Source organism: Clostridium sp. AF34-13 (genome assembly GCF_003477845.1).
Classification (GTDB): Bacteria; Bacillota; Clostridia; order Lachnospirales; family Lachnospiraceae; genus Butyribacter; species Butyribacter intestini.
The window spans coordinates 115,343-172,075 of record NZ_QUEB01000009.1; the positions used below are offsets into that span (position 1 = coordinate 115,343).

Consider the following 56,733-nt stretch of genomic DNA (forward strand, 5'->3'; position numbering starts at 1 on the left):
GGGAAATCTGCGACTATGGACATATATATTGTCAAAATATATAGTGCAGGCGGTTGTATGCTTTATGCAGACTACCATATTGACGGGACTGTTTCTGGTGCTTATGAAACACGCACCTAAAAAGGAACAGGTACTTCCAACTCCGCAGCTTGAGATATGGCTCACGATATTCCTTACGATATATGCGTCTGCAGCATTGGGACTTATAGTGTCATCATGTGTAAGAAACAGTGACAGGGCTATGGCACTTGCACCGTTTGTACTTATAATACAGCTTTTATTCTCAGGCGTATTATTTGAGTTAAAAGGTGCGGCAGACAAAATATCTTACATTACTGTCAGCAGATGGTCTATGGAGTGTCTTGGAAATATCACAAACTTAAATAAACTGAATATGAAAGTGACAGGAATGCCACATGAACATAATGATTTATACAATAGAGGAGCATCACATCTGACTAATACATGGCTGATATTATTTTTAATGATGGCAGTATGCGGAGTGATAAGTGTAATTGTACTTAGAAATCTTAAGAAAGATACACGATAGGAGGTAAAAGACATGAATAAAAAAAATATGGCAATGCTGGTTGCAATAGCAATGATTTTTTCTTTATTTACCGGGATAAACTTTGGGACAGTAAAAGCACAGGCAGAAGTGACAAATCTAGAAGGAATTATAGCAGCAACAAAATGTGCGATAAATGTCAGTGGAAAAACTAATAGTGATGACGCAAAGGATTGGAACGAAAAATATAGTGAATATACAGATACGGCAGAAAAAGAAACAGTGGCAGTATCTAAAGCTGCATTTACTATTACAGGTAGTGATGATAGTAGTACGACAAACGAGTTCCATTACTACATAGATGAAATGAATGATGATGCTTATAAAGTAAAAGATTTAAATGAGTTGAAAAGTTTAGATGGTAGTACTGCTGCACATTGGATTGAATATAGCAATCAAAAAATAACATTATCAGATTATGCAGGAAAACAGATAGTAATTTATGCAAAATTTAAGTTATCAGACGGAAAGGTTGCTTATCTGCACACAGAAATTATCGAGATAGCAAAAGTTACTCCAATGGAAACGCCGACAGCAACGCCGACAGCGACCCCGACAGCGACGCCGACAGCGACGCCAACAGCGACCCCAACGGCAACGCCAACAGCGACCCCAACGGCAACACCAACAGCGACGCCAACGGCAACGCCGACAGCGACCCCGACGGCAACGCCGACAGCGACACCAACGGAAACCCCGACAGCAACACCAAGTCAGAGCCCGACAGGAACACCAACTGCAGAGCCAAGTCAGAATCCGACAGGAACACCAACTGTAGAGCCAAGTCAGAATCCGACAGGAACACCAACTGTAGAGCCAAGTCAGAATCCAATGGTGACACCTACAGTAGAGCCATCAAAAACTCCTGATAAGAAACTTTCAGTAAATTATGACAACTCTGACAAATATGTAAAAAGCGGTATGGCATTAAATTTAAAAGTAACTGTAAAGACAGATACTCAGTGTACTTATAAATGGTACAAAAAAGACAGTGACAAATCATTGTCTGAAAAGAGCAGCTACAAGACACCTAAAAATGCAAAAATAGGAAAATACACCTACTATTGTGAAATATCAGCGGATGGATATGAGACTGTTAAATGTGAATTTACGGTGATAGTTTATAAGTCTGTAATTACGGTTGCATGGGGAAGTTCTGTTACTTCAAAGGGAATATTTGGAACAAGTCCTAATGTTAAAAAAATCACAGTGCCGTCAAAATACAAGAAAAACCTTTCTGTAAATGCAAAGAGCGGAAAGATAAGTGTGAAGAAATATTTTTCAGGCAAGGCTGTTGTCACATATGTCATTGGAAAAAATAAGATTAAGATTACGGTGAAATCTAAGATTCCACAGATTAAATATACGGCGACATATTCAAAGAAAAAACAGCAGTTGGAAGTAAAAATTAACCGCTTTGTTATGAGTAATCTAAGCCATGTATATATTATGGCAAAAGGTAACAATCATTGGAATTCAAGATGCTATAAACTGGTTAAACTGCCTATTAAGAAAAAGAAAAACAGTGTGATTATAAAAGGATATACGGTTAAAATAACCAACTTTGAAATGAAATTTTTATTAAACACAAATGCTGATACTTATAAGGCATGGAAACATAATAACAAATCTAAAACTAATATAGTTAAGCAGAAATAAAGTAAAGGTCAAAAGCAGAAAGTAATGTATGTTTATATGCAGAGTGATATCTGCCTGTATGACCTGTTAAACACCGACAAGTTTGTGTAAAAATATACGGAAATGAGGGAACGCTATGAAAATTTGTATGGGTTGTATGAACCAGGTTTCTGACAACGACAAAATATGTCCGGCTTGCGGATATGACCAGTCGAATGTCAGGGAAAAATCATATTATCTGGACCCGGGTACTATTATCGGAGGAAAGTTCATCGTAGGTAAAGCGTTGGAGTACGGCGGATATACGGTAAAATACCTCGGCTTTGATGCCGAGGCACAGCATAAAGTCATAATAAGCGAGTATCTTCCTAGTGACTTTTCAACCCGTTCTGACGGAGAGAGTGAAGTCACCATATATTCAGGAGATGCGTACGAGCAGTTTTCACATGGTCTTGAAACATTTTTAAATGAGGGAAACAAGATACAGCAGCTTGCCGATACGCAGGGAGTTGCAAAAGTTTATGACTGTATAGCTGAAAATGATACAGGGTATGTTATATCTGAGTACCTTGTGGGAACAACATTAAAAGAAGTTCTTGATACGGGAAAGGTATATAAACCTGAGGAGGCAAAACAGTTTATATCACAGATACTTATCGGACTTATAAAAGTGCATCCGCTTGACATTATCCATTGTGATATAGCACCGGAAACTATCTTTATAACAGAGCAGGGTGAAGTAAAACTGTTGGACTTTGGTGCAACAAGATATGTAACAACAGCAAATTCAAAAAGTCTTGCCATCATATTAAAACAGGGCTATGCACCGGAAGAACAGTACAGAAGCCAGGGAAAAAGAGGTCCGTGGACGGATGTCTATGCTCTTGCGGCAGTCATGTATAGGATGATAACGGGAAAAGTGCCGCCTGAGTCTGTAGACAGAGCATTATCTGATGAGATAACAGAGCCGTCAAAATTAAACACAGGTATAAGCCAGTCGATGGAAAACGCACTTATGAATGCCTTAAATGTGTATCAGGATGACAGGACAAAGACTGCACAGGAGTTTTACAAAGAGCTTAATTCCTCTGATACAAAAAGACGCAAAGTAAAGCGTGCAAAGCGTGATACGGGAAAAATGCCTATATGGGTGAAAGGTCTTGTCGCAGTTGTAGGTGTAGCTGTTATAGCCGGAGGCGCAGTTGTGATAAAAGGACTGCATGACGGAGGAAGCAGCAACCAGGGTGCGACACAGGAAAAATTTAAGATTGTCAGCGAAGTAAAAAGCGGTGATATGACGCTTTCTGATTTTGATAAAGAGTGGACTGATTTTGGTCTTAAAAAAGAAAACAGGACTGTTGAGTACAGATATGACCCAAACAATGCTGAGGGGACGGTGCTTGAATACAATGATATGACAAATGATGTGCTTAAGGACGGAAGAACTCTGGATGAAGTGAACTCGGACATAAAGAAAAACAGGATGGTATATGCAAATGTCATAGTTGCAAGTACGAAGAATGTAACATTTTCAGAAAAATGGCTTAAAAACTGCACCAATACAAGATGGGCTCAAAGTGCATCTGTCAAAAAGCGCATAAAGGCATCTAAAGATGTATATATGCAGAGTTATATACCTGACGGAGTCAGCCTGAAAAAGGGTGATGATACGCAGGCTTACGGAACTTTGTCAAAGATAATATATGACAAAAATACGATAGACCTTGATGCGATAAGAAAGAAATATGCTTCTGATACGGCGAAAGCTGACAGCGAGATAAAGAGACAGACTGCAAAGATAAACGGAATGGATACTTCCAAGAAGAAGATTCAGTTTATATACCATACCGGTGCATATTACACAATGTCGAAAGCAAATTGCAAGAGATACGGTACATTTGAAGGAAAGAGTATATCGTCAGTTAAGTTTGTCTACAGCAAAAATCCTAAAGACCATAAAACAGGCAACAGGGCAAGACTTCGTACACTGTCATCGGACAAATATTCAAGTGAGTATGTAAGTTTCAGATATGGCAGGGGAACTATTGTAAAAGTTCTCTCTAAAAGTCTTAAAAATAAAAAGGGCTATGACGGAAGAAATGATGATTCTGAAAACGGTGACGGAAAGCTTTTTGCCACGGTCAGAAGCCATGTATCGATAAACAATTCACTTACCGTTGCAAGACTGAAAAGATATGCTTCAAATGCCGGTGCATCACTTGGAACAAAATATCCTGACAATTATATTGTCAAAAAAGTATGGGTAAACGGAAAGTCAAATGTTACTGAGTTTAAGCAGGGTGACAGACTTAAGATTTCTGCTGAGCCAAAACCTACACCAAAGCCGGTAGTGACAAAGAGACCTGAAACAGTTACAAAACCAAGTGGCAATAGCAGTGGCGGCACATCTAAAAAGTCTAGTAGTAATTCGAGTGGTGGTAGCAAAAAGAAACCTACACAACCAAAATATAATGATTTTAATTAACCTTAAAAATAAATCTTTCAGGAGGAAACATATATGCGATTTTGTTATAGCTGTATGCGGCAGATAGCTGACAATGCAAAGGATATCTGTCCGTATTGTAAAGAAAAATTAAATATAGAATACAATGCTGATATGTGTCTCAAGCCGGGTACGGTATTGCAGGGAAAGTTTATCGTAGGAAAACTGCTTGGTTCAGGCGGATTTGGAAATACCTATATAGGCTGGAACAACCTCTTGCAATGCAAAGTCGCCATAAAGGAGTATTTTCCTAAGCAGCTTTCCGGCAGAGAGAGAACTACGGGCACTGTATCGGTAATATCAGAGAGCGTAAGGCATGAGCGTTTTAAGATAGGTCTGCGTCACTTCCTCGAAGAAGCGAGAAGTATAGCAAACCTGCAGGATGTAAAAGGTGTTGTTCAGGTTTACAGCTTCTTTGAGGAAAACAACACCGGTTACATCGTGATGGAGTTCCTTGAAGGAATGGATGTAAAACATATCCTTAAACTTAAGGGCAACAGAGTGGAGTATGACTGGGCAAGACGAGTTGTGCTTACGATACTCTACACTCTTAAAGAAATACATAAGCGTGGTGTAATACACAGGGACATAGCACCTGACAACATTATTGTTACAAACGAAGGTGTTATCAAACTTATAGACTTCGGAGCGGCAAAATATGCCGAGCGTGTTGAAAATGAAAATACGGCGATCGTGCTCAAAGAGGGTTATGCACCTATCGAGCAGTATGGAAGAAAAGCGGTGCAGGGACCATATACGGATCTGTATGCGGTAGCGGCACTTTTCTACAGAATGTTGACGGGTGCAAAACCCCAGCCTGCAAATGACAGGACACAGGAGGATAAGCTGCTTACATTGTCGGAGGTCGGAATAAATATTCCGGAGCAGGCAGAATTTGCCATAATGACCTGCCTTAATATACAGCCACAGTTCAGGCTTCAATGTGCGGAAGATTTCATGGAGGCACTCGATGGCAAAAATTTCGTTCCGGTATATGAGCCGGAATGGATTTTGCCAAAAGTAAAGGACGACCAGGACACGGTCGGAAACCGTCTGAAGCAGAAGTTTATGGCGATGGCGGCATGGCAGAGGGCAGCAATACTTGCAGGCAGCATGGCTGTTTGTGCAGGTGCGGTATTTGCAGGTGTAAGTGTTGCAAACGGAGTCATAAATAAAAACAGAGGTGACAATTCCGGTTCAAATGTTGAAAAGATGGCAGCATATCAGAGAGGAAACACCACCTGGGAAGAATATAAGAAAAATCTGGATGATGCAGGCTGCAAGGCAAAAGTTACATATATATATGATAAAGCCTGTAAGAGCGAGAAAGTGGAGGACACTGAGCCGAGACAGGGAGCAGATATTCCGGATGATAAAGTCGTAAAAGTGACCGTCAGAAGTGCCGGGAAAGTCACCATAGAAAAAATGACTAAAATGTCAAAAAGTGAGATAGAGACAAACCTTAAAAATGCAGGTGTCACATCAGACATAAGTTTTAAATATGACTACAATTCGGCTTCAAAAGACAAGTGCTTCAAACAGAGCAAGAGCGGCGATGTTTCATCAAAAGATATAGACAAACTTAAATTTTATATATCATGGGGCAAAAAAGACAAGTATATGTTCAAGCTGCCAAACTTAAAGGATAAAAATCTTGATGAGGCAAAATCGGTTATAGATAAGCTGAATAAAAAGTATAAGTGCAAGATAAAACTTACGACAAAAAGTCAGGCTATAAGCGAAAGTGTTGCCAAAGGCGACATAATAAGCCAGGAACCAAAGTCAGGGAAAAAATATAACAGTAACAGCAAAGACAAAAATATCCCTAAAAAGGAAAAAGTTCCTAAAAAAGTAAGTATTGTGGTAAGTCTCGGTGCACCGACACCTACTCCTGCACCTACTGAACCGCCTGCACCTGCGGCACCGAAGCCTGACAGCAGCAAAAAATCGGATAAGTCGAAAGTAAATCGTTCGGGTTTGGACGGAAGCAGTAAGAAAAAAAATACAAGTAAAAAGTCAGACAAGAAAAAAACAAAGAAAAAATCAAGAGCTGATGAGTTTGTAAGAGATGACAGTGACTTTGGTTTTTAAATGTAGAATAAGAATTTACCCGCTTTTTGTGAAGTATTAAGCGGTGGATAAGGCTGATTGCGAATGTACGCTTTATTAAATATCTTTAAATATAGAAGGAGGTGGTAAAAATGGACAAAACACTTGTTGACCCCAACAGGCTTTGTATGGGATGTATGGAGTTATTGGAAAACACCGGTGTGCCATGTCCAAAATGCGGATTTTCATTAAAAGATTATCAACAGCCGGAAAATGGTATGCCACCGTACGAGATACTCAACGGCAAATATCTTGTCGGAAAAGTTATAGGAATAGGTGGTTTTGGCATTACCTATATAGGATGGGATTTTTACCAGAGCAAAAAGGTATGTATAAAAGAATATTTTCCAAAAGGTGTGGCAAAGAGAGAGCAGACGACAACCTATTCCACGGAATACAGTACATACAGTATGGATGTGTTTACGGTCAATACAAAAAAAGCTGCTTATCTTGGCGGTCTTAAGGGATATATAAAAGAAGCAGAAACACTCTCGAAATTTTACGGTATGCCGGGAATAGTTTCCGTAAGGGATTTCTTTTACGGAAACAAGACGGCATATATAGTAATGGAATATATAGACGGGATAAATTTCAGGCAGTTTGCAAAAAGTTCAGGTGGAGTTTTACAGAGTTATATATTGTTTGAACTTTTAAAAGATGTGATTAAGGCATTGAACACCGTGCATAAGGAGGGCGTGATACATAGGGATATAAGTCCTGACAATATTATGCTCAATGACAAATTTAAGGCAAAACTGATAGACTTCGGAGCTGCAAAACACAGTGGAGTAGGTCAGGAGACGTCCATTTTTCTGAAACACGGTTATGCACCTATAGAGCAGTATGACAGAAACGGAAATCAGGGACCGTGGACAGATGTGTATAGTCTTTGTGCCACAATGTATTATCTGCTGACGGGGATAAAATTGCAAAAGGCTTATGAGCGTGTCGCAGAAGATAAGACAATACCTCTTAATATGTTCAATATAGAAATAGAAGATTATCAGGCAAATGCTATATTAAAAGGTCTTAATGTGCAGATAGAGGACAGATACCAGTCAATGGCAGAGTTGTATTATGAACTTTATCATGAGTATCTGCCGGGAGAAAAGCCGCAAAAACCGACTGCCGAGGCAGTGAGGCAAAAGACAATGCCTGAGATAATGCCAATACCTGATATTACAAGAGAAGAAGCAGCAATGCAATATTTAAAACAGCACAGTGAGGATTGATATGGAAAAGACAAAGATTTGTATGGGATGCTTTGAGGAACTGCCCGACGATGCCACGGTATGCAGTATATGTGGATTTGACAACAAAACCATAAAGAGGGAAGTTCAAAAATGGTGTCAGGGTGCGGTCATAGAAAAGAGATGGCTTTTGGGATGCCGTTTCAGTCAAAGCGATACATATACGATATGGAGAGCATGGGACAGTGTGCTGGAGATAAAATGCTTTTTGCTCGTGCTTAATGATGACAGCGACATGGCTCTTTCGGATATAGCAGTCTTATCGAAAGAAAATGACATTGATTTTAAGATATTGTCGGCAGGGATTGTGCTTGACAGGAAAGTTTTATGTATTTCGGCAGACAGAACTGATATTAAGGAAGATGAGCTTTGCATAAAAGAAAATGTCTGGGGCGAAAAAGACATAATATCCCATATTGACAATGGAAATACAGATAAAAATGATATATTGCCTGCGGATACTCTTTTAAATGACAGGTATCAGATATTAGGTATCGTAGGGATTGGCGGATTTGGAATTACTTATCTTGCAAAGGATATAAATCTTTTGAGAAATGTAGCCGTTAAGGAATATTTTCCTAAACAGTGGGTTCAGAGAGAACAAAATTATGTATCAATAAGACATTCGGGCATGGTTGAGCCGTTTAAATACGGACTTAAATCCTTTGTCAGTGAGATAAAAATGACAGCTAAATTTATACACACTGAAAATATCGTGACGGTAACCGATGCCTTTTTTGAAAATGATACTGCATACATGGTAATGGAGTACATACAGGGTGAGAGCATAGGCAGAGAGCTTAGAAAGAGAAAAAATAAATTGTATGATACGCAGGAGATAAAAGAGATATTTGTTCCGGTATTAAAAGCACTTTCTAATATGCACGAAAGGAAAATGATACATTGCGACATATCACCTGCAAACATAATAAGGAAGAAAAACGGTGAGATTGTTCTTATAGATATGGGGGCGGCAAAGTATATATATGATAAGAAAATGACATTTACGGCGTCATTCTTAAAGCCGGATTATGCCGCTCCTGAACAATATCAGACGGCAAAATCGGGCAAGGCAGGCAACGAGGGGACATGGACGGACATATATGCCGTCGGTGCGACAATGTATCATTGTCTTACATTAGAGAAAGCACCGGATGTGATAAAAAGACTTGAAAGCGGAACAGATAAGATAAAAGTAGAACACAGATTTAAGCTCCGTGACAGAAAAAAGTGGATAAAACTGGCGTGTGACTGCATGGAACTTGATAGGACAAAGAGGATACAGGAGTCATATACGGTGTTAGAAAGAATTGATGAATTGAGTTAGGAGGTACACATGGAGAAAAAAGGTTTTAAATGGCAGATGTGTGTCGGTGCTGTTTTTATGATAATCATAATAATATCACTGTTTTTGCCGTCAATGAGCATTTCGGGAGAAAAATATCTGAAAACGGCAGTACAGATAAATAAGTATGCAAAAGACGAGGACTCAAAAACAGCAAAAAAGGCACAGGTTGATAAAAAAGTCATAGACAAATACAAAGAAAATACAAGTAAATGGGATGATAAGGTAAAAGAATTTGATGATAAGATTGATAAGAAAGACAAAGGAAGTTCTATCTCACAGATAATGTTAGTCAAATGGCTCTTTACTGCTGATGATGAGATTGACGATATAGAGGGAATAACAAAAAAAGCCGGTGAAAAAAAATCAGGCAGTAAGAGTGCCCAAAATACAGGTATTCTCTCGGCACAGAAAGCATCGGCAAAGGTGAAAAAATCTTCAAAGAAGTCAACAAAGAAATCAACCAAAAAGACAACAACGAAAAAGAAAAGTTCAAAAAGTAAAAATAAGGCAAAAAAATCGACGGCTAAAAAAAGCAATTCCACTAAAAAATCGGCAAAAAAGCTTAGTGACAGTGATGTAAAGAATGTATTTAAGATTATGGCAATATTATTGTTAATTCCTGTACTTTTGGCAGTAGCATCGCTTATAGTCATTGCTGTCACAGGAAAGACAAACCAGATAATGATGATAGCCACGGGAGTAGTGACAATTGTTGTAAGGCTTATCTATTCATTTATGATACCGGGAATGATATGGGACAAGATAGACGATTATGTAAAAAGTATCACGCTTGTCGATGCAAGATTGTTTGATATAGACGGTGTAGGCAAATATGCCGTGTCAAAAATAATGAGCAACTGCACGGGAGCAGGTGTATATGTAACACTTTTGGCAGGAGTGTTTCTCATTGTAGCAGGAATACTCTTTATGACGGCATTAAAACCTGAAATGGAAAAGGAGGAGTCAGAGGAAGAATGGGATTTTCCGATACCACCGATACCGCCACAGCCGATAAATCCACAATATCCATATGACCCGCCGATGCCGCCACAGCATGATGATGGAAAAAATCAAATTTTTACACCGCCGACACCAAATCCGGATGGTTATGTTGGTGAAGATGGAAAGCATTATATGACGGGAATGCCACCAGAGGATTTTGTATCAGAAAATTATGCAGGAGATATGACAGTAGCAGGTGAAGATATAGGCACTGGTGCAGAGCCAGAGCCGGGAGGATATAAACCTACACCGGGCATGATTCCAAAATCTGGATGTTTATATGGAATGGAGGGAGAATACAGTTCTTCTGAACTTGTGATGAATGACGGAGATGAAGTGATACTCGGCAGAGATCCGAAGTGTGCGACACTTGTATTTAGTTATCCGAAGATAAGCAGAAGACATTGTGGAATAAGATATAACGGTACAGAGCAAAGATATTATGTTATAGATTATTCATCAAATGGAATTGAATTTTCGGATGGAACAAAAGCAATAAAAGGTCAGTATGTAAGTGTTGCACCGGGAACAATATTGTATATGGCAGGAAGACATGAAGCAATAAAACTGGGATAAAGTTATCAGCCGCAAAAGCAAAGCATTATTGTTCACATTTACAGTGTGGATGGTAACGCAAAAAAACTGGTGCGGAGGATGAACAGTCAGGGTGAAGTATGAGGTAGGATATGTTACGGATAGGAATATGTGATGATGACAGAGAGTATAGAGAAAAGATACATGATTTAGTGATACATTCAATATTTTCTTATGACGATGCACAGGTAGTACATTATATGTCGGGAAAACAGGTGGTTGATGATATAGAAAAAGAAGAATTTGACATTGACCTGCTGCTTTTAGACATAAATATGCCGGAATATGACGGATTGAATACTGCAAAATATATACGGGAAAACAATGTTGATGTGGATATTATATTTATAACTGTATCTGCGGAGCATATATTTGACGGATATACTTATAAGGCATTTTCATACATATTAAAGCCTGTAGACAAAAAGCGTCTAGATGATGAAATAGGCAGGTACATGACAGAACGGTCGAAATGCACAAACTGCCTGCATATATCAGTAAATGGAAAAAAAGAGCAGATACTTCTTGATAAAGTCTATTATTTTGAAGGCGAAAAAAGAAAAATAAAAATATACCAGAAAGGCGAGAGTATAAGCTTTTATGCCAAAATGAACGAGCTTGAAGAAATGCTTAAACAGTATGGATTTGTAAGGTGTCATCAGAGTTATCTGGTAAACAAAAAATATATAACGGGAAGTTCGAGAACAGAGATAAAAGTAGGTGAAAGTGTATTACCGATAAGCAGACGCTATCAGGAAGAAATCAAAAAAATATTATAGGGGGGATTGAATTGAAAAATGACATATTGACAATGCAGGTGACAAGAAGCCTTGCTTTATCTGAGGATAAACAGGGAGGTTTGATATGTATAAGAGGAACGCATATCGGAAAGCTGATACCTCTGCCAAGTGACCAAAAGGTGATATTTGGCAGGGATGCGACACAATGCACATATGCGATAACAGATGCACAGGTGAGTAGAAAGCATTGCGAGATAACATATGTAGGAGCATTAAATAAGTATCGCGTAGTGGATTATTCAAAAAATGGAACATTTCTAGGAAACGGAGCAAGGCTTGAAAGAGAAAAGGAATATTATCTTTCATCAGCAGAGGAGCTGTATATGGGAAATGAGGACAACCTGTATAAGCTTAGATAAACATAAGAAAAAGAGTGAATGTAATCATTGCTGACAGCATGGCAGCGATGAACGGCAAACGGAAAGGAGAGATAAAAATGGCATTTTGCAGATATTGCGGAAAGCAATTAAAAAACGGTGAGAAATGTAACTGCGAGCAGAGCAAAAAGCGTGAGATTGAGTTCGCAAAAGAACAGGAACAGTTAAGAAAACAGTATTATATGCAGAAACAAAAAGAACAGAATCGGAAAATAAATAATCAGGGAGGAGTACCGGGACAGCAGCCGATAAACGGAAATCATCTTGGGGGAGTATCTGGACAGCAGCCGATAAGAGGAAACTATCCGGGAGGAGTATCGGGACAGCAGCCGATAAACGGAAATTATCCGGGAGAAGTACCGGGACAGCAGCCGATAAGAGGAAACTATCCGGGAGGAGCACCGGGACAACAGCCGATAAGAGGAAACTATCCGGGAGGAGCACCGGGACAGCAGCCGATAAACGGAGATTATCCGGGAGGGTATCCGGGACAGCAGCAGATAAACGGAAATTATCCGGGAGGAGCACCTGGACAGCAGCCGATAAACGGAGATTATCCGGGAGGGTATCCGGGACAACAGCCGATAAACGGAGGTTATTCCGGTTGGAATAAGGTGCCGCAGCCAAATGGAAATCAGGGTAATATCTCCCAGATGGCATCGGGAATTGGAAAAAGAATATTGTCTACAGCAGTAGATATATTCAGGTCACCGTTAAATGCCGTAAAAAATCTTGGAAATTCAAACTCAATAGCTGAGTCGCTTATAATATCAGGCATATCAATGTTTGTCTTATTGATTGAACTGCTTATAGCGTGTGCGATAATAGGAGCAAATTTAGAGGATCAGATATTTGGAAGTGTATTTCAAGATATGCTCAATAGTGTAATGAAATATGCCATACTGATACTGATTGGGATGTTTTTGTGGGGGCTGCTTGTTGCAGGAGTAATGTTTGTCGTGAGCAAATATCTGTTCCATGAAAATATAACTTTCATACAGACCTATGCGGTAATAGCCGTAAAGACATTGGCTGGAGTAATACTTTTCACAGCATATATAATATTTTTTATAGCAATGATGTATGTCGCAAAGATATTTAATTCAGATATTGGAGCAATAATAATGCTGATAGTAATGTTGCTTGTGATACCTATAGTTATGTTTACAAACTTTATCTTTTTATACGGATATTTTGAAGTACTTGAAAGAGAGCCATCTGTAAAACTGTATGAGATACTGGTAATGCACATTGTATTGTTTATAGTAAGTCTGATAGTTGGAAAGATTTTAGGTTATTTTATCCAGCAGGCAATATCAGATTCAATAAGCGGTATAGGTGGGTGGCTTTTAAGTGGATTATTTTCATAAGATATAGGTGATTGTGAAAATAATTATATGTTGTGTTATATCTGCACAATTTAATCAAGTTTTATGATAGTTTCAAAATGCCTATTCATAAGATAAAAGGAGGTAATAAAACATGAGATGTTTAAAATGTGGATATGAAAATGAAAAAAGTGCAAGATTTTGTGTTAATTGTGGCAGCAGATTAGGAATTGAGTCGGCAAAAAAAATACAGGTAGGAAATTATAATAACATTATGAATAATCAAAACCGACAGCAGGGACAGCCGCCGTATCAGCAGCAACAGTTCCCACAGCAGGGACAATCGGGAAATCTAAACGGAAATATGCAAATGAATAACGGACAGAAACAGCCATACCAGCAGCCGCCGTATCAAAATCCGAACGGAAATATGCAAATAAACAATGGACAGTATCCGAAGCAGGGACGGCAGATAAACCCAAACGGAAATATGCAAATGAGCAACGGACAGAAACAGCCGTACCAGCAGCAACCGTATCAGCAACAGCAGATAAATCCAAACGGAAATATGCAAATGAGCAACGGACAGAAACAGCTGTACCAGCAGCAACCGTATCAGCAACAGCAGATAAATCCAAACGGAAATATGCAAATAAACAATGGACAGTATCCGCAGCAGGGACAGCAGATAAACCCAAATGGGAATATGTATATAAACAACGGACAATATCCGCAGCGGGGGCAGCAGATAAATCCAAATGTAAATATGTATATGAATAACGGACAGCAGGAGCTGCCGATGAAATGGCATAATTTCTTGGTCTATGCAGGATTTTTGCTTTCAATACTTATTAATTTAGGAAATGCTGCAAGAACTATCATAGAAATGTTTGATGAAGGTGGAGAGCAATATATATTTTATGGATTTTATCCTAGTGCAAAAATTATAGATATAGTATTTGTGATTTTAAATGTTATTTTGAGTGTATTTCTTGTTTATATATGGAGAGAAATGCTTCAAAAAAAGAAAAACGCTTGGAAAAAATACTTGGTTTCTATAATTGTAGTTGCAGCATTAAATTGCTTAGCCAAGATTTTGGCAATGATTATAGTGGGCACAGATTTTGGTGGTGATATTATAACGCAATATACGATAGACATTGGTATGTGTGTAATATTTTGTTCTGCAATGGTCTCAGCAAATAATGTTTATTACAAAAAGAGAGACCATTTGTTTGTAAATTAGCAGTGTAATACAAGAGAGACTAAAATTAATGTGGGTGGGAGTGTTTGTTAAATCACATTAGAAAATATGTACTAAATGGAGGAGAAGTATGGCGAGATACAAGAGAGATTTTTTAGTTCCATATCTTAGAGATGTATATTATATCGAGTGTGTTGGAAACAGATTGAATAATGAAATAAGCGAAGTGGAAAACGATATTAAGAGAAACAATTATGAGCTAAATCATATAACACCGCCACAAAAACCACAGATGGAAAATAAAGCCTCTTATTCGGAGGATGGAGGTATAATGGTTGTTGTCGTTGCAATTATAGCACTTGTTATAAATATATATATCTATAATTGTATAAATAAAGAAGTAACTGGAATTTTTGAAACGATTATAACTGGAATAATGACATTATTTGGAAAATATACTTTACTTGTTATTTTCTTTATTATTAATGCAATTTTATTTTGGATTGCTTTTTCTATATTATATGATGTTTATAAATATAATAAAAATATAAAAGAAGAATATAAACAGAATATGAACAAATACGGGCAGGAATTGTCAGATTTTAAGAAGAATTATAATTGGATAGTAAGGCAGTATCAGGAAAGAGGAGCGGCACTGGAACAGCAAAGACAATACTTGGTTAAGAGAAGAAAAGAAGCAGCAGAGTTAAGTAAAGATTTATATGATATAAATATAATACCGAGCCGTTTTAGGAACATATATCCGATAGCATATTTATATGATTATTTTTCAACTTCAAGAGAGGATGATTTGGATAAAATAATACAGACGATGTTGCTTGAAAAAATAATTGAACAATTAAAGAGTGTTATTGGAAAAATGAATGAGGCACTTGAAAACCAGCGAGAACAGATAGCATTGTTGTCTGAAAGTAATGAGATAGCAGAGAGAAGCAGAATGGATAATATAAATCATTTACTTGCAATAGAAAGAAATCAGGAAAAGCGTGAGGACTATGAAAGAATGACAGTTGCTAACAGCCTTGTAACAAATTTTATATTAGCGGATATGCAAAGGCAGGTATCAGATATTCAGTACAGATTGTAATGGAAATTTTAATAGGACGCTAAATGGATAAAAACGAAAGGGATTCATATATATGAATAAAAAAATTACAAAGATTATAATAATGTTGTTTATGGTAATGGCATTTTTAGGAGTGAGCAAAAATGCTGATGCAAAAGATAAATATGTAACTGAACGAGGTGTAAATAGAAATACAACTATTAAAGGGATTTCTGTTGTGGCAAAACAATATGAAGAAGCAGGAACATATAAATATAAAATCATAATGAAGAAAAACGGAGTGAAAAAGACCATTGCAAAAAATACGACTACTGATTTTACAACAAACGGAAAAATTATTTATTATTCTGCAGTTGTTAAAAAAATATCGTCGTATGAAACTAAAAATTGTATTTATAAATATGATATTAAAACAGGTAAATATACGAAAATCATATCGGGAAAATCTTATATTGTATGTGGATGTAGTGGAAGGTATTTATATTGTGGAATAGACATGGAAGCTGATGGTATAAAATTATATGCTTACGATTTAAAAAAGAAACGAAAAAAATATATGACATCAGTAGTTGCGAATGTATTGGTTGATGGAAATCATGTAGTTACAAGCACAAATGCAGGAGATGCAGGTAATTATCCGATTAATGTTTTTAAGTTAAATGGAACCGGAAAAAAGAAAGTATGTGATGGCGGTTTACTTAGTTTTGAGAATAACAAAATATATTACTATGTAGTCCGTGAAAGTGATTGGAAAAATAAAATATATAGCTGCAAATATAACGGCAAACAAAAGAAAGCAATGACGGGATGGGTAAAAAAGATACCTGAAAAATATTGGCGGTATTAAATTTTTAGAAAAAAGTATTATAAATGTGAAACCTAAGAAAAGAAAGATTAGACAGAGAGGAGAAAAACATGAATATGAAATCACATAAGGTACTATCCATTATATTAGCAAGTGCAGTTATGTTTACAGGAATTAATTTTTCAGCAGTAAAAACATATGCAGGAACGAAATTAAGTTATACGAAAAGTTATAATAAGCTGGAAAAGAAATGCAAAAAGAAATTTACATATTCTAGTTCGCAATATGAAATGAATAAGGACTCTGGCGAGGAGTATAAATTGTGGAATAAGGAATTAAACAAAGATTATAACAAGATAAAAAAAGCAATGCCGAATAATAAGGTAAAAAAATTAGTTGCATCAGAATTGAAATGGATAAAGAAAAGAGATAAAACGGCAAAAAAAGCTGCAGCAGACTGGAAAGGTGGGAGTGGTTATACAATGATATATAATTTATCACTCACGAAACAGACAAAAAGCAGAATTAAATGGCTTATAAAGAATTATGCGTAAGGTATTGATAATGAAAGATAAAAGGAGGAATTTTGACAATGAAGAAAAGTAAAAAAATATTATCACTTATATTGATTGCAGCACTTATGATAACGGGAATTAATATAAAAACTGTAAAGACATATGCAAAAGATACAAATAAAAAAGCCATAACTGCCTATAGAAAGCTGTTAAGTAAAGAAAAACATAAGTGGAGAGAGGATTATTCCAGTGCCCCTGATGTCAACAAAACAAAAAATTATAAATTTGCGTGCATTGATTTAAACGGGGATGGAATAAAAGAACTGGTTGTAGAAAATCCAGAAGCCTGCTGGGCTGACGGGAGTGTAAAAATATTTAGATATGTAAAAGGTAAGGTAAAAAAAGTCTTATTATGTCATGGATTTGAATGGTATAAAAAATCAAAAATTATATTAGTCGACGATGCACATACAGGTGTATATTGGGGGACATATTATAAAATTAAAAATAACGGAAAAACAGTTAAAAAGGTGGGGTATTCAGGAACGGACGATAAGTCATATAAAAAACAGGCAAAACATAAAGAAAAAATTTACGGAATGACTATATATTATACATCCTATAAGATAAATGGAAAGGAAACAAGTTATAAAAAATATAAGGCGGCACTAAAGAAGATGCTTAAGGCTAAAAAGTACACAAAAATAAAATTATATAAAAATACGGAAGATAACCGTGGTTTGTATTTGTAAAGAGGGAGGAGAAGAAAAATTGAAAAATCTAAAGAATATACTAAATTATATTGTGTTAATTACAGTGTTGTTTACTGGAGTTATGGGAAAAACTCAATGTGCCGAAGCTAAGATATATGACGGTGATAAGCTTAAAATAGTGACTTTAACCGGAAAAGTGGTAAAACATCATGCTATAGCAGGTAATGGAAAAAAGATATTGAATTATGACTTGATTTTAAATAAAAAAATAAAGTGTAAATGTTCAATTTGGGAAAAGAAGTCAAGTGAAAAAAGAATAATGATTCAATGCGCATATTTAAAGGCAAATATGTCAAAGTATGTAGGAAAAAAAGTTACAGTAAAAGGAGAATTTATGGGAGCGGCATCCGGATATTACTGCGAAAGATATGCTATAATGGCTTCAAGTATAAAGAAATATAAGAAGAAATAATATTTAATTTATAAAGTTATTAAAGAGAGATAATATTATTTCGTATCAAAAGATGGAAATGTTTTCTGTGAGGGCATTTTTCTTGGAGATGATATTGTCTTATATTGATTATATAGAAATATAATGAAAAGAGTTTGTATTTATAAGTATTAGATTATGACAGAGTATCAAAATTTTAAAATCTAATATAAAAGTACAGGCTCTTTTTCTTTACTTTCTATTATCAAAATGCTAATATAATTAGCAAAGTGATGATGTGTGAATAATAACAAATGCGTGAAAAATTTTATTTTTTGGGGGTGTCTGTATGGCGAAAGTAGTAGGTATCGGAAAACAGAGATTTGATAAGATAATTGAAAATGATTGTTTTTATATAGATAAGACGATGTTTATAAAAGAATGGTGGGAAAATCAGGATGATGTTACGCTAATAACAAGACCACGCCGTTTTGGAAAAACATTAAACATGGATATGCTAAAATGTTTCTTTTCAGTTGAATATAAGGACAGGGGAGAGTTGTTTGAGGGACTGGATATTTGGAAAGAAAAAAAGTATCGTGAAATTCAGGGAACATATCCGGTTATATTTATGAGTTTTGCGGGGATAAAGTCTAATACTTTTAGAGATGCTAAGAATGATATGGTTGCTATTATAAACGAAACCTATAAGAGTCATGCGTATCTTTTGGAGAGTGATATTTTGTCTGAAGCAGAAAAAAATTTCTTTAAGAAATTAGATGAGTATTCAAAAGATATAAATGCAAATAAAAATATCTCAAGTGAGACCATATATAGAGCTATTAACAATCTTTCATGTTTTTTAAACAGATACTATAAAAAGAATGTAATAATCCTTTTGGATGAATACGATACACCAATGCAGGAAGCATATGTAAATGGATATTGGGATGAGATTGTTGCATTTACAAGAAGTTTTTTTAACTATACATTTAAGACAAACCCATATCTTGAAAGGGCGATAATGACAGGTATTACGAGAGTGTCCAAGGAAAGTATATTTTCGGATTTGAATAATCTGTTGGTAGTGACTACAACATCTGAACAGTATGAAACAGATTTTGGTTTTACTGAAGAAGAAGTGTTTTTAGCACTTGATAAATATGAATTGTCAGAAAAAAAGCAAAGCGTAAAAGAGTGGTATGATGGATTTACTTTTGGAAACAAAAATGATATATATAATCCGTGGTCGATACTTAATTTTATTAAAGCAAGAAAGTTTGGTTCATATTGGGCAGACTCCAGTTCAAATGGACTTGTAAATAAGTTAGTAAAGACAGGGTCACCAAATCTTAAAAAGACAATGGAGATACTTATTGAGGGTGGAGTTATAGAGAAAAGGATAGACGAACAGATAGTTTATAATCAGCTTGAAAAGAGAGAAAATGCTGTATGGAGTCTGTTGCTTGCAAGTGGTTATCTTAGGGTTGTCAAGATTAGATATGAAGGAGATTTTAGAAAAAGATATTATACATTAAAATTAACAAATAAAGAAGTTGAGCAAATGTTCGAGATAATGATAGAAGAATGGTTTGACAATGGATCTAATATGACAGGTGATTTTATTGAAGCAATGCTTGCGGGTGACCTTTATGCCATGAACAGTTATATGAATGATATAGCACTTGATACATTTAGCAGTTTTGATGTTGCAGGAAAAGAAGAATCAAGAATACGCCCGGAGAACTTTTACCATGGATTTGTACTTGGACTTATGGTCGATAAAAGAGAAGACTATATAATAAAGTCAAATAAAGAGAGTGGTTTTGGACGATACGATGTAATGATGATACCGAGAGATACAGAAAATAGCAATTTACCGGGATTGATACTTGAATTTAAAGTTATCAATCATTCGATGGAAAAATCACTAGAAGAAACGGTAAAATCTGCATTGCAACAGATAGAAGAAAAGAAATATGATACAGAGCTGTTAAAAGCGGGAGTGAAAAAAGAAAATATCAGACATTATGGATTTGCATTTGAAGGAAAAAAAGTTTTAATAGGAACAGACGAATAAAATTTTGCAATGATAGATAAAAAATATAATTGCTAAAAATTACATTTTTATTGACAAAAGTTACAATTAAATATTTTTTAAAAAAGACTTTGTTATACTAAATTTAAAACAAGGATGTAGTAAACAGAGTCTTTATTTATTATTTTATGTAAGTATATTAGGCAAAACAGTAATAGTGTTATGATTAAGTAGCAGAGCGGATTGAGAATATCTGTTTAACTTAATGATTTTACAGAAGTTAAGGAGGAAATTTCAATGACTAAAAAAGAATATGAAAAGAAGATATTTAATCCACAGCACAAGAAAGATTATGGACCTGCATGGTTAAAGTTTCCGGCGGATTTTGGTGGATTTATTAGCATTATGATTGTATTTGATGCATATGTACAAGAAAAATCAGTATTAAGGGTATGGAGACAGGAAATGTATGGAAAACCTATATGGACATTATTATATTTATTTTTAATAGGGTGTTTTTTGGTAAGGGTATATTATGACATAAGGAGATATTTAGATTTAGATTCAGAATACAAAGCGAATATGATGTCGATGAATTCGTCAGAACGAAAAATATCAAATGTAACTGCTGCAAAAAATTCGGTAAAACCAAAATTTTGTTCTTCATGTGGTAGAGTACTTGGTGACAAATCATGGAGAGACGGCTACTGTGAATCATGCGGAACGAAATTATAAATATGTTGATATTATTTCGTATCAAAAGATGGAACTGTTTTCTGTGAGGGCATTTTTCGTGGAGATGATATTGTCTTATATTGATTATATAGAAATATAATGAAAAGAGTTTGTATTTATAAGTATTAGCTTTTAAGAAAGTATAAATATTTGAAATCTAAGATAAAAATTTAGTAAACAAGATTTTTGTTGAAGTAAAGTTTTTTATATTGAATAAAGTAATTTATAAAAGAGAAAGAGAGGATATGAATTATATGAAGAAAAGTATCAAATTAAATATATTAGTTGTTGTTTGTATGGTTTCTATATTATTTGGAAACTTAAATTTGAAAAATGTTGATGCAAAAAAGCATATAACGTTAAGTAAAAAGTCTGTTACATTGAAAAAAGGAAAGACGATAAAAGTAAGATTGATTGGAGCAGCAACAAAAAAAGTAAAATGGCGTAGTTTGAATAAGCGTGTAGCAGTAGTAAAAAATGGAAAAATTATGGCAAAGAATGTAGGCAATACTGCTGTTGTTGCTAAATATAAAAATAAAAATTATAGATGTAGTGTAAAAGTGGTTAGAAACAAAATTGTTATAGTACCGACAGAAAAACCACAATCAACACATAAACCAGAGCCTACGACGGAACCAACATATAGGCCAGAGCCGACAGTAGAACCAACACGAGAAACAGAGCCTACGAATAAACCACAAGAAAATGAAAAAACAAATGATACAGAACTAGAACCATATCAAACATATGGGGCAGCGGAATATAATAAGTCGTTGCAGATGGCAGGATATGTTTACCAAAATTCAGTGGTTTATAACATATATAGCAGTAGCAATGGAAATAGTAACTATGTATTATATAATTTAGATAATAAATATGATAAATTATCATTTACATACGGTCATTATGATGGAAAGTATAGAGATGATTGTATATTATTGGTATATGGAGATGGAAAATTATTAGCACAATATACTGATTTGAAAGCAGAAATGATGCCACGGAATGTCACAATAGATGTAAGTGGTGTATCACAGTTAAAAATAGACTGTCAAATAGCATCAGGATATGCGGGTTTGTCAGGAACATATGGATTGTCAAATATAAAGTTTCATGAGAAAAATTCAAATGAAGCAGTGGACATATCTACGGGAACAAGGGTGGTTGATATATCAGAACCATATCAAACATATGGAGCAGTAGAATATAATAAATCAGTACAGATGGCGGGATATATGTACCAGAATTCAGTGGTATATAATATATATAGCAGTAGTAATGGAAATAGCAATTCTGTAATATATAATTTAGATAATAAATGCGATAAGTTATCATTTACATACGGTCATTATGATGGAAAGTATAGAGATGATTGTATATTACTGGTATATGGAGATGGAAAATTATTAGCACAATATACTGATTTGAAAGCAGAAATGATGCCACAAAATGTGACAATAGATGTAAGTGGTGTATCACAGTTAAAAATAGACTGTCAAATAGCATCAGGATATGCGGGATTGTCAGGAACATATGGATTGTCAAATATAAAATTTCATGAGAAAAATTCAAGTGAGCTGGTCAGTATATCTACTGGAACAAGAGTGGTAGACATATCAGAACCATATCAAACATATGGGGCAGTGGAATATAATAAATCAGTGCAGATGGCGGGATATATGTATCAGAATTCAGTGGTATATAATATATATAGCAGTAGCAATGGAAATAGCAATTCTGTAATATATAATTTAGACAATAAATGTAATATGTTATCATTTACATATGGTCATTGTGATGATAAATATAAAGACGATTGTATATTATTGATATATGGAGATGGAAAATTATTAGCACAATATACTGATTTAAAAGCAGAAATGATACCTAAGAATGTGACAATAGATGTAAGTGGTGTATCACAGTTAAAAATAGATTGTCAGATAGCATCAGAATATGCGGGATTATCAGGAACATATGCTTTAGTAAATTTAAATATTAGATAATTAAAAATTGTAATATTTTTGTTTGGATATTTGAAAATATAATTATATTATGTGCTAAAAATTACATTTTTATTGACAAAAGTTACAATTAAATATTTTTCAAAAAAGACTTTGTTATATTAAATTAGGAATAATAGTTTAATATACAAAGTCTTTACTTTTTTTACGCAAAGGTAAAACTCGGATGGAACAAATAAATTTGTTTCATCCGAGCGAATCAGCGAGATATTTAATTTACAAGATACAAGGAGGAATTACTATATGAGAAAAAGATTTTTATGTATTATATGTTGTAGTATGCTTGCATTTTCAGGATGTGGTGTGGGTAGTTCAGTTGTAAATAGTGGAAATTATGAAAGTAAAAATCAAAGTAATACTATTGAAAAATTTAAGGGATTGTGGATTAGTGATTTAGGAGAGAATGATATTTTTATTAACAAGGATGGAAAAATGTCACGAGGTATTGCTTATTCAGGAGATTTTGATTTTGAGGGAAATGTTATAAAGTTTGAACTTAAGAATAGTAAAATATTTGTAGATAATGGAATATATTTTACGATTAAAAAAGGCAAATTGACTAGGTATGAAAACAATAGTATAGCCGGTACATACACTGCCGGAGAGAGTTTGGATAAGATTAGTTCTAGTATACATTTTTTGAATAATAAAGAGAGTACATGGGAAAAAGGAGTATTTGCTTATAGTGATTTAACTTTTAAGAATTCAGAAAATCAGGATGAAGATTATTATGACGAGGACTCACAGATATATGATGTGCAGAGCAAATATCTAAAAGCCATACAGGATTATTCCGGTACAGAGCTAAATGACCTGACACCTGATAAAAATATTGAAAATTTTGAATATCCTGAAGATGAAAGCAGTATGCAAAAAGAGCTTAATGAATTGAAAAAAACATTGCAGGAAGTGTATGGAAGTAATGTTGAGATAAGTTTTGAACAAAGCAGTTTTGAAGAATTTGATGTTCAGAAATTAAACAATGCTTTAAGTGAAGATGATGATGAAGATGGCGGAGATGTTGATACAATAGAAACATTGAACAAAACAATGAAAGATGTTGTAGAAACGGGCTGTAATTTGCAGAGATGTATAAAGTCAGATATGACATTTAGAATGAGCGGTGACAAAGGAGAGGATACCCAAACAGTTGCATCATATATTTATGAAGTTGATGGTGAGTATTATATGGATACATATGCTTTTGATAAATTATTACAAGGTCAGAAAATGGCACTTGAGGAGAAGCAGAGTGGAAATAGTGATTATAGTACGGCTGATTTAAATCTTGACCAATATGACGGTGAAGACTTAAATTACTCATCATTGTTATTAGACCAGAGATAATAAAAATAAGGAGGGTAAACAACATGAATTTAAGAAGATGTAAAAAGGGACATTTTTACAATGCGGAACAGTTTCTTAAGTGTCCATATTGTGCCGGAATAATGGAGTTTAAAGGTGACAACGATAATGATGATGATGACGAGGATACAGTAAATCCATTTATTGATGAGGAATTAGACATAGAAGATGAGGGCAATACAGAGGTTGAAACTCCGGTGAAAATTTTAGATAAAGAATATGACGCTGTAAAAACAGGGTTAATGCCTGAATATGAAATGGATATGGGAATGGGAGTACCCAATTGGGGCAGTACGGATTACCTTATTAATGACACTGATTGCATTGCTGAGATGGAATATGCGGATGTGAAAATTTTCAGAAATAGAGCTAAAATTTTGAAAAGGGGAAAGTTTGTGCCAAAAAATCAGAGAACAAATGTCCTTATCGAATTAAGTGATGCTACGAGAAATGTTAATGTAAGAACTTCAAAAGGTTTGCTTTGTTATTCTAAATCGGAAGTAAGGTGTATGAAACAGCCAGCCGGGCTGCCAAGTGATGAAGAATTGGCAAGGAAGCAAAAACAAAATAATTTGTTTAGCCGATATGAGCTGGTTAAGAAAATGCAGAAAGATATTTTAGAGTCTGATTTTACAGATAAAACGCAGGAAGAGTGTGACAAAATTGAAAAAATGTATGCTAACCTTTTGGATGAAGCAAATCAACTGGTGAATAGTATAAATAAACTTGCTCATAACATGGATGATGAAGATGAATGTAGCGATTGTTCTGATAAGTATGCAGGAAAACGGATGTTAATATTGGATATGATAGCTGAACCTGGAGGAGAATATTTCATAGAAATTGGATATGAAACATTTGGAATTTCATGGGAGCCATATTATAAAATTGATGTTAAATCAGATGAACCATATGCCACAATGACTATGTTTGCAAAAATTAATAATCAAAAGTCTGATGAAAGGTTTGATAATGTAAAAATTACTTTATCAAGTGGAATTAATACATATGAGTATAATCTTCTTGAAGATGCATTAGATACGCAATATATAAAGAAAATGCAAGATGCAGGAGATACATTCAGTCTATATACTGATGATTTTGGTGTGGATAAGCAGGAGGAAATGACGGCATTACCGGCAAATGATTCCGGGGAAAGAAGAAGGGGGCATGGAATTAAAGAAGATATGCTTGAAATGACTCCGGTAAATGTAAGAGAAAACAATTCTGATATATTACATGAATTTGAATTACCGTGGAAAATGACATTACTTCCAAAATGTGAAAATGAGGTTGCGGTCTGGCAGAAAAAAATAGAGATATTTAAAAATTATTTTGCAATTCCAAGAAAAGGACAAAATGAATATTTTTATGTTGATGTTAAAGGTTTGAAAGAATATGATATGATTTCAGGCTGGCTTGACATATATCTTGATTCTGATTATGTACGCAGATGTTTCCTGAATGTTGACAAGGCAGAAAATTTAAAGATTGATTTGGGCAGCGTTAAAGGAGTAAAAATCAACAGCAGGAAAGTGGCAGATGAAGTGAGCAGCAAAAAGCTGCAGGGAAAAATAATAAGAAGATATAAATATATATTTGAGGTCACAAATAATCTGCAATGCACAATAGCACTTCGACTTTATGACAGGATACCGGTTTCACAGGTGGATGGAGTAGAAGTTATGTTGAACAGAATTGACGATGTTGTACTTGATGAAGCTACAGGCAAATGCACATGGGATATAAAAGTTAAACCGTTGTCTGTTAAAGAGATTGCTTTTGAATATGCGATAACATATCCGGCAAAGGAAAAATTTGTTATTGAATAATATATAAGGGGTTAAAACAAGCGTTATTTTTTAATAAAAGTTAAGAAGAAAAACAATAATTATAATAAAACAAGCAATAAATAATAAGTGCTAAAAGTTACATTATTATTGCTAAAAAATACAATTAAATAAATTATTAAAAGACTTTGTTATACTTAAATCAAGATAAAGGATTGGTAAACAAAGTCTTTATTTTATATAAGCAAACAGCAAAGCGGATTGAGAATACCGTTGATACCAACAAGAGGTAAGGGTATAGCAGCTACGCATAGCAAGGCTTATATAATATGCAAAATGACATGATATTTTTTTATTAAAAAGAAAGGACAGGTGGTTTTTATGAAGAAGTTTATGAGAGAAAATTTAAAATTTATTTGTTTGGCACTTATTATTTTAGCAGGTTCATTTGCTATAGGAACTAATGTAAAAAAGGCAGGAGCAGCAACCAGAAAATGTTATACGATTAATACTTCAAATACCAGAGTGTATTCAAATACAGGATTAACAAGAGGATATGGATGGATATATCCAACCGATCAGGTAACAGTTATTACGGTAACAGGAAGATATTCCAAGGTATCATATCCGGCAGGTAACAGAACAAAGACAGGATATATTTCAACAGGTGCGATACTTACGGCAACAGGTGGAACAACATACACATCCCGTGGAAAATTTAATACATATAAAAGAGATGGCGGTAGTTACTATGGTTATGTTTCAGCAAATGACAGAGTTATGGTATTAGGCACAAGAGGTGGTTATACACAGATAAAATATCCGGTTTCAGGAGGATTTAAGTATGCCTTTGCAACTACTTCAGATGTTAATAATTATCTGAAAGGTGGAGCAGAAAATAACAATGTAAACAACAATGTCAACAGCAACAATAATACCACACAGACAAATACAGGTACATACAGTATTTCAGGAAATCTGCTTACAGTTAATGGAGTAGCAATGACTGATTACAGAATTGGCGGCAAATATACAAACAGTTACTATGCAAAAGTAAACGGAAAAAAGGTTTATATGGCAGGAAGCCAGTGCTGCGGATATGCGAGATATATAGCATATAAATTGTACGGATGCCATGATAAGAGTGCAACGGGAAAGTTTAAAGATGTATCAGGTCGTGTTGCACCGGGAAAATTAACGGCACAGAAAATGAAAGCTGCCGTAACTGCCGCAGGTGTAGGTGCTCACATCAGAACAAGTAACAGAATAGGTCAGAGTAAACATTCAATGTCAATAATAGCTGTTACGGATTCAGGTTTTACGGTAACTGATGCAAATTCAGACGGAAAAAATACTATAAAAGTAACGACTTATACATGGAGTTCATATGTGAGCAGTAAATATGGAAAAAGAGGATTGTACTATATCAAAAAATATGTTGGATAAAAATATGGGAATTTAGATAATGGCTTAAGTCTGACATTGTTAAAAATATTACAAAATCCTGCTTTATTTTACAAAAAAATTGATAATAATTACATTGTAATTTATAAGGAAAAATATCTGTTAAAATAAGAGAGTAGAACTGTTTTAGCAGATATTTTTTATTTGAATTTATTTTAGAAATGAGGTGCTATAATATGAAAATTAATAGAATTAAAAAATTATTAGTATCAGTTTTGGTATGTTCTATGGCTTTCGGAAATATATCATATATTCCTACAATGGCTAAGGAAAATGTTCAGAATTATGGTTTGAACAATCCCACAACGGACAGCAGCGGAGTATCGACTTGGGATTGCATATATTTCGGAAATTACTGGCAGAATGATACAAACGGAGACGGGGTAGCAGATGAGAATGATGCAAAGCAGCCGATAAAGTGGCGTGTGCTGTCAGTAAACGGTGACGATGCGTTTATACTTGCAGACCAGAACCTTGATGCAAAAGCGTATAATGAAACTAGAACAGATGTTACATGGGAAAACAGCACAATAAGAAGCTGGCTTAATGGATATGATGCGTCAGTAAATAAGGATAAAAAAAGTTTTATAAGTGACAATTTCTTAGACAATGCGTTTTCAGTGGCAGAGCAGAGTGCTATAAAGATGACTTATGTGGTAAATGAAGATAATCCATATTCTGGAATAGATGGAGGAAATAATACAGAGGATAAAGTATATCTGTTGTCAGTTTCTGAGGCAAGCAATATATTATATGGTTTTAACAGCAATTATCAAACTGACAGTAAAACAAGAGAAGTTAAGAATACGGAATATGCTAAACAATGCGGGGCATGGACAAGTACTGATAATTCATATTCTAGCAATGGAAATTGGTGGCTGCGTACGCCGGGGGGAGCGGGGTACAGTGCGTCGTTTGTAGGGTACAACGGCTACGGCTGCTACAACTCTGGTGATGTGAACTTTACGGTTGAGGCTGTGCGTCCCGCTTTGCATATAAATTTGTCAAATATTAATTTATGGTCTTATGCAGGAACAGTCGCATCAGATGGGACGGTAACAGATGCCACAAAAGGTAATATGGATAGATTTAATGTTGGATTTAACTATGTATCAGATGATAAATGGACTGAGGATACATGGGAATATAAAAATGTTGATGTTATAGGTGATGGAAGTTATTCTATAAGTTATGAAGCAGAAAGTGATACTGATAATATATTTTTAATGATACTTTCAACGAATTTATACAAGGGAGCCTTAAATTATGATTTTAAACTTGTGCCTACTTATGTGACAGTCGGAGCAGATAAGTATAAAGTAAATGCTGAGGGGGGATGGTCTTTTGCAGGGTCAAGTGATGAATATAGTTATAGATATAATATTAAAAATATATATAAAGGACCGGTTAAGGATGATTGTTTAACACTTGTTGACAGCACAAAAACATCTATTGATGGTCTGGGTGTCTGTCCTGTTAAAAAAGGCGATATTATAAAAGTATATTTCACTGTAACAGGGATGAATAAATATAATACAAATGCAAATGATATGCCAACAGGTGTTGCAACAGAAACACCATCTGTGCCAACAAAAACACCGACTTGTGCCACAACATCACCGGCAATAACAGCAAGTCCGAGTCCGACACCTACGGCAATGCAAAGTCCGACACCAACAGTAAAGCCGACACCAAGTCCTACGGCAACGCCAAGCCCTGCACCGACTGTGATGCCGACCAAAAGTCCTACAGCGACACCGATACCTACGGCTAAAATAACTGTACCACCGACGCAGACTCCGACAGAAAGTCCGGATGATGACAAAGAGGATGCTCAGATTTATGCAAAGAGTTCGGTGACTAAGCATATAGGAAACTCAAAGTTTTATATTGATGAGGGAGTGACCGGCACCGGGGAGGTTACTTATTTATGTTCAAATAAAAAAGTTGTAACCGTAAGTAGAGAGGGGCTTGTCAGTATAAAAGGATGTGGAAAAGCAACTATAACCATAATTGTTGATGAGGCAGACGAATATTATGGTAAGGAGAAGAATGTAAAAGTTACCGTATTGCCGGGAAAGGTTTCCAAATTTAAAGTAAAGGCTTTATCCGGAGGGAAAATAAATTGTACATGGAAGAAACAAAAATATAATAATGTTAAATGCCAGATACAGGCAGCAAATAATTCAAAGTTTAAAAAATCAATGTCATCAAAGACATATCCTTACCTGAAAAACGGAAAGTGGACAGGAAAAGGGCTTAAGAGAAAGAAAACTTTTTATTTTAGAATAAGAGAAGTTGCAAAGATAGGCGGAAAAACATATACTGGTGCATGGAGCTCGGTAAGAAAAGTAAAAATTAAATAAAAGACTTGTCAAAAATTACATTATTTTTGATAAAAAGAGCATTATAAATTTTTGAATAAAGACTTTGTTATACTAAATTCAAGTTAAGGAATTGGTAGGCAAAGTCTTTATTTTATATGAGCAGGCAGTAAGCCGGATTGCGGCTATCCTTAACGCTAACAAACAAAAGGTCAGTAAGAATATATGAAAAGACCGGAAACACTTATATGATATGCAAAAGAGCGTGATATATTCTTATAAAAAAAGAAAGGACAGGTGGTTTTTATGAAGAAGTTTATGAGAGAAAATTTAAAATTTATTTGTTTTGCACTTATTATTTTGGCAGGTTCTTTTATAGCAGGGACAAATACAAAAAAAGCGGGAGCAGCAACCAGAAAATGTTATACGATAAATACCTCTAATACGAGAGTGTATTCTAATACTGCATTAACAAGAGGATATGGCTGGATATATGCGACCGATGAGATTAAAGTTATTACTGTTACCGGAAAGTATTCAAAAGTGACATATCCGATTGCAAAAAACAGGACAAAAACGGGATATATTGCTACTAACAGGATTTTGACGGCTACCGGTGGAAGTACATATAAATCAAATGGCAGATTTAATACATACAGAAGAAACGGTGGAAAATATTATGGTTATGTCGCAAAAAATGATAATGTTATGATATTAGGAACTAAAGGGAATTATACACAGATAAAATATCCGGTATCAGGCGGTTATAAGTATGCGTTTGCGTTAAGCAGTGATGTTGAAAATAATCTGAAATCCAAGCAGCAGTCAACGGTGTCACAAAATCCGCAAATCCAACAGCCGTCTGCCCCAAATGGAAATGTTCAACAGAATATATACAATCTTGCGGTTACTTCAGTGGGAACAGCGGGACGCTTTTATCAGAAATGGTATGGAGCAAGTTATCTTACACCATATTGCGTTATCTATGCCGATTATATTGCAAGAACGGCAATGGCAAATGCAGGATATTCAAATAGTAAGATAAATTCAATAGTACCAAAATATGCGTCTACATCATTGTGGGCTAAAGATTATAATGCATTAGGAAGATACCACAGTTTTGCGTCATGGTATAATTCAGGAACAGGTGTAAGCATGAATAAAAATTCAACAGTAAATGATTACACACCAAATGTTGGGGATTTTGCGGCGATTGATAATGATGAAGATATAACACCAGATCATACAGGCATAGTGATAGCAGTAAATGGAAATTCATTGACAATGGCAGAGGGAAATACAGGCATTGGGACTAATGCCACAAGGAAAGTAAAAATATATACATATTATAAATCATCTTCATATTGGTATCGTTCAGATTTTAAGAGAGCACATATTATGGGATTTACAAATCCTGCTTACTGATGTGAAAGTGTCAAAAGTTACAAAATATTTGCTAAAAATTACAAAATATAACAGACAGTAACATATAATGTAAAATGTTGATTAATAAATACTGATTTGGGCTGGTATGGCAATGATGGTAAAAAGTTTAATGAAAGAAAAAAGAGGAATGATTTCAGCTATTGTGGCAGTTGTTATTTTATATATTTTTTTGGAATGTTTTGGGATAACCTGCCCGATTAAATTTATCACGGGAGTATCCTGTGCAGGCTGTGGTATGTCGAGAGCATGGTTAGCCTGTCTGAGATTTGATTTTAAAAAGGCATTCTATTATCATCCATTATTTATTTTTCCACCGTGCATGGTTTGTGTCTTTCTTATGAGAAACAAAATAAATGCAGTAATATATAAAGTATTTACAGGTTTTGTTTTGTTGTTATTTTGTGCAGTATATCTGTATAGAATGATAGCCGGAAATAATGATATTGTGGTTTTTGAACCACAGCATAATATTATATTTCAAATTTTAAAAATAATCAAAAAATGAAAATGAGGAGGAATGATATGTATTGTAAAAATTGCGGAAAACCGATTCCTGATAATACAAAGTTTTGTCCATATTGTGGGACGCAGTTTTCATCGGCGGAGTCGTTTTCAAAGGCTGCAAATGATATGTTTAATTCTACTGAAAAAGAATTGGGAAGTGCAATCAATGAGGTGCGTCAGAGTTTTAATGGTTCGAATCCAAATTCAGGGCAGGGATATTATAACGGAGAGAAATTAAAAGACGACAGAGGATTGATTTCATACATACTTCTTAACCTTATAACTTGTGGCATTTATGGTTACTATTTTCTATATAAAATGGCACATGATGTAAATATCGCTTGCGAAGGTGACGGTCAGAGTACGGCAGGATTAGTGCAGTTTATCGTATTATCATTTATAACCTGTGGTATATATTCATGGTATTGGTATTACAAACTTGGAAACAGACTTGCAGCAAATGCACCTAAATATGGAATGAATTTTCAGGAAAATGGTACGACGGTTTTATTATGGCTTCTTTTTGGATTGCTTTTGTGCGGAATAGGTCCATTTATCGCAATGTATATATTGATAAAAAATTCAAATATGATATGTAATGCTTATAATAGAGCTCACGGATTTTATTAATGATAATAGGAGAGGATGATAATTTTTCACCCTCTCCTAAATTCTTTAGGTGATACCACATATGTCTGTTTAAACATTCTTGAAAAATAGTTACTGCTTTGGAAACCTGATTCAATGGAAGATTTTGTTTCGCAGCATCTTGAAAGATATGTGACAAGTATCTGAAATAAGGCAGTTACCATAGTGTGTCTGCCGGGTGTCAGATTGTTATATTCCTTATATAGTTCGCCGATAAGTGATTCGACTCTCTCAAATTCTTTAAAATTTAATCTAAGAAAATTATCTATTTTACAAATGGTGGTTATCAGCTTGGTGTAGTTGAAGCAGATTCTCCGGCTGCTCCGTTTGGGATTTAAGCGTGAGTTTTCAAAACTTATCGGATTATTGGAGCGTAAAATTAGTATTGCTATTGTGCGGACATTTGCATATGATAAAGATAGATGGAAACACTACTCACGAAAGGAGATGTTTTATATGGCTACAAAATCAGCAAATTTATATGCAAGGATTGAACCAGATGTTAAAGAAAAAGCAGAAAGTATCCTGTCTACACTTGGTATCCCTGCTTCCAGTGCTATCAATATGTTTTATAAACAGATTATCTTACAGAGAGGACTTCCGTTTGAAGTGAAAATACCATCTGCAAGACCTGTTGACATCAGCACATTATCAGAAGCAGAGTTCAATGAAGAATTGGAGAAAGGATATGCGGATATGCAGGCTGGACGGACAAAAAATGCGAAGAAAGCCTTTGCTGACATTCGCAAGGATTATGGCTTATGATATATGAAGTAGAAGTATCCGAACAGGCTGACAGTGATTTGAGAGGGATTTTTGAATATATTGCTTTTGAATTACAATCGCCGGAAAATGCAAGCGGACAGCTTGACCGTCTGGAAGAACAGATATTAAGTCTGGATACGATGCCGGAGCGTTATCGAAAATATGAAAAAGAACCGTGGAAAAGCCGTGGACTTCGTGTATTACCAGTAGACAATTATGTGGTACTTTATATTCCAGACAGCGTAAAAAGGTTGTAACAATACTTAGAGTAATGTATGCCGGACGGGACATAGACAATCAGTTAAATCTCCATACAAAGCAATAAAGGATATGATTTAAAGCAGTCTTTCATTTATGATCGACTGCTTTTCCTCTGTTATCCACATCAAGATTAAGTCATATTTAACATGAGTGTCCACAATTAGAAGTAGTGATATTGCATTTACAATGGGTATGAAATCAAGAAAAAGTGTTGCAAACCCCGTAAAATCAGGGTTTGCAAAAAAAAATCTCAAAAGTTAGCACTCACCTCTTGACAGTGCTAACAATCAGTGCTATTATGTCTTGCAGATAAGAAAAATAAAGTTATTTGTTACTTATCTATAGATTTTTATATATTGGGACAAAATAATTATCAAGCTGTTAATGTCGCGGCAGATGTGAACAATAACGGCAATCTCACAGAGAGGGGGAGATTATATGAACATCAGTAAATTTACTCAGAAATCACAGGAAGTTGTTCAGGGATGCGAAAAAATCGCTATGGATTACGGTCATCAGGAGATGGGCGAGGAACATTTACTTGCATCTATGATGAAAGTTGATGACAGTCTTATAAGCAAGCTTATTGAGAAGATGGGTATTGAGCCTGAAGTATTTCTTGCACAGATAGATGGACTTTTAAATAAGCGTCCGAAAGTTACGGGCGGTGATATGCGTATCGACCGTTACCTTAATGAAACTCTTATTTATGCGGAAGACGAAGCTAAGCGTATGGGAGACGAGTATGTTTCAGTTGAGCATTTGTTCCTTAGTCTTCTCGCACATCCGAGCAGGGAAGTAAAGGCACTTTTTAAACAGTGCCAGATAACGAAAGAAAGATTTCTTCAGGTACTTTCACAGGTCAGGGGAAACCAGCGTGTGACAAGTGACAATCCTGAGGCAACTTATGATATACTTGAAAAATACGGAACTGACCTTGTCGAGAGGGCAAAAGAGGGAAAGATGGACCCTGTTATCGGCAGGGACAGCGAGATAAGAAATGTTATCCGTATTCTTTCGAGAAAAAATAAAAACAATCCGGTACTTATCGGTGAGCCGGGTGTCGGCAAAACGGCAGCAGTTGAGGGACTTGCACAGCGTATCGTGAGAGGCGATGTGCCGGGTGAACTTAAAGATAAGAAGATATTTGCTCTTGATATGGGAGCGCTTGTTGCAGGTGCAAAATACAGAGGCGAGTTTGAGGAAAGACTTAAGGCTGTTCTTGAGGAAGTAAAAAAGAGTGAGGGTCAGATAATCCTCTTTATCGACGAGCTGCACACGATAGTAGGTGCAGGAAAAACAGATGGTGCGATGGATGCAGGAAATATGCTTAAGCCTATGCTTGCAAGAGGTGAACTTCATTGTATAGGTGCGACGACACTTGATGAATATCGTATGTATATTGAAAAGGATGCCGCACTTGAAAGGCGTTTCCAGCCGGTTATGGTGAGTGAGCCGACTGTTGAAGATACGATTTCAATACTTCGTGGTCTTAAGGACAGATATGAAGTATATCACGGTGTAAAGATTACGGATGCCGCTCTTGTTGCAGCTGCAACGCTTTCAAACAGATATATTTCAGACAGATTTCTTCCTGACAAAGCAATAGACCTTGTCGATGAAGCCTGTGCGATGATTAAAACGGAGCTTGATTCACTTCCGGCAGAGCTTGATGAAGTACAGCGTAAAATAATGCAGATGGAGATTGAGGAAGCTGCACTTAAAAAGGAGACAGACCATATTTCCAAAGAGAGACTCGCAACGCTCCAGAAAGAACTTGCGGAACTTAAAGACAGCTTTAAGGCTCAGAAGTCAAAATGGGATCAGGAGAAATCTTCTGTCGATAAGGTTAATAAAGTGAAAGAACAGATTGATGCACTCCATACGGAAATGGACGCTGCAAAGAGAGAGTACAATCTTGAAAAACTTGCAGAACTACAATATGGCAGACTGCCTGAACTTGAAAAACAGCTTGAAATGGAAGAAGCAAAGGTAAAGAAAGAGGACAGGACACTTGTTCAGGAAAATGTCACAGATGATGAGATTGCTAAAATCGTGTCAAGATGGACGGGTATTCCTATTACAAAGCTGAATGAGGGCGAGAGAGAAAAGACACTTCATCTTGAGGAGGAACTTCACAAGAGAGTTATCGGTCAGGAGGAGGGTGTTAAACTTGTTTCAGAAGCAATCCTTCGTTCAAAGGCAGGTATCAAAGACCCTACAAAACCGATTGGTTCTTTCCTTTTCTTAGGTCCTACAGGTGTAGGTAAGACAGAGCTTGCAAAGACGCTTGCGGCAAGTCTTTTCGATGATGAGAGCAATATGGTTCGTATCGACATGAGTGAATACATGGAGAAATATTCAGTGTCAAGACTTATTGGAGCACCTCCGGGATATGTAGGATATGAGGAGGGCGGTCAGCTTACTGAGGCAGTTCGCAGAAAACCATATTCGGTAATACTTTTTGATGAGATTGAAAAGGCACATCCTGATGTATTTAATGTACTTTTACAAGTGCTTGATGACGGTCGTGTGACGGACTCGCAGGGAAGAACGGTAGACTTTAAAAATACCATTATCATTCTTACATCAAATATAGGTTCTTCTTATCTTCTTGATGGAATAGAGGAAGATGGAAGTATAAGTGATGAGGCAAGGGAACACGCAATGGCAGACTTAAGGGCAAGTTTCAGACCGGAGTTTCTTAACCGTCTCGATGAGATAGTAATGTTTAAGCCACTCACAAAGAACAACATTCAGGGTATTATTTCAATACTTATGGATGACTTAAATAAGCGTCTTGCAGACAAGGAACTTAAGGTTGAGCTTACCGAAGAGGCAGTTAAATATATTGCCGACAATGCGTATGAGCCTGCATTTGGTGCACGTCCGCTGAAGCGTTTCTTACAGAAAAATATTGAGACACTTCTTGCAAAAGAAATCCTCGGTGATAAGGTTCACACGGGTGATGTGATAACGATAGGTGTTTCGGGAGACGATTTTGTGGTAAGCACGAAGTAAAATAACACAATATAAAATGTTTGCTCGTGCAGGAGCTGATGTAAGCACAAAATATAATACAAGGGGTAAAATATATTTTGCACCCACGGCATAATAATATAAAATGAAAAAAGACATCTGTATCTTATGGTGCAGGTGTCTTTTTTCATTATGCACAAAAAAACTTGTGCAGAAATGAGGATTAGCCTGAAAATTGTTGATAAGAAAATAAAGCAGTACTATAAATAGACTTTCAAATTTTATATTAGCAAGTAGTAAAGCGGATTGCGAGTATTCTAGATTATAATATAAAATTTTTTAAATGATTTTTAGAAAAAAGCAACTTTTTTTTGAGTTATTACAATATACAGGTGTAAGGGTTCTACCCGAGACGTCAAAGGAAGAGAAAGGAACGACAGTAGTGACAAGACAGGAATTTGAAGAATTTGTATCCAGTGACGGAAAAGATATTCTTCGGTTTTGCAGAATAACTACAGGTGAGACTGCACAGGGAGACGATCTTTATCAGGATACAATGTTAAAGTTGTGGGAACAGGCAAAAAAGCTGGATAATGAAAATTCAATCAAAAGTTATGCACTTTCTGTCGCAATCCTTATATGGAAAAATAAGCGGAGAAAATTTGCCTGGCGGCACAGGATAGCAGCATTTGAAAGCTATGAAAAGCACATAGAAAGTGGGGGAGTAGAATGTGTCAGGAAGATATCTGATGAACCGGAACAACAGTTGCTTAAAAAAGAAGCGGATGAATTTGTAAGGCAGAAAGTACAGGAATTACCGGAGAAATACCGAATGGTCATTTATCTGTATTATTCCGCGGATCTTAAGATTAAAGAGATTGCAAAATGTCTGCACATTACTGAGAGTGCTGTGAAGAGTCGGCTGCGTAAGGCAAAAAGTATGCTGAAAAAAGATTTGGAGGTTATTCGATATGGAGGATAAAGAACTGGATCAAATGTTAAAAAAAGCCCTTATTCCAAATATTAAAGACAATGAAACGAAGATTAGATTTGAAATGGAGGATTGTGTTATGAGGAAACAGAAAAAAATTTTAAAACCTGTAGTTGCATTGGCAGCTTGTGCAGCATTGGTCATTGGGATTTCATATGGAAATGTCACAGAAAAAATTATAGGCACGCATATGTTATCATCGGAGTCTGATAATTCTGCAACGGGAAAAACAGAAGATATTAAAAATGGTTTTTCAGTAAAAGTAAAGGCAGCAGAAGTACAGAAGTTAGAAAGGGGAAAGGAAACTGCTGTAATTACTCAGAAAGATATGGCTTCAAGCGGATGGAGTGGAACAGAAACCACAAATGAAATCGGTTATCAGATTCAATCTCCGATAGTTTGTGAGGGTAGGCAGATAGACACTGTCACATATTCTTTGAATCACGGAAGTTTTCGAGTTGTTCAGCCGGATGGGAAACAATATGTGCTGGACGGAACGGAGTATAAAGGTGTGGCACAGAATAAAAATTATGGTGGTGTTAAAATAGAAATGGAAGATTCAAAGACTAAAATGTTGGAAAAAGAATATTCTTCCTTTACAATATCTGCAAAAGACCAGAAAAAAGTGTATATATATCTTTGTGACAGAAAAAAAGTGTCCGACAAAATATATGATAAAATCTGGAATTCAGATGGTGAGGATGAAAAAAAATTAGATGCGAGAGTTCAAGGCATGAATGATGTACTTGATAATCTTGTTATGACTTGCAAAATCACATATAAAGATGGAACATCGGAGAAAGCGGATATTGCCGTGAAGAAAAAGGCTATGACATATAAAGAGGCATATTCAGGCAAAAAAACTGATGAGAAAATAAAGCAACTTGCAGATGAAAAAGACGAGTTTACAACCTTTGAGCTGCAATAAAAATAGTATAGAAATAAAAATATTGTGGAAACAAAAATACTGCGGTATCGTATTTGACGAGCCGCGGTATTTTTATTATTATGGGGTCAGGGACAAAAGCAGATAGTGTTCTAAGGAAAAAGTCAAAGGTCAAGCAAATATTTTGTATGTACTGAACATATAACAGATACTTATCAGGTTTTAAATACGAATAAAAATATAAAAATCTGATATGAGACAAATTATATTAAAAACGGAGGAGAGCATATGAACAGGAAAAAAAGAAGAAAGCTGACGGCCTACCTGCTCGCACTTGTTATGATTTTTAGCTACTTTGGACAGAGCACAGGCATGGCAGCAGATTATCAGGCGGAGAGTAAAAGTGCGGCAGCACAGAGCGGGGAAAGTGAAATTGCAACGGGTGATGCAGTGACAACTGCAACAGCGGCAACGATTGAGTCGACGATGACACCAACGGAGACCCCGGCTGCAGAACCGATTGCAACTCCACTAGTCACACCATATCCTGTACAGGACAGTGACACAACAGATTTTGAGATTGGTGCACAAAACGCCAAATGCAAACTGACAGGTGTTTATTTTGCAAACAAAAAGGATTATCCTGATGCAGAAACGCAGGTTAGGAGAAAAAGTAAAAACAGGTTTTCAATAGGTGGAAAGTCTGTATGGGACTTGGGCTGGATAGCTGTCGAGCCTGATGACGGTATGACTGTTGAAAGTATCATGGACAGCAAAGGTACGGCAGTTGGGACAACGACTTGGGGAGAAGCTAAAAAGCTTATAAGTGCAAGCGGTATGGAAGTCTCAGAGAAAGCATATGCCGCAATGGATGGAAAGTCTGATGATACGATGGTTATATATATGGATAGAAATACATATAATCAGTACATTTTTTACAATAATATAATCATCAGGTTAAAAAATAGTGATGGAAATACAGAAAATGTTGAGATAAAAGTTCAGGATTCTCATTACTGGATAAATAAAACTCTGTCGTTAGGAGAGAAGATTAAGCCGTTAAGTCTGTCGGAAGTAAAAAAACTTTATGATGGCAGAGCGGTTTCAAAAGATGAATTTAATATCAGAAAGAGTACGATTAACGGAAGTCCGGAGGACTGTCTTATAGAGAGCAGTGATGGCAGTGACGAATATATTGCGAACAGGGTCGGAATGGCGATGGTCGATTATACTGATAAAAAGACTGGAATGTCATTTGAGGTTGATATAAATATCAAATTGCCTGACAATGCTGTTAAGACAGACGATATTATTTTTGATGATGCCTCAAGGGTTGAATTGTACGGTGCACAGAGTGGTTCTTATATGATATATCATAAATCGGTTTTAAATCGTTTTTCGCAAGGTATATATTCGTTTTAATAAGAGGATATTTATTGTGAAGCGAGAACATAATATAGGCATCACGCTTGTTTCGTGCATACAGGTCCTCGCAGTGTCCGTAGTACAGAAGATGCCTTGTCTCATCAATGCTTAGTGGAAATGAAAAGGCAAGAAGAAGCAATAAATCTCTTGATGGCTTCTTTTTTGTGCCGTTAAAAATCTGGTAACCGTAGACCGGGTCAATGCCTGCATTTGCAAAAGTTTGATTACATTTAATTCTGTATATTTCATTTGTTTATTCTCCACGGTAATTGGTACTGGTGGTAAGTATGTAGGATTTTGCTTTTATTGCAGGGATTTATGCTCGCGTTCCAGTTCAATGAAAAGTCTTTTTACACTCCATTTTGAACTTGTATTTGTAAGCACAGCCTTATAATCGACGGAAATCTTTGCCTGACGCAGCTTAAAAAGAATTTTGTCAAATTTTTTATCGGGAACATCACAAAAAATAATAAGACTTTCTTTAAAAAATGCAGAATCGCCTGATAAAGTTAAATCAGCGATATTTTCCTTTTTTGATAAATTTGTTGAAGCAAGCCTTTCAAGTGTTTCGTTAAAAAAAGCAGGAGAGACTGTTTCGACATGAACATTCATTGGAGAAATAAGTCTGCTTATGCTTTTGGGGTCGCTAATATTTATAAGAAGTAATTTTGCCATCTTCTTAAATCCTTTCATTATAAAAATCGTATTAGAAGGGTACAAGTCCATTTTCCTATTTGCTATACGGTACTTCTAATACTATACTTTTTTGAAAAACTTGTAAATGACTTTTTTTAACATTATCAGGCGAATGGCAGAGCAGAACATAAATATCCGCTTAAATTTTTATATCATAATATCAATGCACTTATTGCACCAAACACTCCGGCAGAAGCAAGTCCCATAATGACACCTGCAAGCATAACACCGAGCATAACAGCGATGACACTAGACTTAAAATCCATATCGAGAAAACTTGCAGCGAGAGTTCCCGTCCATGCTCCCGTGCCCGGAAGTGGAATACCAACAAAAAGCAATAGTGCTATAAAAAGTCCCTTACCTGCCGTTTCCTGAAGTTTTTTGCCGCCCTTATCTCCTTTTTCGATACAAAAAGTAAAGAAACCACCGATAACCGGCTTGTCAGCTCCCCACTCAAGAACTTTCCTTGCAAAAAGAAAAATAACAGGGACAGGAAGCATATTTCCAATAATAGCTATAATGTAAGACGGAACAAGAGGAAGTCCCTGTGCAACTGCATATGGAATAGCTCCTCTGAGTTCAATAAGTGGAAACATCGAAATAAAAAAAACAATAATAAAGTGCATCAAAAAATCCTTTCCTATATAAATGTTATATATGTTTATTTTCGGTTTTTGTAAAATATATACTGTAAGATATTGTTATATGCCTTTAACTTATATGTATATTACGAAAACCGATTATGTTATATATGCAGATAGTAATTGATTTATGATTTAAAAAGAATAAACCCACAAAACATTACTGTTCATCCCATAGTAAAATCGACAGTAAAAAACTGCACTATAACATAGTAATAATAATAGCAAGTGACATAGGTGTCAAGTTATTGGAGCAAATTCAGGCGGATATTCGTGGTACGCTATACCGTTTTCTCACAACACTATTAACGGCAATCACAGTATATCAGAAAAAACTTCCCTGACACTAAAAAATCACATATTGACAAACATCTAAACCAGAGGAGTATGTCAAAGAGGTTATCAAAAGATTGACTGCGGCTTGCTTATAGGAGCTGTTAATGTATAATAGAAAAATATATAAAATAAAAGGCACAGTATATACCGTGCCTTTTAGTCAATCAATTTGTTCTCTAAGCAAAATAGAAGTGGGAAACTTTCCTGATAGTGTTAAATTGCAATCTAAAGCCTATAAAACTTTTGATAAGAACTCTTTGAGTCGTGCATTTTGTGGATTTCCAAAAAGTTCATTAGGTTCATTTTCTTCAGTTATGACACCGTCATTAAAGAACATTACCCTGTTTGCGACTTCCCTTGCAAATCCCATCTCATGTGTAACGATAACCATTGTCATGCCGTCTTTGGCAAGTTCTTTGATAAGTTCAAGTACCTCGCCGACCATTTCAGGGTCAAGTGCCGATGTAGGTTCATCAAAAAGCATTACATCGGGGTTCATCGCAAGTGCACGCACGATTGCGATACGCTGCTTCTGACCTCCTGACAAAGTAGAAGGATAAGCATTTTCTTTATCTTCAAGTCCTATTCTTCCTAGAAGTTCTCTTGCTTTTGCAGCAGCTTCATCTTTTGTCATTTTATTTCTCTTGACAGGTGCGAGCATTATATTTTCAAGAACTGTCATGTTTTCAAAGAGGTTGAACTGCTGGAATACCATACCGATTTTTTCCCTTATCGTGTTTATATCGACTGAATCATCGGTTATATCGGTTCCTTCAAATAATATATGTCCGTCAGTCGTATCTTCAAGAAGATTTAAGGAACGAAGAAATGTTGATTTACCGCAGCCTGACGGACCAATGATGGCAACGACATCACCTTTATTTATTGTTGTTGATATTCCTTTTAAAATTTCATGTTTACCAAATGATTTATAAAGTTTATCTACTTCTATCAATGGAGTTGTATCAGTATTTATATTAGTGTCGTTCATTTGCTCTAAGTCTCCTTTCAAGTGCATTTGCAACAGATGTGAGTGCAATAACGATTACGAGATAGATTATCGCAACAGTGATGAGTGGCAGGAACGCATCGTATGTATTGCTTCGGATAATGTCACCGGCTTTAGTGAGGTCTACGATGGCGATATAACCACTTATCGAAGTTTCTTTTATAAGGCTTATAAACTCGTTGCACAGTGCAGGAAGTGCATTTTTAAATGCCTGTGGAAGTACGATAGAAGTCATTGTCTGTCTGTAGTTAAGACCGAGGCTTCGACCGGCTTCAAACTGTCCCTTGTCTATTGAATTTATACCCGAACGGATTACTTCGGCAACATATGCTGCTGAGTTAAGACCAAATGCTATAATGGCAACAAGTATCTTTGAATTGACTGATACAAGTATTATATAGTAGAAGATCAAAAGCTGTACCATTGCAGGAGTTCCACGGACAACTGTAAGATATATCTTACATATAAGGTTCGGGATAGGGAGTGTACCGTTGTTGTCATGTGTTGTCCTTATAAGTGCAATGATGGCACCGAGTATGATTCCCATGAGAACGGCAAAAATCGTGATAACGATTGTGTTTGAAAAACCTTTTATAAGATAATTATATCTGTGGTCGGAAACAAAGTTGTCATGTATTCTCTGTGATAGAGACTGTGCTTTTATTGCTGCATTGTAATCCTTAACAATTATTACCTGTTTTGCAGTCGTGTATGAGTCAGTGAAATCAACATTTTTAAGACGGTCTTTGGTTACTGTCATTCCGGCACAGCCGACATCGACTTTGCCTGATGTAACGGCAGCTATGATTGAGTCAAATTCCATGTCCTCTATTTCGAGTTTCATATCAAGCTCATCACAGACAGCCTGCATCATATCCATGTCAAGACCTGTTATCTTATTGCTGTCATAATATTCGTAAGGCTTGAAAGAAGCGTTCGTTCCGACTTTCAATGTACCATTCTTACCTGAGACATTTTTCTTTTTATAAGGAAACTTTCCTTTTTCTTCGTCTTTGCCGGTATAGTTTTTCTTTATATCTGCGAGAGTGCCATCGTCTTTAAGTTTCTTTAAGGCATCATTTATTTTGCTTTTTAAGTCAGTATTTGACTTATCAATACAGATAGCATAGTCCTCAACGGCAAATTCTTCTTTTAGAATTTTAAGTTCAGAGTTTTTTTCAGTATATGCAAGCGATGGCTGTTCATCAAGGATAACACAGTTTATCTTGTCATCTTTGAGTGCTTGGATGGCATCAGTACCTTTGTTGTAACGCTCGACAACGGTGCCCTTCTTGTCACCCTCGTAATCAGATGCATATATGTCACCTGTTGTACCGATTTGAACACCGATTTTCTTTCCTGTTAAGTCATCAACACAGGTGACAGCATTCTTTTCGGCTTTTTTGATTTTTTGTTCATTGGAATAGTTTTTATAACATATTCCGGCGATGATAATGGCAACGCAGACAAGTGCGAATACCACATAGCTGATTAGATTTTTTTTCTTTCTGGTCATCATCGTATTCCTTTCGTTTTTGTAAATTTTAGTTTTTTGTCGGAAGATATGTCGTGGCGCTTGAACCAATATAACAGATAGTACCGTAGGCACGCTCTCGCTATACTGTCATCCGTAACAGTACATAAGTTGTCAAAAAACATATATCCTTTATAATATCATATATTGGTGCAGGGGTCAAAACTGTATGGTAATCAGTGACAGCAGTTATTTTGAATTGATTTGAGTTTATGTGTAAAATAGTGTATATTATGAATATTGTTCGCATTATATATGTGAACAGTGATATTTAAATGATGTTTTATAAATTTTTTACAGGGAGGATTGTGAATTGAAAGAAGAAAACAAAAAATCAAGGGTAAAGGTATTGTCGCTTATTCTGGTATTAGCTATGGTGATTAGTCTTATGCCGGTGGGTAGTGTTAATGTCGGTGCGGCAGATAAAGTGTCAGTGCAGGCGGTGCAGAGTACGGATGATGTTGATTCAAATGGGTATTCGTACCAGTTTATTACCAAAGTGAAAAAAGGTTTTTCTAACGGAAGTGATATGCTTGCATATGCGAAGTACAAGAAACAGCAGTCTGTTAAGAGAGGTGGAAATATTGGATTTGAATATGTCTGCATTTCTGCAGTATCAAATGCGACAGGCAGCAGTATAAGTGCTTCTTTAAATAAAGATGTTGATACGCTTACGGCTAAAGAGCTTAAGGAGGAAGTGGCTTATGCATCAAAGCTTGCCATCAAATCAAAACTGAGACTTACGGCAAATTGGAGTGTAAATGGTATAAAGATTGATGATGTTACGACAGACAGCCTTAATACTTCAACAGCGTTACATGAGCATATTGACTTTTACGAAAAAGAGGCAGAGTTTAAGGTTATTTTTTGTAATAGTATCGGTGAATTAAATAAGTCTATAACTATGAAAGTGACTTCATGGACAGATCCGGTGTCAGAGGTTACGGGGCTTGATAGCGAGGAGAGAAATCTTGTAGGTTCAAACAATAATGTGATATCCAAGAGCATCAATCTAAAACTGCCTGGATTTACATTAAACAAAAACTTTCCAACAAATCATGCTATTACAGTGCAGAAGTACCGTATAGAAAAATATAATGCAACAAGCAGACAAAAGTGGAGTGTTGAAAAGGATATTGCGGCATATGAGGGTGAAAGCCAGACATATGCATTTCAGGCAAAGAAAAATGAGACAGCAAGATACAGAGTTTCATTATATTATGCATATAATAGTTATGATAAAGATCTTATCTATCAGTCGGATTATAAATATGTCACTCTTAATTTTTTAAAATGCCCATTTTCAGAAAATATGAGTTTAAAGAGTGATGATATTTATGCCGCAGTTGGTGAAGATGTGGTACTCGATTCTGACATCTGCATAAACAGAGGGTATCAGGCAGAGTATATCTGGCAGAAATTAAACAGCCAGGAAAATGCATTTGAAGATATTGCTGATGCTAAGAGTGCCGTGTATGAGATAAAGAATATAAAATCAGAGGATTTTGGAGATTACAGGTGTGTGGTTAAAGCGTACAAGGGTACTGGTGAGGATAAAAAGTACATTACTTCCAAAACGCTTACATATTATCTGACAGACAAGAAAAAATTTATGATTAATAAAACTTCAGATACATACGAAGACTCCGCTGTACCTGTTTATAAGCCTATAAACAGTGAGGCAGAGCTTTCACTTGATGTAAAAGTAAATTCGGGTTATAAGGCTTCGTTCCAATGGTTTAAACAGGGAAAAGATTATTCAACAATGGAGATGATAGACGGAGCAACAGAGGCTTCTTATAAACTTAATGTGACGGCTGACAGTTTCACAAAGTATTCTGTAAAGATGACTGTCACAAATGAAAATGACGCATCAGACAGTGAGACTCATGAGTATTCTTATAGGATATGGGAAGATCCGCAGATTGAAAAAGTATATACTTCAGGTGCTTCCGATAATGATTTTTATTTAAAAGAGGGAGAAGATCTGGTAATTGTCGCAAATAAATATAAGTGTAATCCAAACTATACACTGGTTTATGAATGGTACAGGTATGATATTCTTGATGGCGGCAAGAGCTATAAGAATACCAAAATTGAGGGAACAACGGGAAATGTTCTTACGATAAAAGATCATAAAAATACTGATGAAACAAACTATAGATATTATGTAAAAGCTTACCGCAACGGAGAGAGTGAGACACACAGAGGTTCAGAGACGGAAATCTACAGTGTGCATAATTACGGCAGGGATAAACAGAGTAATCTCAGTGTTTCCCATGCGACAAATGATACATTTTATAAGCACGACGGTGAACCTGTTTCAATGGGTGTAAAGGCTGAGTGTGATAATGCGGACTGTTATGATATTTCGTATTCATGGTTTTTAAATGGTGAGGAGCTTCATGACGCAGATGGCAATACATATAATACTCCTACATATTCAGTCGATAAACTTGCATATGGACTTTATGGAAAATATACCTGTATGGTAACTGCAAAGGCAAAGGAAAACAGTTATGCAAAAACGGAAAGTGCTGAGGAAACAGCAGAGTTTACGGTAAATGAAGCCTCAGGCTACAGGGTGAATTCGCCGTCTAAGACTAATGTAAATGGAAAAAATACAGGCGATACGATTACGCTTACCGCCGATGTAAGTACAGTGGATGACAAAGAATATCCGATTACATATGCATGGTATAAAAAGGTTGCCGATCCTTATGATGGAAATTATGGAGAATATGTCAAAGTCGGCTCAGCAAAGGATTTTACGATAACATTATCCAAATATGATTTTACACAGTACGAGTGTTATATAAATGACGGTTTAAATTCTAAAGCAACAATTTTAGATTATTTTGTAAATGCCCCGGAAGACAGATTTAAGCTCGTGAGCATAACAGGAAATAATACTTACAAAGTAATGGATGGTGAAAAAGTTACTTTGGAGGCTAGAGCAGTAATTCCTGATGCGTCAGATACGATAACATATCAGTGGTACAGAAACGGTGGTGTGATAGATGGTGCAACAGATATGAATTACACGATAGACAGTGTAAGTGAAAATGATATAAATGCGACATTTTTATGTGTGGCAACAAGTAAAAATACTGGAAAGACAGCGAAGTACACATTTTATTTGTCAAGAAGAAATTCAATATCGACAAGTGTCCATACTGGTCTTAGCTTAAGTTCAGGCAGAACTTATAAGGGAACAAGAAATCTGGGAAGTAAGGAGACGATAGGTGTTGATTTAAAGACAGCCGGATTGTCGTATGATGTAGAGTGGACATTTACTGCAGAGTCATATGTAAACGGTAAAAAGCAGATGGCATCTAAGTCTGTGAAGCTTGATGAGAAAAATACGGTTATAACTTTTGATTCGCTCACGGAGGAACAGTTTGGGGAATATCAGCTCAATATATATAAAAAGGGAACTTCGTATGCTTATACGACATATACATTTAAGATAACAAGATATACAGGTTATTTTTCAGCAGCTCCTAAAGGAAATTACACGACATATTACAGAAAAAAGGGGGAGAGCGTAACTTTTAACATAGGAGTCAAGACTGACCTCAAAGACACGGTATATTATCAGTGGTATAAAGATGGAATTGCAATTTTTGGACAGACGAACAGCAGTCTTACTATAGAAAATATAGATTATGATGATTATGGAAGATATTATTGTGCTGTCAGATGTGGAGAGAGTTCAGTACAGACAACAGATATTAAGCTGAAAACTGATACCGGACTTGAACTTGAATTTGATTATTATAATGCAGGGACAACATACTATTACCTTACAAAAGCTCTCACAGATACGGCTGAGTTTTCTGTAAAGGCATCAAGTAAAACGGGAAGACAGATAGCGTACAGGTGGTTTAAGTCATCTACAGCGGAACACAATGCCATTTCCGGTGCGGTTTCTCCTGAATTAAAAATAGAAAATATAAAAGCAGATGATTATGGTTCATATATTTGCGAAGTCACCGACGGAGTTATGACAAAGTATGCCTATTTTGGAATAAGAGGTGTATCGGATGAGCTAAAATGGGAAAGTACAGGTGGAGATAAGTATATAAATGCAGGTGAATGTGCCGAGTTTCAGGCAAAGGCAGTCTGTGCGGCGGGTTATAATATAAGTTATAAGTGGCAGAGATATAATGAAGCGGAAAAAAGATACGAAGATATTGCAAGTGCGTCTGATTCATCATATAAGACGGATGCAATAACAGATTTTGATTTTGGCTATACAAGGTATAAGTGTATTGCATCTACGGAAATATCTGATATAGAAAGAATTTTTTATGTTTATAATGCCGACAGATTTGATTTTAACGGAACTGCCGACAGAACATGGATATTTGATGATGAAGCAGCGGTTTATACAACAACACTTAAGAACAACACAAATGATACACCGAAATACCAGTGGTACAAAAAGGATGACAATGGTAACTTTATCCCGGTAAAAGGAGCGGATAAGGATATTTATATTGCTTTGGCTCCTGCGGTCACTGCAACAAAGAGCAGTATGACATATAGATGTGAAGTAAAAGCCGGCAAGGAAGAAAGTTATGTGACAAAAACAAAAGACTTTACAACAACCATATATAAAAGAACTTATCTGAAAGATACTCTTCCGCAGGCAAAAGCTGATGACGGTTATAGTTTTTATGCATACAGAGTTGACGGTGCATCAAAGCTTAAGATAACATTTAGTGAGGATACGCTTTTTGATAAAAACATAAATTATTGCAGTCTTGCAGTTTTGGATAAAAATGGAAATAAGACATCATATGTAGGTTCGGAACTTTCAGGAAAGACTATTACGGTTGATGGTGATGAAGCGACATTTATGCTTTTTAGCAATGTATCGTCATACCCAACATATGATTTTTCAAAACAGGGTTACAAGGTTACAAAGATAGAAAGCGTAAAAGCTGCTGATGGAGGAAAAGATAATAATACTTCCGGTGATAATTCAAACAATGGAGGAAAAGATGAAAATAACAATACTTCCGGCGATAATTCAAACAATGGAGGAAACAGTGGAAATAATGGAAGCAGCGGTACTAAAAAAGTAACAAAAGTCAAAAAGAAGATAAGTATTGGACTTAAAGAATCGGTTTCACTCTATTTAAAAGGTGCAAAATATAAGACCAGTAAGAAGAAATATGTTACTGTTTCTAAAAAAGGTGTTATCAAAGGTAAGAAAAAGGGAAAATCAACAGTCACTGTCACAACGGCAAAAAAAATAATTACTTATACCGTAACGGTAAAAGCGGCACCTAAAAAAATAAAAAAAGTTTCACCGTCAAAGATAAAACTTAAGGTGAAAAAAACAAAGAAGATAAAGGTTACGCTTCCTAAAAACACGGCAAGCTATAAGATTTCTTTTAAGTCATCAAACAAAAAGATAGTCAAAGTTGATTCAAAGGGAAAAGTTAAGGCTTTGAAGAAAGGAAGGGCAAAGATTACAATAAAGACTTTTAACGGAAAGAAAAAGACGATAAAAGTTACCGTGAAAAAATAAGGATACTTGACTTTATGGCATAATCATGGTTTACTTAAAAATAGTGACATAACATGAATGAAAGTTGAGGACATAACATGAAAAAGAAATTACTTTTAGCACTGACGGCTTTACTTGCTGTTTTATGTATGGCAGGATGCGGTTCTAAAAAAGCTCAGGATTCAGAAAAAAGTGGTGACAGCACAAAAACTTATAAGGTAGGTATAGTGCAATATGTAGATGATGCATCGCTTAACCAGATACAGAAGTCAGTTCAGGATGAGCTTGACAAAAAGGGAAAAGAGGCCGGAGTAAAGTTTGATTATAAGGATTATACTTTCAATGGTCAGGCGGATCAGTCTACATTAAACCAGATAATGACAGAACTTGTATCAGATGGTGTCGATATAATAATTCCTATAGCTACACCTACTGCACTTATAGCACAGTCTGTTACAGAGGACAATCAGATACCGGTTGTGTTTTCAGCGGTTACTGATCCGGTATCAGCAGGACTTGTTGCAAGTATGGATGCACCGGGAGCAAATATTACCGGAACAAGTGATGCCATAGATACAAATGCGATAATGAAGCTTATCTTAAAGGCAAACAGCAAGACTAAAAAACTTGGTCTTTTATATGATAAGAGTCAGGACTCATCAAAGCAGGCTATAGCAGATGCTAAAAAGTTCTGTAAGGAAAACGGTATTTCCGTTGTTGAGAAAACAGGTACAACAAACGATGAGGTAGCACTTGCGGCTGACGCACTTGTTGCAGCAAAAGTAGATGCGGTATTTACACCGACTGACAACACTATTATGAAAGCTGAGCTTGCCATATATGAGAAGTTTGTAAATGCAAAGATACCTCATTATACGGGAGCGGATTCATTTGCACTTAACGGAGCATTTGCCGGATATGGCGTAAACTACAAAGAACTTGGTGTAGAGACTGCCGATATGGTAGCTGACATTCTTGTAAACGGTGCAAAACCGGGCGAGATGGCGATAAAGACGCTTAATAATGGTATAGCTACGGTAAATACCGAGACAGCAGAGCAGATAGGACTTGATTACAGCGGATTTAAGGATATATGTGAAAAAGTCGTAGAGACAAAGACTGCAAAAGAATTTGACGAAAAATAAAAAAACTATCAGGATAAAAATATATCAAGCACGCTGTTTTAGGCGTGCTTGATATGGCATGGAGGAAAAAATGGGCTCAATTTTTACTATTTCAATATTACAAAGTGCATTGGAGCTTGGATTTATATATTCGCTCGTCGTTCTTGCACTTTTTGTATCATTCAGCATATTAAATATTGCTGACCTTTCAACAGACGGCTGTTTTACTCTCGGCTGTGCCGTTGCAGCATCAGTGACGATAGCCGGTCATCCGGTGCTTGCACTGTTTCTTGCGATGGGTGCGGGTATTATATCGGGATTTGTCACGGCATTCTTACAGACCAGATTGGGTGTGGAGTCGATTCTTGCAGGAATCATAGTAAACACGGGATTATATACGATAAATATTGCCGCAATGGGATTTTCATCAAATATGAACCTTTTTAAATGTGACAGTATATTTACGATAGTCAGGGATTTTATACAGGAACACATGGGAGATGCGGCAGTTCAGATACTTATAAGAAAAGGATGGTATAAGCTTATTCTTGTAGCCGTGATAGTTATAATAGTCAGTGTACTTTTAAGTGGATTTTTAGGAACAAGACTTGGGCTTTCGATAAGAGCGACCGGAGACAATGATGCAATGGTAAGAGCATCAAGTATAAATCCTAAATTTACGATAACGGTAGGTCTTTGCCTTTCAAGTGCTCTTACTGCACTGTCAGGAGGATTACTTGCACAGTATCAGAAATCATGCGATATAAATCTTGGAACAGGTATGGTAACCATAGCACTTGCCAGTCTTATTATCGGTGAGACATTTGTTGGAAAGGGAACGATGTTTAAAAGAATATTAGGTGTTGTATTCGGAAGCTGTCTTTATCGTTTTATAGTCGCAGTCGCAATAAGGATAAATGTTCCGGCGGAGTGTCTAAAACTTGTATCTGCTATCATAGTAGCCGTTGCGATAGCATTCCCTTATGTAAAGGAAAAAGTAAAATTTGCAAAACACAAATATGCTGAGATTGCAAGAAGAAAGAAAGAAGGTGCGATGTAATGGATACTATGCTAGAATTAAAAAATGTATGTAAGACCTTTAATCCGGGTACTGTAAATGAAAAAAAGGCACTTACGGGGCTTAATCTTTCGTTAAAACATGGAGATTTTGCTACGATAGTCGGAAGTAACGGTGCGGGAAAATCGACAATGTTTAATGCGATAACAGGCTCATTCTTTACGGATGAAGGTGCGATAATACTTGACGGTGAGGATATAACCTTTAAAAAAGAGCATTTCAGAAGTAAAGATATAGGTCATCTTTTTCAGGACCCGCTTCTTGGAACCGCACCACATATGACGATAGAGGAAAATATGGCACTTGCTTACCTTAGGGCATCTACTGCAAAGACTGCATTTTTCAGCAGGATAAGCAAAAAAGAAAAGCAGAAATTCAGGGAGCATCTTTCATTACTTGGAATGGGGCTTGAGGACCGCATGAAAAATCCGGTCGGGCTTTTGTCAGGAGGACAGAGACAGGCACTTACACTTCTTATGGCAACAATGGTAACACCAAAACTTCTTCTTCTCGATGAGCATACGGCGGCACTTGATCCTGCTACGGCAGAAAAGGTGCTTAAGCTTACAAAGGAGATAGTAAAGGACAGAAACATAACCTGCCTTATGGTAACTCACAATATGCATCAGGCACTTGAACTTGGAAACAGAACGCTCATGATGGATTCGGGACATATAGTATTCGATGTGAGTGGTGAAGAAAGACAGGCACTTACAGTAGATGACCTGCTTGAAAAGTTTAAGGATAATGCCGGAAAGAGCCTTGATAATGACCGTATATTGCTTTCGAGTGCAGAGGGTGAGTGAAAAAGGCGAAAAATGGTAGAATTATAGCGAAAAAGGGATAGGGATATACAATATTACCTTTGAAATAATATGCTTTTTTTGATAAAATTATATGTATATCCAAATACCTATTGATTTTAAATATTATATATAAGCCTGCAAACGATGTAAGGATTACGAGTGAGCAGTAGTAAAAGGTATATTTAAAAATTGTGAAAGAGAGTGATAGGATGATTAAGATTGCGTTATGTGATGATAATGAAATCGAGAGGGGCATCCTTAAAAATGTCGTTGAGGGACTGTTAATTGATATTGGATATAGTGCTCAGGTATTTGAGTTTTCTTCAGGCGAGAAACTTCTTAGAAATTACTCAAGAGGAGATTATGATGTTATTTTTTTAGATGTTCAGATGAAACAGTTAGATGGCATTGAAACGGGGAGGGCTATCAGAGAAAAGGATGTGCAGGTAGAAATCATATATGCGACGAGCAGTGAAGCTTATATGAAAGAGGGATATGACATACACGCACTTGCATATTTATTAAAACCTTATCGTGTCGAAAAGGTAAGGGAGACATTAGAATATTACCTCAAAAAATATGATGTGAAAAAACAGGATGAGAAAACAGAAATGTTGGAAGTTACCATTCAGCAGAAGAAGATTTTTATAAGACAAAGGGATATATATTTCTTAGAGTCTATGGGCAGAGTGGTTAGTATCTATTGTAAAAATGGTGTTTTCAAGGTTTATTCAAGGCTTGGAGAACTTGAGGAAAAACTTGATTTTGATATGTTTTTGAGATGTAATCAAAGCTATATCGTCAATATCCTCTGGGTAAGTGATATAGTAGATTATGATTTTTATATGCCGGGGGACAGGCTGGTCCCTATCAGAAAGAGGGATAAAAAAGAGATAATTCAAAAATTTTATAATAAGCGCAATGAAAGCGATACACATATGGAAAAAATACACTAAATTTTGTTGGAGTCGGAAAATACGATTTGAAAGGAGGTGGCAGGATGTCAGAGAAAAATACGATTCTTATTGCTGATGATAAGGAAGTAAATAGAGAATGTCTGACAAGACTGTTAGAAGATGATTATAATATTCTTCAGGCAAGTGATGGGTATGAGGCTCTGGAAATTCTTGATAAAGAAAAGGAAAAGATTTCTGCAGTTGTACTCGATATAATTATGCCGGGGCTTGACGGCTATGGTGTGCTTAACGAGATGGCATACAGAAAAATGCTGCCGAAGATACCGGTCATAGTGACATCAGTAGACGGAGACGAGCAGTCAGAACTTAAGGCATTGTCGCTGGGTGCGAGTGACTTTCTTGGAAAGCCTTACAATCCTATAATAGTCAAAAAAAGATTGCAAAATATCATTCACCTTAAAGAGACAGCATCACTTGTAAATTATCTTCAGATGGATACACTGACCGGAGTATATTCAAAAGAAACATTTTCAAAAAAAGCAAAAGAGCTTTTGAAAAGAAATAAAGATGTCCAGTATGCCGTATTATATTCTGATATTGAAAACTTTCAGCTTTTAAAAGATTTATTCGGAGAAAAAACAGGTGACAATCTATTAGTATTTATGGCAAAGGTGCTTAAGCATTATGTAAATAATGATGAGGTGTGTGGAAGAATAGAAAATGAGCATTTTGTCATTATCAAGAAATATGACAAGCTGATATTGCATGACCAGCTTGCCAATATAGTAAAGACAATAAATGATTTTCCGGTCAATATGAATTTAAGACTCAGATTTGGCATATATCTTACAGATGGCACTAAGATGTCGATGCACGCAATGATAAACAGAGCTATTCTTGCTGTAGATACCATCAGGGGCAGATATGGAAGATATATGGCATATTATGACAAAAAGATATGGGAAAAGCAGGTATATGAGCAGGAGATATTAAACTGCATGGAGGATGCCATAGATAAAGAGCAGTTTAAGGTATATTTCCAGCCAAAGTATGACCTTAATTCTGAAAAAGTTGCCGGTGCTGAGGCTTTGGTAAGATGGGTGCATCCTGAGAAAGGCTTTATGAATCCGGCAGAATTTATCCCATTATTTGAGACAAACGGTTTTATAACTGAGCTTGACAAGTTTGTCTGGGACAAGACCTGTGAGTACATAGAGGAATGGAAGAGAAAAGGCTATCCGGTAGTGCCTATTTCAGTTAATGTATCAAGAACAGATATATATAACCCTGATTTTATGGATATAATAATGGGAATCATTAAAAAGCATGGGCTTGAACCTGAAAATATACACTTGGAGATTACGGAGACGGCATATACCGAAAATCCGCAGCAGATAATAGAAGTTGTCAAAAAACTTAAGCTTCTCGGATTTATAATAGAAATGGACGATTTTGGTTCAGGCTACTCATCTTTAAATATGCTCAATGAACTTCCGATAGACATATTGAAACTTGATATGGGATTTGTTCAGGGAGATTTAAGCACAAACAGCAATAATATTTTGAGTTTTATCATAAGCCTTGCAAAATGGATGGATTATGCCGTGGTTGCAGAGGGGATAGAGACGGAAGAACAGATACAGATGCTTAGAAACATGGATTGCAATTTTGTTCAGGGATATTATTTTGCAAAGCCGCTTCCACCGGAAGAATTTGAAAAGCACCTTATTGAGCACAGTATCTTAAATAACGATATGGAAGGTCTTGAGATGAATTTCTCAGATGCGACATTCAGAAAATCACCGGGAACAATGCTTATAGTTGATGACCTTGTGCTTAACAGAAAGATACTCAGTGCATCATTTAGCAGATATTTTAAAATTGTTGAAAAAGAGAATGGTGCAGAGGCATTGGAATATATCAAAGACCATGCCGATGAGATAGATGTTATCATGCTCGACCTTGTAATGCCGGTTATGGATGGCTTTACATTGATGAAGCAGCTTAAGATGGAAAACAAATATGCACACATTCCGATAATCGTCACCTCACAGGGCGGAGATAAGAGCATAGAAAAGTCATTTGCACTCGGAGCAACAGACTTTGTAGAAAAGCCGTACAATCCACGCATAATCATGCATAGAGTACAAAATGTAGTTATGGCATATAAAAATGCAAGGTCAGAAGCAGCGGCAACAAATGAAAAGAATGACAGCGTGTCATAAGAAAATTAAAATACATATGATAACAAAAACCTGACGGGATTTTTAAACCGTCAGGTTTTTGTGGTTTGAGTGCATAATAATTAAACATTTTTGCGATTTTTATGCAATACCTGCTTTTATATGAAATTTTAAACAATACATTTATGTGATATGGATGGTTATCCCCATTTTTTTAGCTATGGATTTAGCTTTGTAAAAAGTATCATTATCTGAAATTTCAAGACTTAATTCTTCTAGGTTTTGCATTTTTTCCAATATAAAAATATCGTCTATATTCGTACCAGAATACTTCAAATACTTTATTTTATCGAAATAAATAATTTTGCTGAATGTTATATTGGAATATTCTGCATCACTTGATTTAGCACAAATTATAAGTGAATTAAATCCGGTTGTAGTTTTATATTTAATATCATTAAAAAAGCAAAAAACATTTAATCTGCCGGAAGACTGAGTTCGGTCATTGTTACGAAAAAATAATGAGACTCCTTCTTGTTTTGTTTTTTTAATTCCTCCTTGTTCTTCAACTATCTGATTGATTTTATCAAAATGTTTTTTATTGTTATTTATATACTTATATATGATTTTTTGAATAATATTAGTTTTCTCAAAAATATTATCCGATTGATATGTTTTTTCACAGGCATATATAGTTATTTCTGAAATCTTATCATCTTTAGTGCAATTATTATCAATCCAAAAATCCTCACCGTATTTTTGTTGTATTATTTCATTGATTTCATCAAGATAGGGATTTCGATTGATATATGTATTTAATTTTATTACTATGATGCTTATAAAAGTAATTAAAACTATTGTTGTTAAGAGAATAATTGTTGATTTTATCCTTGTATTTTCTTTTAGTTTATTGCTCATTTATATCCCTCCCTAGTATAATAATGATGTAGTCAAACAAGACTACTTGGTTAA

At 35.8% G+C, this 56,733-nt stretch carries 44 protein-coding genes and 1 pseudogene (1 of these 45 running past the window's edge); 38 read left to right on the plus strand and 7 right to left on the minus strand.

Annotation, left to right across the window (positions count from 1 at the left end):
* The 26 genes from DWZ63_RS09190 to DWZ63_RS09315 form a co-directional block, all read left to right on the plus strand.
* Nucleotides 1-550 carry the end of an ATP-binding cassette domain-containing protein gene (locus tag DWZ63_RS09190; protein WP_243020555.1) on the plus strand. The gene continues 1,838 nt to the left of window position 1, outside the view, so only the last 550 of its 2,388 coding nucleotides appear in the window; its start codon lies off the left edge, out of view; it ends in the stop codon at nucleotides 548-550.
* Between the two features lie 12 nt (nucleotides 551-562).
* On the plus strand, nucleotides 563-2,227 hold the full coding sequence (locus DWZ63_RS09195) for a PT domain-containing protein (protein ID WP_118499609.1): 1,665 nt from the start codon (nucleotides 563-565) through the stop codon (nucleotides 2,225-2,227).
* A gap of 115 nt (nucleotides 2,228-2,342) precedes the next feature.
* Nucleotides 2,343-4,691 (plus strand): serine/threonine-protein kinase, encoded by a 2,349-nt coding sequence (locus tag DWZ63_RS09200; RefSeq protein WP_118499611.1) that lies wholly within the window; start codon nucleotides 2,343-2,345, stop codon nucleotides 4,689-4,691.
* 33 nt (nucleotides 4,692-4,724) lie between these two features.
* Complete coding sequence (locus DWZ63_RS09205) at nucleotides 4,725-6,800, plus strand: serine/threonine-protein kinase (protein WP_118499613.1); 2,076 nt, start codon at nucleotides 4,725-4,727, stop codon at nucleotides 6,798-6,800.
* A 110-nt stretch (nucleotides 6,801-6,910) separates the two neighbouring features.
* Complete coding sequence (locus DWZ63_RS09210; RefSeq protein WP_118499615.1) at nucleotides 6,911-8,050, plus strand: serine/threonine-protein kinase; 1,140 nt, start codon at nucleotides 6,911-6,913, stop codon at nucleotides 8,048-8,050.
* Between the two features lies 1 nt (nucleotide 8,051).
* The gene (locus DWZ63_RS09215) at nucleotides 8,052-9,395 is read left to right on the plus strand and encodes a serine/threonine-protein kinase (protein WP_118499617.1); all 1,344 of its coding nucleotides are present in this window, start codon (nucleotides 8,052-8,054) and stop codon (nucleotides 9,393-9,395) included.
* Nucleotides 9,396-9,404: 9 nt separating this feature from the next.
* Nucleotides 9,405-10,994, plus strand: coding sequence for an FHA domain-containing protein (locus DWZ63_RS09220; protein WP_118499619.1), 1,590 nt, complete (start codon nucleotides 9,405-9,407; stop codon nucleotides 10,992-10,994).
* 110 nt (nucleotides 10,995-11,104) lie between these two features.
* The gene (locus tag DWZ63_RS09225; RefSeq protein ID WP_022013545.1) at nucleotides 11,105-11,791 is read left to right on the plus strand and encodes a LytTR family DNA-binding domain-containing protein; all 687 of its coding nucleotides are present in this window, start codon (nucleotides 11,105-11,107) and stop codon (nucleotides 11,789-11,791) included.
* A gap of 11 nt (nucleotides 11,792-11,802) precedes the next feature.
* Entirely contained in the window at nucleotides 11,803-12,171 is a 369-nt protein-coding gene (locus DWZ63_RS09230; RefSeq protein ID WP_022013546.1) for an FHA domain-containing protein, read from the plus strand.
* 77 nt (nucleotides 12,172-12,248) lie between these two features.
* The gene (locus tag DWZ63_RS09235; RefSeq protein WP_118499621.1) at nucleotides 12,249-13,559 is read left to right on the plus strand and encodes a hypothetical protein; all 1,311 of its coding nucleotides are present in this window, start codon (nucleotides 12,249-12,251) and stop codon (nucleotides 13,557-13,559) included.
* A 112-nt stretch (nucleotides 13,560-13,671) separates the two neighbouring features.
* On the plus strand, nucleotides 13,672-14,763 hold the full coding sequence (locus DWZ63_RS09240; RefSeq protein ID WP_118499622.1) for a zinc ribbon domain-containing protein: 1,092 nt from the start codon (nucleotides 13,672-13,674) through the stop codon (nucleotides 14,761-14,763).
* Between the two features lie 88 nt (nucleotides 14,764-14,851).
* Nucleotides 14,852-15,829: a hypothetical protein gene (locus tag DWZ63_RS09245; RefSeq protein ID WP_118499624.1), complete on the plus strand. Its 978-nt coding sequence runs from the start codon at nucleotides 14,852-14,854 to the stop codon at nucleotides 15,827-15,829.
* Nucleotides 15,830-15,881: 52 nt separating this feature from the next.
* On the plus strand, nucleotides 15,882-16,655 hold the full coding sequence (locus DWZ63_RS09250; protein ID WP_118499626.1) for a hypothetical protein: 774 nt from the start codon (nucleotides 15,882-15,884) through the stop codon (nucleotides 16,653-16,655).
* A 68-nt stretch (nucleotides 16,656-16,723) separates the two neighbouring features.
* Entirely contained in the window at nucleotides 16,724-17,167 is a 444-nt protein-coding gene (locus DWZ63_RS09255) for a lysozyme inhibitor LprI family protein (RefSeq protein ID WP_118499628.1), read from the plus strand.
* Between the two features lie 38 nt (nucleotides 17,168-17,205).
* Nucleotides 17,206-17,880 (plus strand): hypothetical protein, encoded by a 675-nt coding sequence (locus DWZ63_RS09260; RefSeq protein WP_118499630.1) that lies wholly within the window; start codon nucleotides 17,206-17,208, stop codon nucleotides 17,878-17,880.
* A 19-nt stretch (nucleotides 17,881-17,899) separates the two neighbouring features.
* Nucleotides 17,900-18,313: a hypothetical protein gene (locus DWZ63_RS09265; RefSeq protein WP_147353215.1), complete on the plus strand. Its 414-nt coding sequence runs from the start codon at nucleotides 17,900-17,902 to the stop codon at nucleotides 18,311-18,313.
* Between the two features lie 307 nt (nucleotides 18,314-18,620).
* The gene (locus DWZ63_RS09270) at nucleotides 18,621-20,351 is read left to right on the plus strand and encodes an AAA family ATPase (protein ID WP_118499634.1); all 1,731 of its coding nucleotides are present in this window, start codon (nucleotides 18,621-18,623) and stop codon (nucleotides 20,349-20,351) included.
* 255 nt (nucleotides 20,352-20,606) lie between these two features.
* Nucleotides 20,607-21,044: a hypothetical protein gene (locus tag DWZ63_RS09275; protein WP_118499635.1), complete on the plus strand. Its 438-nt coding sequence runs from the start codon at nucleotides 20,607-20,609 to the stop codon at nucleotides 21,042-21,044.
* Nucleotides 21,045-21,298: 254 nt separating this feature from the next.
* A complete protein-coding gene (locus tag DWZ63_RS09280; RefSeq protein WP_182431479.1) occupies nucleotides 21,299-23,050 on the plus strand; it encodes an NPCBM/NEW2 domain-containing protein in 1,752 nt (583 codons plus the stop codon).
* 261 nt (nucleotides 23,051-23,311) lie between these two features.
* Entirely contained in the window at nucleotides 23,312-24,415 is a 1,104-nt protein-coding gene (locus DWZ63_RS09285) for a hypothetical protein (protein WP_055944374.1), read from the plus strand.
* A gap of 23 nt (nucleotides 24,416-24,438) precedes the next feature.
* Nucleotides 24,439-26,265 (plus strand): DUF4139 domain-containing protein, encoded by a 1,827-nt coding sequence (locus tag DWZ63_RS09290; RefSeq protein ID WP_118499639.1) that lies wholly within the window; start codon nucleotides 24,439-24,441, stop codon nucleotides 26,263-26,265.
* A 339-nt stretch (nucleotides 26,266-26,604) separates the two neighbouring features.
* Nucleotides 26,605-27,669: a hypothetical protein gene (locus DWZ63_RS09295; RefSeq protein WP_118499641.1), complete on the plus strand. Its 1,065-nt coding sequence runs from the start codon at nucleotides 26,605-26,607 to the stop codon at nucleotides 27,667-27,669.
* Nucleotides 27,670-27,863: 194 nt separating this feature from the next.
* Nucleotides 27,864-30,053: a DUF6273 domain-containing protein gene (locus DWZ63_RS09300; RefSeq protein WP_118499643.1), complete on the plus strand. Its 2,190-nt coding sequence runs from the start codon at nucleotides 27,864-27,866 to the stop codon at nucleotides 30,051-30,053.
* Between the two features lie 264 nt (nucleotides 30,054-30,317).
* Nucleotides 30,318-31,436: a CHAP domain-containing protein gene (locus tag DWZ63_RS09305; protein WP_118499645.1), complete on the plus strand. Its 1,119-nt coding sequence runs from the start codon at nucleotides 30,318-30,320 to the stop codon at nucleotides 31,434-31,436.
* A gap of 130 nt (nucleotides 31,437-31,566) precedes the next feature.
* Nucleotides 31,567-31,962 carry a DUF2752 domain-containing protein gene (locus tag DWZ63_RS09310; protein ID WP_243020557.1) on the plus strand — a complete coding sequence of 132 codons (396 nt, stop codon included), beginning with the start codon at nucleotides 31,567-31,569 and terminating at the stop codon, nucleotides 31,960-31,962.
* A 17-nt stretch (nucleotides 31,963-31,979) separates the two neighbouring features.
* Complete coding sequence (locus tag DWZ63_RS09315; RefSeq protein ID WP_055944355.1) at nucleotides 31,980-32,591, plus strand: DUF4234 domain-containing protein; 612 nt, start codon at nucleotides 31,980-31,982, stop codon at nucleotides 32,589-32,591.
* 26 nt (nucleotides 32,592-32,617) lie between these two features.
* Here the strand turns inward: DWZ63_RS09315 and DWZ63_RS15555 are convergent, their stop codons facing one another.
* A complete protein-coding gene (locus DWZ63_RS15555) occupies nucleotides 32,618-32,773 on the minus strand; it encodes an AraC family transcriptional regulator (RefSeq protein WP_147353216.1) in 156 nt (51 codons plus the stop codon).
* Nucleotides 32,774-33,065: 292 nt separating this feature from the next.
* Between DWZ63_RS15555 and DWZ63_RS09320 the strand changes: the two genes are divergently transcribed.
* From DWZ63_RS09320 to DWZ63_RS09350, 6 genes are all read left to right on the plus strand, one after another.
* Nucleotides 33,066-33,374: a type II toxin-antitoxin system RelB/DinJ family antitoxin gene (locus DWZ63_RS09320; RefSeq protein ID WP_028087852.1), complete on the plus strand. Its 309-nt coding sequence runs from the start codon at nucleotides 33,066-33,068 to the stop codon at nucleotides 33,372-33,374.
* Nucleotides 33,371-33,631 (plus strand): type II toxin-antitoxin system RelE/ParE family toxin, encoded by a 261-nt coding sequence (locus DWZ63_RS09325; protein ID WP_330672436.1) that lies wholly within the window; start codon nucleotides 33,371-33,373, stop codon nucleotides 33,629-33,631. Before DWZ63_RS09320 ends, DWZ63_RS09325 begins: the two co-directional genes overlap by 4 nt.
* A 442-nt stretch (nucleotides 33,632-34,073) precedes the next feature.
* Nucleotides 34,074-36,656: an ATP-dependent chaperone ClpB gene (gene clpB / locus DWZ63_RS09335; protein ID WP_118499651.1), complete on the plus strand. Its 2,583-nt coding sequence runs from the start codon at nucleotides 34,074-34,076 to the stop codon at nucleotides 36,654-36,656.
* A gap of 400 nt (nucleotides 36,657-37,056) precedes the next feature.
* The gene (locus DWZ63_RS09340; RefSeq protein WP_182431480.1) at nucleotides 37,057-37,596 is read left to right on the plus strand and encodes a sigma-70 family RNA polymerase sigma factor; all 540 of its coding nucleotides are present in this window, start codon (nucleotides 37,057-37,059) and stop codon (nucleotides 37,594-37,596) included.
* Nucleotides 37,586-38,533, plus strand: coding sequence for a hypothetical protein (locus DWZ63_RS09345; protein WP_118499655.1), 948 nt, complete (start codon nucleotides 37,586-37,588; stop codon nucleotides 38,531-38,533). Before DWZ63_RS09340 ends, DWZ63_RS09345 begins: the two co-directional genes overlap by 11 nt.
* Before the next feature lie 246 nt (nucleotides 38,534-38,779).
* Nucleotides 38,780-39,913: a hypothetical protein gene (locus DWZ63_RS09350; protein ID WP_118499656.1), complete on the plus strand. Its 1,134-nt coding sequence runs from the start codon at nucleotides 38,780-38,782 to the stop codon at nucleotides 39,911-39,913.
* Nucleotides 39,914-40,219: 306 nt separating this feature from the next.
* On the opposite strand, the gene DWZ63_RS09355 is transcribed toward DWZ63_RS09350, so the two are convergent.
* From DWZ63_RS09355 to DWZ63_RS16215, 5 genes and pseudogenes are all read right to left on the minus strand, one after another.
* The gene (locus DWZ63_RS09355) at nucleotides 40,220-40,591 is read right to left on the minus strand and encodes a DUF3783 domain-containing protein (protein WP_182431481.1); all 372 of its coding nucleotides are present in this window, start codon (nucleotides 40,589-40,591) and stop codon (nucleotides 40,220-40,222) included.
* A gap of 173 nt (nucleotides 40,592-40,764) precedes the next feature.
* Nucleotides 40,765-41,238, minus strand: coding sequence for a small multi-drug export protein (locus tag DWZ63_RS09360; RefSeq protein ID WP_022014787.1), 474 nt, complete (start codon nucleotides 41,236-41,238; stop codon nucleotides 40,765-40,767).
* 583 nt (nucleotides 41,239-41,821) lie between these two features.
* On the minus strand, nucleotides 41,822-42,544 hold the full coding sequence (locus tag DWZ63_RS09365; RefSeq protein WP_182431482.1) for an amino acid ABC transporter ATP-binding protein: 723 nt from the start codon (nucleotides 42,542-42,544) through the stop codon (nucleotides 41,822-41,824).
* Between the two features lie 22 nt (nucleotides 42,545-42,566).
* Nucleotides 42,567-43,235 (minus strand): amino acid ABC transporter permease, encoded by a 669-nt coding sequence (locus DWZ63_RS16210; protein WP_347474842.1) that lies wholly within the window; start codon nucleotides 43,233-43,235, stop codon nucleotides 42,567-42,569.
* Nucleotides 43,236-43,271: 36 nt separating this feature from the next.
* Nucleotides 43,272-44,117, minus strand: a pseudogene (locus tag DWZ63_RS16215) (transporter substrate-binding domain-containing protein); the annotation flags it as partial.
* 328 nt (nucleotides 44,118-44,445) lie between these two features.
* Between DWZ63_RS16215 and DWZ63_RS09375 the strand changes: the two are divergent.
* The 6 genes from DWZ63_RS09375 (at nucleotide 44,446) to DWZ63_RS09400 (ending at nucleotide 55,803) form a co-directional block, all read left to right on the plus strand.
* On the plus strand, nucleotides 44,446-49,674 hold the full coding sequence (locus DWZ63_RS09375) for an Ig-like domain-containing protein (RefSeq protein ID WP_118499662.1): 5,229 nt from the start codon (nucleotides 44,446-44,448) through the stop codon (nucleotides 49,672-49,674).
* Between the two features lie 77 nt (nucleotides 49,675-49,751).
* A complete protein-coding gene (locus DWZ63_RS09380) occupies nucleotides 49,752-50,798 on the plus strand; it encodes an ABC transporter substrate-binding protein (RefSeq protein ID WP_118499664.1) in 1,047 nt (348 codons plus the stop codon).
* A gap of 70 nt (nucleotides 50,799-50,868) precedes the next feature.
* Nucleotides 50,869-51,837 (plus strand): ABC transporter permease, encoded by a 969-nt coding sequence (locus tag DWZ63_RS09385; RefSeq protein WP_118499665.1) that lies wholly within the window; start codon nucleotides 50,869-50,871, stop codon nucleotides 51,835-51,837.
* Between the two features lie 8 nt (nucleotides 51,838-51,845).
* Nucleotides 51,846-52,661 carry an ATP-binding cassette domain-containing protein gene (locus DWZ63_RS09390; protein ID WP_118499677.1) on the plus strand — a complete coding sequence of 272 codons (816 nt, stop codon included), beginning with the start codon at nucleotides 51,846-51,848 and terminating at the stop codon, nucleotides 52,659-52,661.
* Between the two features lie 209 nt (nucleotides 52,662-52,870).
* The gene (locus tag DWZ63_RS09395) at nucleotides 52,871-53,617 is read left to right on the plus strand and encodes a LytTR family DNA-binding domain-containing protein (protein WP_055944319.1); all 747 of its coding nucleotides are present in this window, start codon (nucleotides 52,871-52,873) and stop codon (nucleotides 53,615-53,617) included.
* Nucleotides 53,618-53,661: 44 nt separating this feature from the next.
* Nucleotides 53,662-55,803, plus strand: coding sequence for an EAL domain-containing protein (locus DWZ63_RS09400; protein ID WP_055944315.1), 2,142 nt, complete (start codon nucleotides 53,662-53,664; stop codon nucleotides 55,801-55,803).
* Between the two features lie 141 nt (nucleotides 55,804-55,944).
* On the opposite strand, the gene DWZ63_RS09405 is transcribed toward DWZ63_RS09400, so the two are convergent.
* Nucleotides 55,945-56,679, minus strand: coding sequence for a hypothetical protein (locus DWZ63_RS09405; RefSeq protein WP_055944312.1), 735 nt, complete (start codon nucleotides 56,677-56,679; stop codon nucleotides 55,945-55,947).
* Between the last annotated feature and the right edge of the window lie 54 nt (nucleotides 56,680-56,733).

Bases quoted from the DNA above. Each gene is read 5' to 3' on its own strand.
- DWZ63_RS09195 (WP_118499609.1), top strand. From the start codon at position 563: ATGAATAAAAAAAATATGGCAATGCTGGTTGCAATAGCAATGATTTTT.
- DWZ63_RS09200 (WP_118499611.1), top strand. From the start codon at position 2,343: ATGAAAATTTGTATGGGTTGTATGAACCAGGTTTCTGACAACGACAAA.
- DWZ63_RS09205 (WP_118499613.1), top strand. From the start codon at position 4,725: ATGCGATTTTGTTATAGCTGTATGCGGCAGATAGCTGACAATGCAAAG.
- DWZ63_RS09210 (WP_118499615.1), top strand. From the start codon at position 6,911: ATGGACAAAACACTTGTTGACCCCAACAGGCTTTGTATGGGATGTATG.
- DWZ63_RS09215 (WP_118499617.1), top strand. From the start codon at position 8,052: ATGGAAAAGACAAAGATTTGTATGGGATGCTTTGAGGAACTGCCCGAC.
- DWZ63_RS09220 (WP_118499619.1), top strand. From the start codon at position 9,405: ATGGAGAAAAAAGGTTTTAAATGGCAGATGTGTGTCGGTGCTGTTTTT.
- DWZ63_RS09225 (WP_022013545.1), top strand. From the start codon at position 11,105: ATGTTACGGATAGGAATATGTGATGATGACAGAGAGTATAGAGAAAAG.
- DWZ63_RS09235 (WP_118499621.1), top strand. From the start codon at position 12,249: ATGGCATTTTGCAGATATTGCGGAAAGCAATTAAAAAACGGTGAGAAA.
- DWZ63_RS09240 (WP_118499622.1), top strand. From the start codon at position 13,672: ATGAGATGTTTAAAATGTGGATATGAAAATGAAAAAAGTGCAAGATTT.
- DWZ63_RS09245 (WP_118499624.1), top strand. From the start codon at position 14,852: ATGGCGAGATACAAGAGAGATTTTTTAGTTCCATATCTTAGAGATGTA.
- DWZ63_RS09250 (WP_118499626.1), top strand. From the start codon at position 15,882: ATGAATAAAAAAATTACAAAGATTATAATAATGTTGTTTATGGTAATG.
- DWZ63_RS09255 (WP_118499628.1), top strand. From the start codon at position 16,724: ATGAATATGAAATCACATAAGGTACTATCCATTATATTAGCAAGTGCA.
- DWZ63_RS09260 (WP_118499630.1), top strand. From the start codon at position 17,206: ATGAAGAAAAGTAAAAAAATATTATCACTTATATTGATTGCAGCACTT.
- DWZ63_RS09270 (WP_118499634.1), top strand. From the start codon at position 18,621: ATGGCGAAAGTAGTAGGTATCGGAAAACAGAGATTTGATAAGATAATT.
- DWZ63_RS09275 (WP_118499635.1), top strand. From the start codon at position 20,607: ATGACTAAAAAAGAATATGAAAAGAAGATATTTAATCCACAGCACAAG.
- DWZ63_RS09280 (WP_182431479.1), top strand. From the start codon at position 21,299: ATGAAGAAAAGTATCAAATTAAATATATTAGTTGTTGTTTGTATGGTT.
- DWZ63_RS09285 (WP_055944374.1), top strand. From the start codon at position 23,312: ATGAGAAAAAGATTTTTATGTATTATATGTTGTAGTATGCTTGCATTT.
- DWZ63_RS09290 (WP_118499639.1), top strand. From the start codon at position 24,439: ATGAATTTAAGAAGATGTAAAAAGGGACATTTTTACAATGCGGAACAG.
- DWZ63_RS09295 (WP_118499641.1), top strand. From the start codon at position 26,605: ATGAAGAAGTTTATGAGAGAAAATTTAAAATTTATTTGTTTGGCACTT.
- DWZ63_RS09300 (WP_118499643.1), top strand. From the start codon at position 27,864: ATGAAAATTAATAGAATTAAAAAATTATTAGTATCAGTTTTGGTATGT.
- DWZ63_RS09305 (WP_118499645.1), top strand. From the start codon at position 30,318: ATGAAGAAGTTTATGAGAGAAAATTTAAAATTTATTTGTTTTGCACTT.
- DWZ63_RS09310 (WP_243020557.1), top strand. From the start codon at position 31,567: ATGAAAGAAAAAAGAGGAATGATTTCAGCTATTGTGGCAGTTGTTATT.
- DWZ63_RS09315 (WP_055944355.1), top strand. From the start codon at position 31,980: ATGTATTGTAAAAATTGCGGAAAACCGATTCCTGATAATACAAAGTTT.
- DWZ63_RS15555 (WP_147353216.1), bottom strand. From the start codon at position 32,773: ATGGTAACTGCCTTATTTCAGATACTTGTCACATATCTTTCAAGATGC.
- DWZ63_RS09320 (WP_028087852.1), top strand. From the start codon at position 33,066: ATGGCTACAAAATCAGCAAATTTATATGCAAGGATTGAACCAGATGTT.
- DWZ63_RS09325 (WP_330672436.1), top strand. From the start codon at position 33,371: ATGATATATGAAGTAGAAGTATCCGAACAGGCTGACAGTGATTTGAGA.
- clpB (WP_118499651.1), top strand. From the start codon at position 34,074: ATGAACATCAGTAAATTTACTCAGAAATCACAGGAAGTTGTTCAGGGA.
- DWZ63_RS09345 (WP_118499655.1), top strand. From the start codon at position 37,586: ATGGAGGATAAAGAACTGGATCAAATGTTAAAAAAAGCCCTTATTCCA.
- DWZ63_RS09350 (WP_118499656.1), top strand. From the start codon at position 38,780: ATGAACAGGAAAAAAAGAAGAAAGCTGACGGCCTACCTGCTCGCACTT.
- DWZ63_RS09355 (WP_182431481.1), bottom strand. From the start codon at position 40,591: ATGGCAAAATTACTTCTTATAAATATTAGCGACCCCAAAAGCATAAGC.
- DWZ63_RS09360 (WP_022014787.1), bottom strand. From the start codon at position 41,238: ATGCACTTTATTATTGTTTTTTTTATTTCGATGTTTCCACTTATTGAA.
- DWZ63_RS09380 (WP_118499664.1), top strand. From the start codon at position 49,752: ATGAAAAAGAAATTACTTTTAGCACTGACGGCTTTACTTGCTGTTTTA.
- DWZ63_RS09385 (WP_118499665.1), top strand. From the start codon at position 50,869: ATGGGCTCAATTTTTACTATTTCAATATTACAAAGTGCATTGGAGCTT.
- DWZ63_RS09390 (WP_118499677.1), top strand. From the start codon at position 51,846: ATGCTAGAATTAAAAAATGTATGTAAGACCTTTAATCCGGGTACTGTA.
- DWZ63_RS09395 (WP_055944319.1), top strand. From the start codon at position 52,871: ATGATTAAGATTGCGTTATGTGATGATAATGAAATCGAGAGGGGCATC.
- DWZ63_RS09400 (WP_055944315.1), top strand. From the start codon at position 53,662: ATGTCAGAGAAAAATACGATTCTTATTGCTGATGATAAGGAAGTAAAT.
- DWZ63_RS09405 (WP_055944312.1), bottom strand. From the start codon at position 56,679: ATGAGCAATAAACTAAAAGAAAATACAAGGATAAAATCAACAATTATT.